The organism is Aquabacterium sp. (assembly GCF_021768455.1).
Lineage (GTDB): Bacteria > Pseudomonadota > Gammaproteobacteria > Burkholderiales > Burkholderiaceae_C > Aquabacterium.
In genome coordinates this window covers 1-46,677 of the sequence record NZ_JAIZVX010000012.1, presented here as the reverse complement: position 1 = coordinate 46,677, position 46,677 = coordinate 1, and the positions used below count along the sequence as shown (strand labels likewise).

General features: G+C 66.8%; 44 protein-coding genes, 1 tRNA gene and 1 pseudogene. 33 read left to right on the top strand and 13 right to left on the bottom strand.

Annotated elements, in window-relative coordinates:
- Together QZ994_RS03165 and arfB are read left to right on the top strand one after the other, a co-directional pair.
- Nucleotides 1–619, top strand: a 619-nt coding sequence (locus QZ994_RS03165; RefSeq protein ID WP_290868092.1) for a protein kinase, incomplete at its 5' end; no start/stop codon positions are given.
- A gap of 5 nt (nt 620–624) precedes the next feature.
- Nucleotides 625–1,020, top strand: coding sequence for an alternative ribosome rescue aminoacyl-tRNA hydrolase ArfB (gene arfB / locus QZ994_RS03160; protein ID WP_290868088.1), 396 nt, complete (start codon nt 625–627; stop codon nt 1,018–1,020).
- On the opposite strand, the gene QZ994_RS03155 is transcribed toward arfB, so the two are convergent.
- Nucleotides 1,010–2,035 carry an AraC family transcriptional regulator gene (locus QZ994_RS03155; protein WP_290868086.1) on the bottom strand — a complete coding sequence of 342 codons (1,026 nt, stop codon included), beginning with the start codon at nt 2,033–2,035 and terminating at the stop codon, nt 1,010–1,012. The genes arfB and QZ994_RS03155 overlap by 11 nt on opposite strands.
- A 175-nt stretch (nt 2,036–2,210) precedes the next feature.
- On the opposite strand from QZ994_RS03155, the gene QZ994_RS03150 reads away from it, so the two are divergent.
- Together QZ994_RS03150 and QZ994_RS03145 are read left to right on the top strand one after the other, a co-directional pair.
- The gene (locus tag QZ994_RS03150; RefSeq protein WP_290868083.1) at nt 2,211–3,161 is read left to right on the top strand and encodes a sterol desaturase family protein; all 951 of its coding nucleotides are present in this window, start codon (nt 2,211–2,213) and stop codon (nt 3,159–3,161) included.
- A complete protein-coding gene (locus QZ994_RS03145) occupies nt 3,139–4,404 on the top strand; it encodes an RsmB/NOP family class I SAM-dependent RNA methyltransferase (RefSeq protein WP_290868081.1) in 1,266 nt (421 codons plus the stop codon). Before QZ994_RS03150 ends, QZ994_RS03145 begins: the two co-directional genes overlap by 23 nt.
- Before the next feature lie 111 nt (nt 4,405–4,515).
- On the opposite strand, the gene epsE is transcribed toward QZ994_RS03145, so the two are convergent.
- Both epsE and QZ994_RS03135 read right to left on the bottom strand, forming a co-directional pair.
- Nucleotides 4,516–5,328: a polysaccharide export protein EpsE gene (gene epsE / locus QZ994_RS03140; RefSeq protein ID WP_290868079.1), complete on the bottom strand. Its 813-nt coding sequence runs from the start codon at nt 5,326–5,328 to the stop codon at nt 4,516–4,518.
- A gap of 237 nt (nt 5,329–5,565) precedes the next feature.
- On the bottom strand, nt 5,566–7,950 hold the full coding sequence (locus QZ994_RS03135) for an EAL domain-containing protein (protein ID WP_290868077.1): 2,385 nt from the start codon (nt 7,948–7,950) through the stop codon (nt 5,566–5,568).
- A gap of 176 nt (nt 7,951–8,126) precedes the next feature.
- Between QZ994_RS03135 and QZ994_RS03130 the strand changes: the two genes are divergently transcribed.
- From QZ994_RS03130 to QZ994_RS03115, 4 genes are read left to right on the top strand one after another with little or no spacing between them, the layout of a single operon-like run.
- Complete coding sequence (locus tag QZ994_RS03130) at nt 8,127–10,451, top strand: NADP-dependent malic enzyme (protein ID WP_290868074.1); 2,325 nt, start codon at nt 8,127–8,129, stop codon at nt 10,449–10,451.
- A gap of 52 nt (nt 10,452–10,503) precedes the next feature.
- Entirely contained in the window at nt 10,504–11,388 is an 885-nt protein-coding gene (locus QZ994_RS03125; protein WP_290868070.1) for a DMT family transporter, read from the top strand.
- A 55-nt stretch (nt 11,389–11,443) separates the two neighbouring features.
- Entirely contained in the window at nt 11,444–12,205 is a 762-nt protein-coding gene (locus QZ994_RS03120; protein ID WP_290868067.1) for a hypothetical protein, read from the top strand.
- A 38-nt stretch (nt 12,206–12,243) separates the two neighbouring features.
- On the top strand, nt 12,244–12,924 hold the full coding sequence (locus tag QZ994_RS03115; protein WP_290868065.1) for a DUF1345 domain-containing protein: 681 nt from the start codon (nt 12,244–12,246) through the stop codon (nt 12,922–12,924).
- On the opposite strand, the gene QZ994_RS03110 is transcribed toward QZ994_RS03115, so the two are convergent.
- Nucleotides 12,899–15,235, bottom strand: coding sequence for an HAD-IC family P-type ATPase (locus QZ994_RS03110; RefSeq protein ID WP_290868062.1), 2,337 nt, complete (start codon nt 15,233–15,235; stop codon nt 12,899–12,901). The genes QZ994_RS03115 and QZ994_RS03110 overlap by 26 nt on opposite strands.
- 145 nt (nt 15,236–15,380) lie before the next feature.
- Here QZ994_RS03110 and QZ994_RS03105 point away from each other — a divergent pair, with 145 nt between their 5' ends.
- The gene (locus tag QZ994_RS03105) at nt 15,381–15,764 is read left to right on the top strand and encodes an HPF/RaiA family ribosome-associated protein (protein WP_290868059.1); all 384 of its coding nucleotides are present in this window, start codon (nt 15,381–15,383) and stop codon (nt 15,762–15,764) included.
- An 11-nt stretch (nt 15,765–15,775) separates the two neighbouring features.
- Here the strand turns inward: QZ994_RS03105 and QZ994_RS03100 are convergent, their stop codons facing one another.
- Nucleotides 15,776–16,390 (bottom strand): LysE family transporter, encoded by a 615-nt coding sequence (locus tag QZ994_RS03100; protein ID WP_290868056.1) that lies wholly within the window; start codon nt 16,388–16,390, stop codon nt 15,776–15,778.
- Nucleotides 16,391–16,444: 54 nt separating this feature from the next.
- On the opposite strand from QZ994_RS03100, the gene QZ994_RS03095 reads away from it, so the two are divergent.
- From QZ994_RS03095 to QZ994_RS03085, 3 genes are all read left to right on the top strand, one after another.
- Nucleotides 16,445–17,062, top strand: a complete 618-nt coding sequence (locus QZ994_RS03095) for an NAD(P)H-dependent oxidoreductase (protein WP_290868053.1) — start codon at nt 16,445–16,447, stop codon at nt 17,060–17,062.
- Nucleotides 17,063–17,064: 2 nt separating this feature from the next.
- A complete protein-coding gene (gene kefC, locus QZ994_RS03090; protein ID WP_290868050.1) occupies nt 17,065–18,876 on the top strand; it encodes a glutathione-regulated potassium-efflux system protein KefC in 1,812 nt (603 codons plus the stop codon).
- Between the two features lie 152 nt (nt 18,877–19,028).
- Nucleotides 19,029–19,484: a hypothetical protein gene (locus QZ994_RS03085; protein ID WP_290868047.1), complete on the top strand. Its 456-nt coding sequence runs from the start codon at nt 19,029–19,031 to the stop codon at nt 19,482–19,484.
- A gap of 28 nt (nt 19,485–19,512) precedes the next feature.
- Here QZ994_RS03085 and QZ994_RS03080 read toward each other — a convergent pair whose 3' ends face one another.
- Both QZ994_RS03080 and QZ994_RS03075 read right to left on the bottom strand, forming a co-directional pair.
- Nucleotides 19,513–19,791, bottom strand: coding sequence for a hypothetical protein (locus QZ994_RS03080; RefSeq protein WP_290868044.1), 279 nt, complete (start codon nt 19,789–19,791; stop codon nt 19,513–19,515).
- A gap of 14 nt (nt 19,792–19,805) precedes the next feature.
- The gene (locus tag QZ994_RS03075; protein ID WP_290868041.1) at nt 19,806–20,054 is read right to left on the bottom strand and encodes a DUF3297 family protein; all 249 of its coding nucleotides are present in this window, start codon (nt 20,052–20,054) and stop codon (nt 19,806–19,808) included.
- A gap of 55 nt (nt 20,055–20,109) precedes the next feature.
- On the opposite strand from QZ994_RS03075, the gene QZ994_RS03070 reads away from it, so the two are divergent.
- Nucleotides 20,110–20,712, top strand: a complete 603-nt coding sequence (locus QZ994_RS03070; protein WP_290868038.1) for a YigZ family protein — start codon at nt 20,110–20,112, stop codon at nt 20,710–20,712.
- 150 nt (nt 20,713–20,862) lie between these two features.
- On the opposite strand, the gene QZ994_RS03065 is transcribed toward QZ994_RS03070, so the two are convergent.
- The 3 genes from QZ994_RS03065 to QZ994_RS03055 all read right to left on the bottom strand — a co-directional run bounded on the left by QZ994_RS03065 (nt 20,863) and on the right by QZ994_RS03055 (nt 24,675).
- Entirely contained in the window at nt 20,863–21,987 is a 1,125-nt protein-coding gene (locus QZ994_RS03065; RefSeq protein ID WP_290868036.1) for a porin, read from the bottom strand.
- Nucleotides 21,988–22,075: 88 nt separating this feature from the next.
- Nucleotides 22,076–23,365, bottom strand: a complete 1,290-nt coding sequence (locus QZ994_RS03060) for a gallate dioxygenase (RefSeq protein WP_290868034.1) — start codon at nt 23,363–23,365, stop codon at nt 22,076–22,078.
- A gap of 38 nt (nt 23,366–23,403) precedes the next feature.
- A complete protein-coding gene (locus tag QZ994_RS03055) occupies nt 23,404–24,675 on the bottom strand; it encodes an MFS transporter (RefSeq protein ID WP_290868096.1) in 1,272 nt (423 codons plus the stop codon).
- A 217-nt stretch (nt 24,676–24,892) separates the two neighbouring features.
- Between QZ994_RS03055 and QZ994_RS03050 the strand changes: the two genes are divergently transcribed.
- From QZ994_RS03050 to QZ994_RS03035, 4 genes are all read left to right on the top strand, one after another.
- Entirely contained in the window at nt 24,893–25,828 is a 936-nt protein-coding gene (locus QZ994_RS03050; protein WP_290868032.1) for a LysR family transcriptional regulator, read from the top strand.
- 216 nt (nt 25,829–26,044) lie between these two features.
- Nucleotides 26,045–27,076, top strand: coding sequence for a TRAP transporter substrate-binding protein (locus QZ994_RS03045; protein ID WP_290868030.1), 1,032 nt, complete (start codon nt 26,045–26,047; stop codon nt 27,074–27,076).
- A 75-nt stretch (nt 27,077–27,151) separates the two neighbouring features.
- Entirely contained in the window at nt 27,152–27,688 is a 537-nt protein-coding gene (locus QZ994_RS03040; protein ID WP_290868027.1) for a TRAP transporter small permease, read from the top strand.
- The gene (locus tag QZ994_RS03035) at nt 27,685–29,016 is read left to right on the top strand and encodes a TRAP transporter large permease (protein ID WP_290868025.1); all 1,332 of its coding nucleotides are present in this window, start codon (nt 27,685–27,687) and stop codon (nt 29,014–29,016) included. Before QZ994_RS03040 ends, QZ994_RS03035 begins: the two co-directional genes overlap by 4 nt.
- Before the next feature lie 121 nt (nt 29,017–29,137).
- Here QZ994_RS03035 and QZ994_RS03030 read toward each other — a convergent pair whose 3' ends face one another.
- Nucleotides 29,138–30,064: a LysR family transcriptional regulator gene (locus QZ994_RS03030; RefSeq protein WP_290868022.1), complete on the bottom strand. Its 927-nt coding sequence runs from the start codon at nt 30,062–30,064 to the stop codon at nt 29,138–29,140.
- Between the two features lie 141 nt (nt 30,065–30,205).
- On the opposite strand from QZ994_RS03030, the gene QZ994_RS03025 reads away from it, so the two are divergent.
- The 15 genes and pseudogenes from QZ994_RS03025 to QZ994_RS02955 all read left to right on the top strand — a co-directional run bounded on the left by QZ994_RS03025 (nt 30,206) and on the right by QZ994_RS02955 (nt 43,933).
- The gene (locus QZ994_RS03025) at nt 30,206–31,474 is read left to right on the top strand and encodes an ABC transporter substrate-binding protein (protein ID WP_290868019.1); all 1,269 of its coding nucleotides are present in this window, start codon (nt 30,206–30,208) and stop codon (nt 31,472–31,474) included.
- A gap of 5 nt (nt 31,475–31,479) precedes the next feature.
- Nucleotides 31,480–32,220 (top strand): ABC transporter ATP-binding protein, encoded by a 741-nt coding sequence (locus tag QZ994_RS03020; RefSeq protein WP_290868016.1) that lies wholly within the window; start codon nt 31,480–31,482, stop codon nt 32,218–32,220.
- Between the two features lies 1 nt (nt 32,221).
- A complete protein-coding gene (locus QZ994_RS03015; protein WP_290868013.1) occupies nt 32,222–32,926 on the top strand; it encodes an ABC transporter ATP-binding protein in 705 nt (234 codons plus the stop codon).
- Nucleotides 32,927–32,928: 2 nt separating this feature from the next.
- Nucleotides 32,929–33,786, top strand: a complete 858-nt coding sequence (locus QZ994_RS03010) for a branched-chain amino acid ABC transporter permease (protein ID WP_290868009.1) — start codon at nt 32,929–32,931, stop codon at nt 33,784–33,786.
- Nucleotides 33,787–33,792: 6 nt separating this feature from the next.
- Nucleotides 33,793–34,839 carry a branched-chain amino acid ABC transporter permease gene (locus tag QZ994_RS03005; protein ID WP_290868006.1) on the top strand — a complete coding sequence of 349 codons (1,047 nt, stop codon included), beginning with the start codon at nt 33,793–33,795 and terminating at the stop codon, nt 34,837–34,839.
- 132 nt (nt 34,840–34,971) lie between these two features.
- A complete protein-coding gene (locus QZ994_RS03000; RefSeq protein ID WP_290868003.1) occupies nt 34,972–35,898 on the top strand; it encodes a catechol 2,3-dioxygenase in 927 nt (308 codons plus the stop codon).
- 13 nt (nt 35,899–35,911) lie between these two features.
- Nucleotides 35,912–36,703 carry a 2-oxopent-4-enoate hydratase gene (gene dmpE, locus QZ994_RS02995; protein WP_290868000.1) on the top strand — a complete coding sequence of 264 codons (792 nt, stop codon included), beginning with the start codon at nt 35,912–35,914 and terminating at the stop codon, nt 36,701–36,703.
- A 38-nt stretch (nt 36,704–36,741) separates the two neighbouring features.
- A complete protein-coding gene (gene dmpH / locus QZ994_RS02990; protein ID WP_290867997.1) occupies nt 36,742–37,530 on the top strand; it encodes a 2-oxo-3-hexenedioate decarboxylase in 789 nt (262 codons plus the stop codon).
- Nucleotides 37,531–37,551: 21 nt separating this feature from the next.
- Nucleotides 37,552–37,746, top strand: a pseudogene (locus tag QZ994_RS02985) (2-hydroxymuconate tautomerase); the annotation flags it as partial.
- 51 nt (nt 37,747–37,797) lie between these two features.
- Nucleotides 37,798–38,724 (top strand): acetaldehyde dehydrogenase (acetylating), encoded by a 927-nt coding sequence (locus QZ994_RS02980; RefSeq protein ID WP_290868094.1) that lies wholly within the window; start codon nt 37,798–37,800, stop codon nt 38,722–38,724.
- 18 nt (nt 38,725–38,742) lie between these two features.
- Complete coding sequence (gene dmpG / locus QZ994_RS02975) at nt 38,743–39,765, top strand: 4-hydroxy-2-oxovalerate aldolase (RefSeq protein WP_290867994.1); 1,023 nt, start codon at nt 38,743–38,745, stop codon at nt 39,763–39,765.
- Between the two features lie 176 nt (nt 39,766–39,941).
- A complete protein-coding gene (locus tag QZ994_RS02970; RefSeq protein ID WP_290867991.1) occupies nt 39,942–41,564 on the top strand; it encodes a DUF3500 domain-containing protein in 1,623 nt (540 codons plus the stop codon).
- On the top strand, nt 41,564–42,835 hold the full coding sequence (locus tag QZ994_RS02965) for a HupE/UreJ family protein (RefSeq protein ID WP_290867988.1): 1,272 nt from the start codon (nt 41,564–41,566) through the stop codon (nt 42,833–42,835). The genes QZ994_RS02970 and QZ994_RS02965 overlap by 1 nt, the downstream gene beginning before the upstream one ends.
- A 155-nt stretch (nt 42,836–42,990) precedes the next feature.
- Nucleotides 42,991–43,593, top strand: coding sequence for a PadR family transcriptional regulator (locus QZ994_RS02960; protein ID WP_290867986.1), 603 nt, complete (start codon nt 42,991–42,993; stop codon nt 43,591–43,593).
- Nucleotides 43,594–43,633: 40 nt separating this feature from the next.
- The gene (locus QZ994_RS02955) at nt 43,634–43,933 is read left to right on the top strand and encodes a DUF3861 domain-containing protein (protein WP_290867983.1); all 300 of its coding nucleotides are present in this window, start codon (nt 43,634–43,636) and stop codon (nt 43,931–43,933) included.
- A gap of 103 nt (nt 43,934–44,036) precedes the next feature.
- Here QZ994_RS02955 and QZ994_RS02950 read toward each other — a convergent pair.
- Both QZ994_RS02950 and ispB read right to left on the bottom strand, forming a co-directional pair.
- A tRNA-Pro gene (locus QZ994_RS02950) sits at nt 44,037–44,113 on the bottom strand.
- 25 nt (nt 44,114–44,138) lie between these two features.
- Nucleotides 44,139–45,122: an octaprenyl diphosphate synthase gene (gene ispB / locus QZ994_RS02945; RefSeq protein ID WP_290867980.1), complete on the bottom strand. Its 984-nt coding sequence runs from the start codon at nt 45,120–45,122 to the stop codon at nt 44,139–44,141.
- 84 nt (nt 45,123–45,206) lie between these two features.
- Here ispB and QZ994_RS02940 point away from each other — a divergent pair, with 84 nt between their 5' ends.
- Entirely contained in the window at nt 45,207–46,574 is a 1,368-nt protein-coding gene (locus QZ994_RS02940; RefSeq protein WP_290867977.1) for an FAD-dependent monooxygenase, read from the top strand.
- Nucleotides 46,575–46,677 lie beyond the last annotated feature (103 nt).

Here is a 46,677-nt window from a genome sequence, read left to right as displayed (position 1 = left end):
GGGCAGCATGACCAGCGACGGCCTGCCGCACAGCGAGCTGGCCGCCAGCCTGGCCGCCGGCACCCACCCGCACCTGATCGGCGCCCTGGGCCTGGTCAGCGGCCACCCGCAAGGCGGCGAAGGCCTGCTGATGCCGCGCATCGCCGCGCACTGCCAGACGCTGGCCGGCCCGCCCAGCTTCGCCAGCTGCAGCCGCGATGTCTACGCCGAAGGCCAGAGCTTCCGGCTGGCGCAGGCCCTGGGCATCGCCAGCGGCATCGCGGCGGCCACGGCCCACCTGCACGCCCATGGTCTGCTGCACGGCGACCTCTACGCCCACAACACCCTGTGGGATGCGCAGGGCGCACCCGGCCCGCGCGAGGTGCGGCTGGGCGATTTCGGCGCGGCCTCCTTCCTGCCGGCCGATGCCCGCCAGGCCCAGGGCCTGATGCGCCTGGAGGTGCGTGCCATGGGCTGCCTGCTGTCCGAACTGGCCGAGCGCCTGACGCCAAGCGATGCCACCTGCGCCGAAGGCCTGGCCTTCTCCGCCCTGGCCCAGCGCTGCCTGGACGAGCGCGTGGCCGAACGGCCCCTCATGCCCGAGGTGCTGGCCACGCTGGCCCGCATCGGCCCGGCTTGAGCGCCATGCCCACGGTCCGGGAAGACGAGGTCGAGCTCAGCGCCGTGCGCGCCCAGGGGGCGGGCGGGCAGAACGTGAACAAGGTGTCCAGCGCCATCCACCTGCGCTTCGACATCCTGGCCTCGTCCTTGCCCGAGCCCGTCAAGGCAAGGCTGATGGCCCTGAACGACCGGCGCATCACGGCCGAAGGCGTGCTGGTCATCAAGGCCCAGGTGCACCGCACCCAGGAGATGAACCGCGCCGACGCCCTGGCCCGCCTGCAGGCCCTGGTCGACAGCGTGGCCGTGGCGCCCACGGTGCGGCGCGCCACCCGGCCCACGCGCGCCTCGCAGCGCCGCAGGCTGGAGGGCAAGCGCCAGCGTTCGGACGTGAAGGCGAGCCGCGGCCGGGTCAGTGACTGAAGGCAGGCTCGCGGGCGGCCTCGGCCAGGCTGGCCCGCTGGCGGCGGCGCCATTGCGCAGGGGCCAGGCCGGTCCAGGCCCGGAAAGCCCGGGTGAAGGCGCTCTGCTCTGAGTAGCCCAGCAGCAGCGCGATCTCGGCCAGGTCCAGCTGGCCGTCCATCAGGTGGCGCTCGGCCAGGTGGCGACGGGTCTGGTCCAGCAGGCCCTGAAAGCTGGTGCCCTGCTCGGCCAGGCGGCGCTGCAGGCTGCGGGTGCTCAGGTGATGGGCCTCGGCCAGGGCGGCCAGGGAAATGTGCCCCTCTCGGATCAGGGGCACCAGGGTGCGGCGCCAGGCGTCGACCACAGCAGGCACGGCCGCCACCTCGCGAAGCAGCTGCTCGGCCTGGTGGTCCAGCAGGGTCAACAGGGCCGGATCCGACTTGCGCAGCGGCAGCATCAGGTGGCCGGCATCGATCACCAGGCGGGTGCAGGGCGCGCCAAAGGCCACCTCGCAGCCGAAGAAATCGTTGTAGGGCTGGGTCAGGGCCGGCGCCGGGTTGACAAAGGCCACGGCACGCACCGGCCAGTAGCGCCCGGTCAGGTCGCGCGCCAGCTGCACCAGGGAGGCGATCGCGGTCTCGTCCACCAGGGCGCCCGGCTTGCCACGGGCCACACCCCATTCGATGGCCACGCCATCGGGCAGTGTCGTGACGGTGGCGGGGTTGGCATCGTAGACCGAGGCGTGGAAACGCTCCAGGCGCTGCAGGGCTTCCATCAGGTGGCCGCAGGCCAGGGCGGCGTAGCCCACCACCCCGAAGTGCCGCGCGCCAATGCCTTCCGCGATGCGCAAAGCCAGGGCGGGACGCTGCTCCAGGGCGTCAACCCGGCGCAGCATGGCCTGCCAGTCCGACATGGGCACGAAGTGCGCCGATTCGTCGAGCCGCTCCCCCAGCACCTGGGCAGGGTCCAGGCCCTGGCGCTCAAGGTACTCGTACAGCAGGCGCACATAACTGGACGCAACACGGGATTCGGGCATGGCGTTCGTCGGGCAGGCAGCCGATGTGACTCTGGAGCCCGGAATCATGCCGACAGAAGCGCCCGCCGACCATGAGGGCAAGTCGCAGGGTGACGGGCGCAGATTGGCGTGCCTTGTCAATCTTCCGGCAGGCCGGGTCAAGCCAGAAACGGCAGGCCTGGCCACCATGGGGGGCATGTTCGACGCCTTGCTCTCCCCCCTCCTCACCGCCCTCACCTCGCTGGTCACCCTGGTCAACCAGGCCCTGGGCCGGCACACCGACCTGCGCGACTGGCTGCTCGTCGCCCTGGCCCCCCTCTTCCTGCTGGCCGTGGCCATCGAGTGGTGGCGCTGGCGCGGCCAGGGTCGCCACCATGTGAAAGACACCCTGGCCAGCCTGAACCTGGGCGGCGTCTACACCCTGGTCGACGTCGCCCTGGTGCTCACCCTGGTGCTGCCCGCCATGGACTGGGTCTGGGCGCACAGCCTGACCCGCATCGCGCTCACGCCCCTGAGCTTTGCCGCCCTCTACCTGGGCGTGGAGCTTTGTTATTACGGCTTCCACCGCGCCAGCCACCGCATCCGCTGGTTCTGGTGCGCCCACGTGGTGCACCACGGCAGCACGTTCATGAACTTCGGCACCGCCATGCGCCAGAGCTGGCTCTACGGCATCGCCGGCAACTGGCTGTTCTACCTGCCCATGGTGTGGATTGGCTTCGAGCCGCGCTGGGTGCTGTTCGCGCTCTCCTGCAACCTGGCCTACCAGTTCTTCGTGCACACCCGGTGGGTGGGCCGCCTGCACCCGGCCATCGAGTTCGTCTTCAACACCCCCTCGCACCACCGCGCCCACCACGGCCGCAACCCGCGCTACATCGACCGCAACTACGGCGGCACGCTCATCGTGTTCGACCGCCTCTTTGGCACCTTCGTGGAAGAGACCGAGCCGGTGGACTACGGCCTGGTGCGCCCCGTGTACGGCCACAACCCGCTGTGGCTGACCCTGCACGAATGGGTGGCCATGGGGCGTGACATGCTGGCCCCGGGACCGCTTTCTCTGCGCCTGCGCCACCTGTGGGCGCCACCGGAATGGGCACGACCCGGGCGCAGCCCCGATAATGCGCCCCATGCATCCGAACGCCCTCATTGACCTCACGGCCCAACTCGTCCATGAAGTCCTCAAGCTCGACGCCCCGGCCGACAGCATCGTCTCCTACTTTTTCCGCAAGCACAAAGAACTGGGCATGCGCGAACGCGGAGCCCTGGCCGAGACGGCCTACGCCGTGCTGCGCCAGCGCCTGCTCTGGGCCCACCTGGCCCAATCCGGCCATGGCCCCATGGAGCGCCGCCTGGTGCTGCTGGCCTGGGCCGGCCAGGAACACATCCTGAAAAACGGCATCACGGTCGACGAGGCCGGATGGCTCAAGCGCGTCGCCACCATCGACCGCACCACCCTGCAGGACAAGCTGCGGCACAACATGCCCGACTGGCTGTCGAACAAGCTGCGCGAGCAACTCGGCACCGAGGGCTTCTGGGCCCTGGTGGAGACGCTCTCGGGCGGTGCCCCGCTCGACCTGCGCGTCAACGCCATCAAGTCCAAGCGTGAAACCGTCATCGAGCAGCTGAAGGAAGCCGGCATCGAAGCCTTGCCCACGCCCTTCAGCCCCACCGGCATCCGCATCGAGGGCAAGCCCGCCCTGCAGAAACTGCCGCTCTACACCGGCGGCCACGTGGAAGTGCAGGACGAAGGCAGCCAGCTGCTGTCCCTGCTGACGGGCGCCAAGCGCGGCGAAATGGTGGTGGACTTCTGCGCCGGTGCCGGCGGCAAGACCCTCGCTCTGGGCGCCATGATGCGCAACACCGGCCGACTCTACGCCTTCGACGTCTCGGGCCACCGCCTGGAGAACCTCAAGCCCCGCCTGGCCCGCAGCGGCCTGTCGAACGTTTATTCGGCACAGATCGCGCACGAGAACGACGACCGCATCAAGCGCCTGCGCGGCAAGATCGACCGCGTGCTGGTCGACGCCCCCTGCTCCGGCCTGGGCACCCTGCGCCGCAACCCCGATCTGAAGTGGCGCCAGAGCCCGAAGGCCATCGAAGAGCTGCAGGCCAAGCAGACCGCCATCCTCGAGAGCGCCTCGCGCCTGCTGAAGCCGGGCGGCCGCCTGGTCTACGCCACCTGCTCGCTGATGCCGGCCGAAAACGAGGTGATCGCCGATGCCTTCACCGCCGCCCACCCGGATTTCGTGCAGCTCGACGCCCGCGAGAAGCTGGAACAGGCCGGCGTGACGAACGCCGAAGCCCTGGTGACCCCCGCCGGCCACCTGCGCCTGTGGCCGCACCTGCATGCCACCGACGGCTTCTACGCCGTGGCCTGGGAAAAGAAGGACTGAGGAAGAACCGAGCGTTCTCTGCCCCCCAAGACAAAGGGCCCGAGGTGTGAACCCCGGGCCCTTTTTGCTTGGGGCAAGCGCCTTCTTGCGTCGGCGCTCAGTCCAGCCTGATCAGAACAGGCTTTCCTTGACGTAGATGATGTCGTTGGCCTTGAGCTTGTCGTTCATGTCGAGCTGGATGACCTTGGTCTGGCCCGATTCATCACGACGGTGGATGCGGATGCCGCGCTCGGTGCCGCGCAGCGTCAGGCCACCGGCCGAGGCCAGGGCCTGCAGCAGCGTGGTGTCGCGCAGCAGGATCTGGGCGCCAGGACGCTGCACTTCGCCGTACATGTAGATCTGCGGAGCACGGTCGACCCAGATGGAGTCGCCGTTTTCCAGGCCGAAGTCGTCTTCAGAGCCGGTGGAGGCGAAGACCTTGGGGAAGTCGATTTCCTTGCGGAAGGGCTTGCCGCCGCGCAGGCCGGAGACCACGACCACGTCGGAGCCCGAACCCGCCACGATGCCGCCGGCCACGGCCAGCACTTCGCTCAGCTTCGAGCTGCCGGCTTCCAGAGGGTAGCGACCGGGGCGGTTCACCAGGCCCAGCACCGACACCTGGTTGGACTTGCCCGACATCAGCAGCATGGTGACCTGGGGCTGCTTGAGGTAGTTGCCGTCCTTCAGGCCGGTGGCGATCTTCTTTTCGGCATCGGTGATGGACAGGCCGCCCAGTTTGACAGTGCCCAGCAGCGGATACGACACGGTGCCGCCTTCGTTGATGCGGGTCTCCAGGCTCAGATCGGGGTTCTGGTAGACCGTGATCCGGACCACGTCCCCCACACCCAGCACGTAATCGGCCGAACTCGCGGCCTGGGCCATCAGGCCGTAACCCAAGAGCATGGTCGCCAGGCACCACCGTGCCACAACACGCATCCACTTCATAAAGAAAACCCTCTTTTCAGGAACGATGGAGGCCGCAAGGGCCGAAATGAACTTTGACGGTCAATGTATCACCCGAGGATGACGCCGTGGCAGCCCCCGGTCGTGGATACAACGCCCGATGAAGACCGGATGGACCCGCTTCTTTCCAGCAGGTTCCGCGCCGCCACGGGCCCGGCCGGCCCAAGCCCCCCTTCATTCAAGGGATGCCAGGGGATACAGCGGCCGGCGGAAGCGGCCTCAGGCGGCCAGGCCGTGGCTGCCCGCCAGGTAGGCCGCCACCTCGTGGCCGGGCATGGGCCGCGACACGAGGTAGCCCTGCACGTCGTCGCAGCCCAGGGCCTTGAGCATGACCAGCTGCTCGGGCGTCTCGATGCCCTCGGCCGTGGTCTCCAGGCGCAGGGCCTTGGCCAGGCTGATGATGGCCGTGACCACCGCCTGGGCGCCGGCATCGCTGCCCAGGGAGCGCACGAACATGCCGTCGATCTTGAGCTTGTCCATGGTGAAGCGACGCAGGTAGGCCAGGGACGAGTAACCGGTTCCGAAATCGTCGAGCGCCACGCGCACGCCACGGGTGCGCAAGGCGGTGAGCGTGGCCTGGGCACCGACGTGGTCCTCGATCAGGGCGGACTCGGTGATCTCCAGCTCCAGGCGCTCGGGCGGCAGGCCGCTGCGGGCCAGGGCCTCGTCGACCAGTTCGATCACGGCGGAGCTGCGGAACTGCACCGCCGAGAGGTTGACGGCCACGCGCAAGGGCACCGGCCACGCCGCCGCCTGGCGGCAGGCCTCGCGCAGCACCCAGTTGCCCAGGGGCACGATCTGGCCGGTCTCTTCGGCCACGGGGATGAACTCGCCCGGGCCGATCAACCCGCGCTCGGAGTGCTGCCAGCGCACCAGGGCCTCGAAGCCGATCACGGCACCACCGCGCAGGTCGAACTGGGGCTGGAAGTGCAGCATGAACTGCTCGCTCAGCAGCGCCTGCCCGAGCTCGTGCTGCAGGCGCACGCGGGCGCGGGCCTGGTCGGCCATGCCCGCATCGAAGAAGCGCCAGGTGTTGCGCCCGGCGGATTTGGCCACGTAGAGGGCCAGGTCGGCGCACTGCAGCAGGGCCTTGGGGTCCTGCCCGTCGTCGGGCGAGAGGGCGATGCCGATGCTGGCGCGCACCTCGACCATGGCGTCCTCCAGCTGACAGGGTTCGCTGACCAGGGTGAGCAGGCGATCGGCCAGGGCACCGGCCGCAGCCCGGTCGGCATGCCGCCAGCTCAGCAGCGCGAACTCGTCGCCGCCCAGACGGGCCAGCAGGTCGCCATCGGCCACGCAGGCCCGCAGGCGCGCCCCCAGGCGGCGCAGCAGCTGGTCGCCCACGGCATGGCCCAGGGAGTCGTTGATGTGCTTGAAGTTGTCGAGGTCGATGAAGACCAGGGCGCAGGGCCGCAGGCCTTCGGCCGACGCGGCACCCCCCAGCCGCTCCAGCTCGGTGCTGAAGCGATGGCGGTTGGCCAGGCCGGTCAGTGCGTCGAAGTTGGCCAGGCGGGCCAGCTCATCGCGCGCCTGGCGAGACTGGGTGATGTCCGAGCCCACACCCCGCCACCCGGCAGAGCGGCCACGCTCGTCGAACAGGGGCTTGGCGGTGAGCGACCACCAGCGGATCTCGTGCCCCACCTCGACCGGCAGTTCCAGATCGCGGAACGGCTGCCCCAGACGGATGCAGCTGGTGAGCTGGGCCAGGGCCGCCGCACCTTCGGCATCATCGGGCGGCAGCATGTGGCCCAGCAGTTCGACGAAGCTGCGCTGCTGCAAGACCTTGCCCGGCTGGCCAAAGGACTGCGCCAGGCGCGTCGAAACGTGCTTGAGGTGGCCGCTGTCGGTGATCTCCCAGAGCCAGTCGGAGGCGTGCTCTTCGAAGTCGCGCAGCAGCAGGTCGATCAGCTGTTTCTGCCGGTCGGTCTCGGCCTCGGCCCGCATGCGGCTCAGGAAGACACGGCCATTGGTGAAGATCACCCCGCCCATCATCACGGCATAGACGCCCAGCATGCCCATGAGCGCACCGCTGTCGGCGTAGCTGGACTGGCTCAGGGCCCCAAAGCAGGTCAGCACCAGCACCAACACAAAGCCCAGCGCCGCCGGCGCCAGCGGGCTGAGCATGAAGGCCCCGCCACAGATCATGCCCACCGTGAGGGTGGACAGCAGCAACGAGCCCGTGCGGTCGGCCCCTGGAAACAGCGAGATGGGGAGGCTGGCCCACATCACCGCGAAGACCATGACCTGCACCGTGACCAGGCGGATGGCCTGGCGCGAGGCCATGGGGCGGGGTTGACCGCTCACCAGCCGGCGCCACCACACGGCCACGCTGGCGGTGGCCATGACCACGCTCAGGCACCAGGCCGAGAGCCAGAGGTGGTCGGCCCGCGGCCAGAAGACCCAGCAAACGGTGATGGCGTTGAGCGCGTTGCTCAGGGCGGCCAGGGGAAGCAGGCTCAGCAGGGCCTGGATCTGGCGGGCGCGGAAATGACGCGCCATGGGGCCATCCAGGGCCTCGTCGGGCTGAATCTCACGCCACCAGTCCAGCAGGCAAACCTTGCCGCGCTGCAACCAGCCATCGCCTTGCTCCCTCTTCCACACCATGTACACCCACATCGCGAACGCCCGATGCTGCACATGATGGCGCGAAAAGTGACCCTGCGGGCACATGGCCCCGCGATGTGGTGCCGCCGCCGTGCCACGGCCCAGGGCAGACCCGACGCCCGAATGGGTGGTCATTTGGCGTACGATGCGTGCCCTCCTGTCAGAAACGCCCCGTCATGAGCTCCACCACTCCCTTGTCCGACGCCGAACAGGCCTTGCGCGACGCCGCCTTCGAATACCACCGCCTGCCCTCGCGCGGCAAGATCGCCGTCAGTCCGACCAAGCCCCTGGTGAACCAGCGCGACCTGTCGCTGGCTTACTCGCCGGGCGTGGCCTACCCCTGTCTGGCCATCGAAGAAGACCCGAGCCTGGCAGCCGAGTACACCTCGCGCGGCAACCTGGTGGCCGTGGTCACCAACGGTACCGCCGTGCTGGGCCTGGGCGACATCGGCCCGCTGGCCTCCAAGCCGGTGATGGAAGGCAAGGGCTGTCTGTTCAAGAAGTTCGCCGGCATCGACGTGTTCGACATCGAACTGGCCGAGCGCGATCCGGACAAGCTGGTCGAGATCATTGCCGCGCTGGAGCCCACGCTGGGCGGCATCAACCTGGAAGACATCAAGGCCCCCGAGTGCTTCTACATCGAGAAGCAGCTGTCGGCGCGCATGAACATCCCCGTCTTCCACGACGACCAGCACGGCACGGCCATCATCTCGAGCGCCGCCCTGCTCAACGGCCTGGAACTGGTGGGCAAGGACATCGGCTCGGTCAAGCTGGCCGTCTCGGGCGCCGGTGCGGCCGCCATCGCCTGCCTGGACGTGATGGTGGGCCTGGGCGTCAAGCGCGAACACATCTTCGTGTGCGACTCCAAGGGCGTGATCCAGAGCGAGCGTGCCGATGCACTGGCCGGCAAGCTCGATGAATCGAAGCAGCGTTTCTGCCAGACCACCTCGGCCCGCACCCTGGCCGACGCCGTGGACGGTGCAGACGTCTTCCTGGGCTGCTCGGCCGCCGGCGTGCTGACCGCCGAGATGGTCAAGACCATGGCCGACAAGCCCATCATCCTGGCCCTGGCCAACCCGGAACCCGAGATCCGCCCGGAGATCGCCAAGGCCGCGCGTCCGGACTGCATCATCGCCACCGGCCGCTCGGACTACCCCAACCAGGTCAACAACGTCCTGTGCTTCCCCTACATCTTCCGTGGCGCGCTCGATTGCGGCGCCACCAAGATCACCGAAGCCATGAAGCTGGCCTGCGTGCGCCAGATCGCCGACCTGGCCAAGGCCGAGATCTCGGATGAAGTGGCCGCCGCCTACCCGGGCCGCGAGCTGCGCTTTGGCCCCGACTACCTGATCCCGACGCCGTTCGACTCGCGCCTGATCCTGCGCATCGCACCGGCCGTGGCCGAAGCGGCTGCCGCCTCGGGCGTGGCCATGCGGCCCATTGCCGACCTCAAGGCCTACAGCGACTCGCTCTCGCAGTTCGTGACCAACACGGGCCTGTTCATGCGCCCGCTGTTCCTGGGCGCCAAGTCCGCGCCGCACGCCAAGCGCATCGCCTACGCCGAGGGTGAAGAAGACCGCGTGCTGCGCGCCGCGCAAATCGCCGTCGACGAAAAACTGGCTTTCCCCATCCTGGTGGGCCGCCCCGACGTGATCGCCACGCGCATCGAGCGCGCCGGCCTGCGCCTGCAGCCGGGTGTGAACTGCGAGGTGGTCAACCCCGCCAGCGACCCGCGCTTCAACCAGTATGTCGAGGCGTACCACAAGCTGCGTGCCCGCGACGGCTTCTCGCCCGACCTGGCCAAGGTCGCCGTGCGCCGCTCCAACACCCTGATCGCCACCATGCTGGTGAAGATGGGCGACGCCGACGGCATGATCTGCGGCGTGATCGGCCGTTACGACTACCACCTCGACCACGTGCGCGAGGTCATCGGCGTGCGCAAAGGCGCCCAGGGCCTGGCCGCGCTGAATGCGCTGATCCTCGACCAGCACAACCTGTTCATCGCCGACACCTTCGTCAACGAAGACCCGAGCGCCGAGCAGCTGGCCGACATCGCCATGATGGCCGTGGAAGAGGTGCAGCGCTTTGGCCTGCCGCCCCGCGTGGCCTTCCTGTCGCACTCGATGTTCGGCTCCAGCCGCCGCCCCTCGGCCCAGAAGATGCGCCGTGCCCGCGACATCTTCGTCGAGCGCATGCCCCACATCCCCGCCGATGGCGAGATGCAGGGCGACGCCGCGCTGAGCGAGTCGGTGCGCCACAAGCTGCTGCCCGACAGCACGCTGGACGGGACGGCCAACATCCTGGTCTGCCCCAACCTGGATGCGGCCAACATCCTCTTCAACGTGCTGAAGATGACGGGTGCCAATGGCGTGACCGTGGGCCCCATCCTGCTGGGTGCGGCCGCACCGGTGCACATCCTGAACCCCGCTGCCACGGTGCGCCGCATCGTGAACATGACGGCGGTGGCCGTGACCCACGCGACGGCAGCCGCTGCGCGCTGACGTCCGCCCTGAGGCCCCAGGGGGGAAGGCGGCTGTGCCAGACTCACGCCCCATGCACGCCCTCCCCCGCTCGCAGGCCCTCCAGGGCTATGCCGCGGCCCTGACCACGGTGGTGGTCTGGGCCGGCTTCATCCTGATCTCGCGCCTCGGTGGCAAGACCGGCCTCACCGGCTGGGACATCGTGGCCCTGCGCCTGGGCGTGGCCGCCCTGGTGCTGCTGCCCTTCTCGCTCAACTTGCCTGCTGGCTCATGGCGTGATCTTCGCCTGTGGGGGCTGGCATCGCTGGGCTGCCTGGGCTTCCTCATCTTCGTCTACGCCGGCTTCAAGCTGGCCCCGGCTGCACACGGCGGCATCCTCATCCCAGGCATGCAGCCCTTTCTGGTGACGGGCCTGGCCTGGCTGTTGCTGGGGACACGGCCCTCGCGGCAGCGCCTGTGGGCCCTGATGCCGATTGCGCTGGGCGTGGCCTGCATGGCCGTGCCCGTCATCGCCAACCTGGGCCAGGGGCCGTCGACCTTGCCGGGCGATGCGCTGCTGCTGGCGGGCTCGCTGTGCTGGGCCGCCTACAGCGTGCTGGTGCGCAAGTGGGTGTTCGACAGCTGGATGCTGACGCGCTTCGTGACCCTGGCTTCGGCCCTGGTGTTCCTGCCCGTGTACGCGCTGTGGCTGCCCAAGGGGCTGGACACGGTGCCCACCTCGATGTTGCTGCTGCAGGGCCTCTACCAGGGACTGGGCCCCGCCATCCTGGCCATGCTGCTCTTCCTCAAGGCCGTGAAGCTGCTGGGGGCCGAACGCACCGGGGCCATGGTGGCCCTGGTCCCCGTGCTGGCGGGCCTGCTGGCCGTGCCCCTGCTGGGCGAGACGCTCACGGCCACGCTGGTGGCGGGGCTGGCCCTGGTCTCATTGGGGGCCTATCTGTCGTCGCGGGCGAAGTGAAAGAGGGCACTCCTAGAATGGTCCACACCCTGCTGCGACCTGACCGGAGCCCTGCATGACACCCCGACTCGCCCAGGCGCTGTGCGCCGCCGTCCTGCTGTGCACCAGCCTCTCGGCCTCGGCCCTGCGCCTGCTGGGCCACGCACGCGATGCCGCCACCCAGCGCTACCTCTATACCGAGGTGCACGACATCGTGCCCACGGCCGATGGCGTGATCCAGACCGCGCTGGTGACCTACTACGACGCCCAGGGCAAGGAGATGGCGCGCAAGACGCTGGACTTCCGCGCGAACCGCACCGTGCCCGTCTACCGGCTCGACATCCCGGCCCAGGGCTATGCCGAGGGTCTGAGCACCGTGCGCCCACAGGTGGTCGCGTTCAAGGTGGACCAGGGCCAGGAAGAGCGCAAGACCGTGACGCCCGACGAGGGCCCCGTGGCCGCCGATGCCGGCTTCAACCAGCTGCTGCTGGACCTGCTGCCGCAGATCAAGGCCGGCGAGACGGTGCGCTTCAACCTGATCGTGGCCGGGCGCACGCAGAGCTACCGCTTCCGGGCGCGCAAGCTGGGCGACGAGACCGCTGCGGGCGTGCCCGCGTTGCGCGTGCGGGTGGAGCCCGACTCCATGCTGCGCATGGTGGTCGCGCCCATCGAACTGGTTTACGACGCCAAGGGGACGCGTCTGCTGAACTACCTCGGCGTCTCCAACATCCTTGATCCGGCCACGGGTCAGGTCTTCAAGAAGGTCCTGATCAGCTACGGCGGCCGCACACCGGCCGAGGCGCGCTTGCCCGATGGCATTGACGCCAGCCCACGTTGAGCACGCCTCCCGTCCAGCCCTGTTCCCCTCCTCACTGCATGAGCCCACGTCAACGCCAGCTCCACCGCCTCCTTCGTCCCCTGCGTGTTCGCCCACGCCTGCTCGCGGCCGCGCTCACCGGTGTGATCGTGGCCGTGGCACTGCCTTCGGCCTGGGCGGCGCGCGACGTGACGCGGCTCATCATCGGCTGGAACGCCGGGGCCTGGGTCTACCTGCTGCTGGCCGGCTGGATGATGGTGGGCGCGGGACCGAACCAGATCCAGCGCCGCGCCCGCGATCAGGACGAAGGCGCCCTCGCCATCCTGGGCCTGGTGGTGCTCTCGGCCCTGGCCAGCCTGGGAGCCATCGTGGCCGAGCTCTCGGTGGCCAAGGACTTCACCGGCCTGGCGCGCACGGCCCACATCGGCCTGGCGGTGCTGACCATCCTGGCCTCCTGGGCCTTCACGCACGTGATGTTCGCCCTGCACTATGCCCACGAGTACTACGCGGCCACCCTCAAAGGGCAGCCCGGCGGCCTCGTCTTCCCCGACACCACCGAGCCCGATTACCTCGATTTCCTCTACTTCTCGATCGTGATCGGCACCTCAGGCCAGACGGCCGATGTGGCGCTGGCCAGCCGGCCCATGCGGCGTGTCGGCATGCTGCACTGCGTGCTGGCCTTCCTGTTCAACACCAGCCTCATCGCCCTGACGATCAACGTGGCCTCGAGCCTGTTGTGAAGCGCCCGCCTGTGCGGTTGAGCTGGATCAGCACCAGGTCGCCGAGCAGCAGCACGGCAAAGGTCAGCCCCTGCGCGAAGGCCTCCGACAGGCCGCCCCAACCCGCGCCTGCGTAGACACCCAGGAGGATGGCCAGCAAGACCAGGCCCTGCAGCAGACCGCGTCGCAGCACGGTGGCGTCGAACAGCCGGGCATCGGCCCGTCGAGGGGGCTGGCGCATGGCACCGGGCGCCAGCGGTTCGGCCTCGAAGATCACGGTGCAGGCCGGGTCGATCAGCAGCTGCAGGCACAGGATGTGAACCGGCCTGAGCAGCATCGGCCAGCCCAGCAGCACCGGCAGCAGCGACAGGCCCACGATGGGCACGTGCACCGCCACCACGAAGGTGATGGCCTTGCGCAGGTTGGCAAAAATGCGCCGCCCGTGTCGCACGGCGGTGAGCAAGGAGGCGAAGTCGTCTTTCAGCAGCACGAGGGAGGCGGCCTCGCGGGCCACGTCGGTGCCCCGCGCGCCCATGGCCACGCCGATGTGGGCGGCCTTGAGCGCGGGGGCGTCGTTCACGCCGTCGCCGGTCATGGCAACGATGTCACCGCGGGCGCGAAAGGCCTGCACCAGGCGCAGCTTCTGCGCAGGGCTGACGCGGCAGAAGACCTGGGTGTCGGACAGCCTCAAGGCCAGGGCGGCATCGTCCAGGGTGTCGAGCTCGGTGCCCGTGAGGGGCACGCCCTCGGCCTGCAGACCCGCTTCTTTCGCAATGGCCAGGGCGGTGGCGGGGTGGTCGCCCGTGATCATGACCACGCGCATGCCGGCGGCCTGGCAGTCGGCCACGGCCTGGGGCACATCGGGGCGCACCGGGTCCTGCAGGGCAATGAGACCCAGGAAACGGAAGTCGAAATCGTGCTGGCCTTCAGGCAATTCCGGGGCGCTGAAGCGGGCCTGGGCCACGCCCAGCACGCGCAGGCCTTCGGCGGCCAGGGCCTGCACCTGGGCCGCGATGGCGGCGGCCTCCTCGGCACCGAGGTGGCAGAGGTCGACGATGGCCTCGGGCGCGCCCTTGGCGGCGATCAGGCGCTCGGCCTGGTCGGGCGACTGCCACACCCGCGACATGGCCAGCAGGCTGCGCGACAGCGGGTAGTCGTTGAGCAGGGTCCAGTCGGCATGCAGGTGCTCGGTGCCGGCCAGCAGGGTCTGGCCCGCCTGGGTGATGGCCTGCTCCATGGGGTCGACGGCACGCCGGTGGCTGGACAGCACGGCGTACTCGAGCAAGGCGTGCAGGGCCTCGGGCAGAGGCTGGCCCGCCTGGGCCACGGCGTCGTGGATGACGGGCCCATCCCGCGTCCACAGGCGGCGCACCGCCATGCGGTTGCGCGTGAGCGTGCCGGTCTTGTCGACACAGAGCACGGTGGTGGCCCCCAGCAGCGCCACGGCCGGGATGTGGCGCGCCAGCACCTGTTCGCGTGAGAGCCGCCAGGCGCCCAGGCCCATGAACAGCGTGAGCATGACGGGCAGCTCTTCGGGCAGGATGGCCATGGCCAGCGTGAGCCCGGCCAGGATGCCCTGCACCAGCTCGCCCTTGATCTGCCACCAGGCCAGCGCCAGCAACACGGCCACGAGCAGCCCCACGGTGGCCACCCGGCGCACGACCTGGGCGGTCTCGCGCTGGATGGGCGTGCTCTCGTCGCCCAGGCTGGCGAGCGAGGCCCCGATGCGACCCAATGCGCTGCGCGGGCCGGTGGCGGTGACGGTGCCACGCGCCGTGCCCTGGGTGACCAGGGTGCCGGCCAGCGCGAAGGCGGGCTCGGGGCCGTCGGCGTGCTTCATGACGCCTTCGGACTCGCCCGTGAGCGCCGATTCGTCGACCACGAGATGCGCCGTGTCCTGCAGGCGCAGGTCGCAGGGCACACGGTCGCCTTCGGCCAGCAACACGGTGTCACCACAGACCAGCTCGCGGCCAGGCACGCGCCGGGTCCGCCCCTCTCGCACGACCAGGGCCCGCGGGCTGGAGAGCTCGCGCAAGGCCGACAGGGCCCGGGCCGTGCGCTGCTGCTGCACCAGCGAAATGCCCATGACCACGACCACAAAGCCCAGCAGCATCAGGGCCCCCTGCTCGTCGCCCAGCACGAGGTAGACGGCGCCACAGGCGATCAGCAGGAGGAACATGGGCTCGGTCAGCACACCCCAGAGCAGGCGCCACAGCCCGTGGCCCGAGACCGCAGGGAGTTCGTTGGGACCGTCACGCCGCCAGCGCGCCTGGGCTTCGGCTTCGGTCAGACCGGGATCGGGCAGGTCTTTCATCACCAGGGTGGCGGCCAAGCCACAAGTGGACAGACCAGCCCAGCCTAACACCCAGGGGGCTGCTTGCTTTGTGTCAAAGCCCACCCAGGCCGCGGGTTGTCGCGCGGTGAAGCGGGCGGGCGCAGGCCTACACTGGGCTCGTCACACAGCCAAGGAGACACGGATGCAAGTCTTGCTCAACACCGACACCCACGTTGATGGCCGCCAAGGCATGGCCGCACACCTGGAGGACGTGGTGAAGGAAGCCCTCCACCGCTTTGGTGACCACGTCACGCGGGTCGAGGCCCATGTGAGCGACGCGGTGAGCCACGCCAAGCCCAACCCCGACGACATCGTCTGCACACTGGAGGCGCGCCTCACCGGCCTGCCACCCGTGGTGGTGAAGGACCACGCCGGCACGGCCCACCAGGCCATCCACGGTGCGGTGCTGAAGTTGAAACGGGCGGTGGCCACGGCGATCGAGAAGCAGGAAGACCGCCGCCATGGCCACGCCCCGGCCGACGCCACCGCCAGCAACGCGCCGGACGAGGCCCCCGAACTGCGCTGAGCTTCAGCGCCTCACCGAGACAGCGCCAGCTTCACGCCAAAGCCCAACAGGGCCGTGCCCGCGGCCCGGTTGAGCCACAGGCCCCAGCGCGGGTCGCGCCCGAAGTTCACGGCCAGGTGGCGCGTGAGCATCACCACCACCGTGCCATAGGCCAGCGTGAGCAGGGCGATGGTCACGGCCATGAAGGCAAAGGTCTGCCAGCCAGGCTGGGCCTTGGGATCGACGAAGAGCGGGAAGAAGGCCATGTAGAACACGATGGCCTTGGGGTTGAGCACGGTGATCACGAAGGCCTGCCGTGCGTACTGCCGCGGGTGGATGGTGATGACCGGCGCATCGCCTGCCTTGGCCCGCAGCAGCATGAACCCCAGCCAGGCGAGGTAGGCGGCGCCCAGCCACTGCACGGCAGAAAAGAGCAGGGGCGAGGCCTGCAACACCGCGGCCAGGCCGGCCACGGCCAACCACAGCAGGGTCTGGTCGCCGGCGATGACGCCCAGCGTGGCCGCCATGCCGGCGCGCACACCGCCCTTGCCGGTGGACGTGACCAGGGCAAGGTTGCCCGGACCGGGGATGGCCAGGAACACGATCACCGCGATCACGAAGGCCCCGTAGTCGGCCACACCGAACATCTCGCATCTCCTGTTTGTGGAGGGGAGATTGTCACCCGGCGGCAGAATGACGCCATGCCCTCCCCCACCATCCTCGTGCTGGCCGCCCACCCCGACCTGCGCCACTCGCGCGTCACCCGGGCCCTGATGCAGGCCGCGTCCACGCTGGGCCAGGTCGAGCTGGTCGACCTCTACGCCCACTACCCCGACTACCTGATCGACGTGCCCACCGAGCAGGCCCGTGCCGCCCGCGCCGACCTCATCGTCTGGCTGCACCCGCTGCACTGGTACGGCATGCCGCCGTTGATGAAACTCTGGCTGGACGAGGTCTTCACCATGGGCTGGGCCTATGGCTGCGAACGCCCGGCCCTGGCCGGAAAGGACCTCTGGCTGGTCACCTCGACCGGTGGCGCCGAAGCGGCCTACTCGCCCCAAGGCTACAACCGCTACTTCTTCGACGCCTTCCTGCCCCCCTACGAGCAGGCGGCCGCCCTGTGCGGCCTGCGCTTCCTGCCACCCCTGGTGCTGCACGGCGCCCACCAGGTCAGCGAGGCCGAACTGAGCGCGCACGTGGCCACCTGGCGCGCGCGCCTGGCCAGCCACCCCGACTGGCCCGAGATGGCCGATCTGGCCGACTGCCCGCTGTGCGCCATGCCCCCACACGACCGCCCCACCGACCCGAACCTGGCCTGAGCATGCAAGAAAGCCACTGGCTGCAAGCCACCCTCGTCTACCTGTGCGCGGCCATTGTGGCCGTGCCCCTGGCGCGCAAGTTCGGCCTGGGTTCCATCATCGGCTACCTGGCCGCGGGCATGGCCATCGGCCCCTTCGGGCTGGGCCTGGTCAAGGAACCCGAGTCCATCCTGCACATCGCCGAGTTCGGCGTGGTGCTCATGCTCTTCCTGATCGGGCTGGAGCTGGAGCCCGCGCGCCTGTGGGCCATGCGCCGCCCCATCTTCGGCTGGGGCTCGGCGCAGCTGCTGGGCTGTGCCGCCGTGCTGGGCGGTGTGGCCTGGGCCCTGGGCGTGCCGCCGGCCGTGGCGGTGATCGGGGCACTGGGCCTGGCGCTGTCGTCCACCGCCGTGTCGCTGCAGGTGATGCAGGAGCGCCACCTGCTGCCCACCCAGGGCGGTCAGGCCAGCTTCGCCATCCTGCTGCTGCAGGACGTGGCGGCCATCCCCATCCTGGCCCTGATCCCCTTGCTGGGCGTCAAGGGCCAGGCCAGCGGCAATCCCTGGCTGGAAGCGGCCAGGGCCGTGGGCGTGATCGTGGGCATCGTCCTGGTGGGGCGCCTGGCCCTGCGGCACGCCCTGCGCTGGGTGGCCCGCAGCCGTTCGCCCGAGATCTTCACCGCCGCCTCGCTGGCGCTGGTGGTGGGCATCGCCAGCCTGATGGAGGCCGTGGGCCTGTCGATGGCGCTGGGCGCCTTCCTGGGTGGTGTGCTGCTGGCCGAAAGCGAGTACCGCCATGAACTCGAAACCGACATCGCGCCCTTCAAGGGCCTGCTGCTGGGCCTCTTCTTCATGGCCGTGGGCATGGCCATGGACTTCCACGCCCTGCAGGCCAATGCCTGGCTGGTGCTGGGCCTGCTGGCCGGCTTCCTGCTGGCCAAGGGGGCGGTGCTCTGGGCCCTGGCCCGCGCCGTGAAAGTGCCGTTGGCCGAGCGTCCCCTGTTCACGCTGCTGCTGGCCCAGGGCGGCGAGTTCGCCTTCGTGGTCTTCCAGCAGGCCGAGGGCGCACGGATCATCGACGCCCGCCTGAGCTCGGTGCTGGTGGGCACGGTGGCCCTGTCCATGCTGGTCACGCCGCTGCTGCTGGTGCTGGTCGACAAACTGGTGCTGCCGCGCCTGGCCGGGCGCATCGCCACACCGCCCAACACGCTGGACGAGGCCGAAGAGGCGACGGTCATCATCGCGGGCTTTGGGCGCTACGGGCAGGTGATCGGCCGCCTGCTGTATGCCAACGGCCTGCGCGCCACCGTGCTCGACCACGATGCCGAGCAGATCGAGCTGCTGCGCAAGTTCGGGTTCCGCGTCCACTATGGCGATGCCACCCGGCTCGACCTGCTGCGGCAAGCGGGCGCGGCCACGGCGCGTGTGCTGGTGGTCGCCATCGACGACGTCGAGCAAAGCCTCCGGCTGGTCGACATCGCCCGCGAGGCCTTCCCCCAGCTGGAGATCGTGGCGCGGGCGCGCAATGTGCAGCACCATTACGCGCTGAGAGACCGGGGCGTGACACGGATCGAACGCGAGACCCTGGACTCGGCCCTGATGAGCGGGCGCAGCGTGCTGGAACAGCTGGGCTGGCACCCTCACCACGCGCGGCAGCTGGCGGCACGCTTTCGCCGCCATTCGGTGGCGCAACTCGAGCGCATGTGGCCTCATCACCAGGACGAGCAGGCCCTGGTCTCCATGGCGCGCCAGGGGCGCCAGCAGCTGGAAGAACTGTTTGCCCAGGAGCGCGAGACCGTGAAGGCACGCCAGCAAGACGGCTGGGGGCGCCACTAGCGCCTCATGGCCAAAGAGGCAGGGGTGCCACCCCCCAAAGATGGGCCGAAACATCCCACGTTTGATCGAGTCAATCGAATGACTGGCAACCCAAGGCCGTCCGATTCTGGTAATGTTGCGACGCAGCATTCAGCCATTTGACCGATACCGCCATGCCCATCACCTCGTCCCGCCGCATCCACGCCGCACAACAGTTCGTGCGTTTCGGCTATGGCGAACACATCGACGACAACTCGCCGTTCTCATCGGCCGAGTTCCTCACGCAGGAGCTGACCACCACCGAGGTGCAGGCGGTGCTCTCGGTCGTGCACCGCTTCAACGCCTTCTATGGCGGCCGTGTGGGCGGCGGCATCGAGCGCTTCCGCGGCCGGGTCAAGGGCTGGAAATTCGGGCGCAACGGCGGCCCGCTGCTGGTCGTCACCCTGCCCTACTGGACGCACCAGGTCGAAGAACTGCCGCAAGGCGGCAAGGTGGGCGCCCCGGTGCAGGACAGCGACCACCAGGCCCTGGTGCAGGAGTTGCGCGCGGTGCTGACCGAAGAGCTGGACGCACACCGCTTCGAAGCCCGCGACGACAGCGACCACGTCTTCGCCGCCTCCTGGGGTTGAAGACGCAGACCGGCCGGGGCCTTGGCGCTCAGGCCAGGGTCTTGGGGGTGCCTTCGGGGCCTGGCGGCCCGCCCCGGTGGGATTTGCTCCAGCTGTAGTCGGGTGGGAGCTGATCGCTCACACCGGGCAGACCCACGGCATCGCCCAGCTCGGTGCTGATCGAGACGTGGCCATTGAGGCGCTGGCCCTCGGGGGTCTTGTCCTTGCGGCGGGCCTCGGCGAAGGCGAGCGCATCCAGCAACTGCGCATCGGTGAACCCTTGCGCAAACGGCTGGCCCTGGCTCAACCAGTAGACGACGATGCCCATGGCCGCCTGCCCGCTCAGCGGTAGAACACTTCGACCGTGCCCTTGAGCTTGATCGTGAGCGAGCGGCCCTTGCGGTCGACCTTCTTGCCCACGGGCACCTTGATCCAGCCTTCGCTGATGCAGTATTCCTCGACGTCGAAGCGCTCCTTGTCGTTGAAGCGGATGCCGATGTCGTGCTCGAAAACGGCCTTGTCGTGGTGCGGGCTGGCCGGATCGATGGAGAGGTGATCGGGCAGAGCGGGTTTGGAGGTGGTGTCGTTCATGGGCGGCATTTTAGGCCAGGGCCCTTGCCCCACCGAGGCGCTATCCTTGCCGCCCATGTCCCAGACCATCGCCGCCCCGGTCCACAGCGAACTGCTGATCAAGAAGAGCCGTTTCATCGGCTGCGTGCAGCCCGTGCCCGACCGGGCCACCGCCCAGCAGATCGTCGCAGCCCTGTGGGCAGAGCACCCCACGGCCACCCATGTGTGCTGGGCGCTGATGGCGGGCGGGCAATCCGCGGCGGTCGACGACGGCGAACCCAGCGGCACGGCCGGTCGCCCCATGCTGGAGGTGCTGCGCCGCCAGGAACTCGAAGGCGTGCTGGCCACGGTCGTGCGTTACTACGGCGGGGTGCAACTGGGCGCAGGCGGCCTGGTGCGCGCCTACACCGACAGCGTGGCCCAGGCCCTGTTGGGCGCCACCAAGGTGACCCTGCAGCGCATGGCCACCCTGCACTGCCAGGTGCCCTATGCGATGGAAGGCTGGTTGCGACGCGAGCTGGAACAGGCGGGGGCCACCTTGCTGGAGGTGAACCACGCCGACATGGTCAGTGTGGGTTTCAGCGCGCCCGAACCCACCATGCCGACGCTGGTGGCCCGGCTGAACGAAGGCGGACACGGACGGGTGCGATGGCCAGACGATGGCACCGGGTCGGACTGACGCGCCCTCACGCCACGGGCCACAGCCCACACCATGAAAAACGCAGCGGCATCCTCGGCGACCCTTGTGGGGCCGTTGTGGAAGCTGCTGCGTTGAACCCGGATGGGAAGCCAGCACGAGGCTGGCGAAAGACCCCGGCTTGTGGCCAGGTCAGAACTTGTGGAGCACGCCCACTTGTGTGCCGCTGATGCGACGTCCGTAGACATCGGTGCCCGTGAAGTTGGGAGACAGGGCCGCAGACCCGAAGGCGCGGAAACCAGCGTTCGCCTCGTTCTGCATGCTCTCGAGCATGGCGTACACAGAGGTGCGCTTGCTCAGGTCGTAATACGCACCGATGGCGCCGCCCTTGGCCCCACGTTGCGAGTCGGAGGTGTCGACGATCTTGCCGTACAGCGCGCCCACACGCAGGCTGGGCGACACACGGTAATCACCCGAGATCTGCCAGATGTTGTAGTAGCGCGCGGCATCTGCTGCGGTGGTGGACGCGCCGCTCACCAGCGTGCCCGTGCCACCCAGCAGGTTGCCAAAGGCGGTGGCCGAGGTGGTGCTGACGTTGTTGCTGCGCACGAAAGCGGCATAGACCTTGCCCGAGCCGTAGTCGTAGTTGGCATTGAGGTTGTCGTAGCCAATGGTCTTGCTCACGGCCGCACCCTTGGGTGCCTTGGCGCGCACGCCGGCGTAGTTGGCCTTGAAGTCGCCGGCCGTGTAATCGACGGCGAACTGGTAGACGGCCTGGCTGCCCGTGCCCAGGGTGCTCTCGGCCGTGGCGTAATGGGCCTCGACCTGGAAGCCCGCAAACTTGGGCGAGATGTAGGCGATGTCGTTGTCCAGACGGGCCGGCACACCGAAGTTGTTCACGATCGAACCCAGGGTGCGCGCCGTGAAGTCCACATTGCCACCGCGTGTGAACACGGCCGTGTTCTGGCGCCCCAGGCGGAACTCGCCCAGGTCGTTCGACGACAGGCCCACCCAGGCCTGGCGGTCGAAGAAGCGGCTGGTCTCGGCCGAGGCGCCGGTGTCGGCCGACAGGCCGGTTTCCAGCGTGAACTTGGCCTGCAGGCCATCACCCAGGTCCTCCACGCCACGGAAGCCCAGCCGGCTGCGCATGATGGCGCCGTCCTGCAGCGACTTGATGCTCGCGCCCGAGCTGCTCTTCATGTAGTTGAGGTACTGGTCGATGCTGCCATACAGCGTCACCGAAGAGGTCTGGGCCGAGGCCGCCCCGACCCACACACCGCACAGGGCCACGGCCCCACACACTTGCTTCACGTTCATTGCTTTGTCTCCATCATCTTGGGCGCCATCCATGCGCCTTCACACACAGCGCCGCGCCGAGGGCTCGCGGCGCCACAAGCCGTCTTGCTTATTTGCTCGAGTCCCAGGACTTCGTGTCGCCCGTGCCACCGGCCACGGAGTACAGCGCCTTGGTGTTGCGGGTCTTCTGGAACGCTTCCAGCGTCTCACCACGCATGGCGGCATACACGTGCAGGTTCGAGACACCCACCACCGCGGCCAGCTTCTCCAGCACGAAGAAGATCGCACCGTGCTGGATCAGACCGCGCCAGTCGCGCGCCTTCACCATCGTGATCTCGGCATCGGTGAGGCCCCCTTCGCGCATGCAGCCTTCCTCGTCGGCCAGGAAGGCCTCACGCTTGGCCGGCACGATCAGATCGTGCAGGAAGCTGTTGAGCTTGTAGCAGCGCACGCTGCGATCAAGGTCGAAGGGGTAGGTGCCCGTGAGGCGTTCAGCCCCCGACAGCTGCGTGGCCATGTGGGCGCGGTGGCGTGCCACCTCGCCAGCCACCGGCTCACCCGCCAGGTTCTCGTAGACCGCGGTGGCGATGCCCGTCATGGAGGGCAGGTAGTAGCTCTGGTGCACCTTCTTCACCTGGGCCGACAGCGCGCCGCGCATGATCAGCCACATGATCACCTCGGCCCCTTCCAGGCCACCCAGCTCGGCAAACTCGGCCTGGGTCATCTGGGCCAGGCGCTCCGGATCTTGCTCAAAGAGTTCGAGGAAGCGGGCGTCCCATGCGGTGTTGTTGAAACCCGCGCGCTCGCCATGCACCTGGTGAGACAGCCCCCCCGTGGCCACGATCGCGACCGAGATGTCCTGCGGGAAGCTCTCGATGGCACGGCGCAAGGCGGCACCCAGCTTGTAGCAACGTCGGGCCGTGGGGATGGGGAACTGCAGCACGCCCACCTGCAGCGGGACGATGGGCAGCGACCAGGAGGCCTCGTCGTGATCGGCCAGCAGCGACAGGGGCGAGAAGCAACCGTGGTCCAGGCCCTTGTTCTGGAAGAAGGACATGTCGAACTCATCGGCCATCAGCGAGTGACCGATGTGACGCGCCAGTTCCGACTGGCCCTTGACGGCGGGCAGCACACGGGCACCGCCCCCCTCGTCGGCCACGGCGTAGGACTCACCCACACCCAGCGCGAAGGCAGAGTAGTGATCGAAGAAGAAGGACGTGATGTGATCGTTGTAGATCATCAGCAGCACGTCGGGCTTCTTGTCGTCCAGCCACTGGCGAACGGGTTTGAAGGACTCGAAGATGGGTGCCCACACCGGGTCGTTCTGCTTGCCCTTGTCGACCGCGAAGCCGATGGTGGGGGTGTGCGATGCGGCGATGCCGCCAATGATTCGGGCCATGTTGTGCTTTCAGTGAATCGGTTCGAATGGCTGGCGCATCAGGCCAGGGTTTTGACGCGTTGGGCACCGCCGATGGCCAATGCCGCCACCAGGGCTGGCACGGCCAGCAGCATCAGGATCGGGCCAAAGCCCCAGCCCAGGCCGAGCAGCAGGCCACCCACCAGAGAGCCCAGGATGCTGCCGAAGCGGCCCACGCCCAGCATCCAGCTCACACCGGTGGCGCGTGCGCTGGTGGGGTAGCAAGAGGGTGCATGGGCGTTCAGGCCGGTTTGCGCACCGCTCATGCAAAAGCCTGCCAAGGTCACCCACAGCGCCAGGGTGCCGGGCACGGCGCCGCTCAGGCCCAGCAGGGCCACGCAGGCGGCACCGCCGGCATAGGCCAGACCGATCACCTTGGTGGGCGAGCCCTTGCCCATCAGCCAGCCCACGACCACCGCACCCACGGTGCCGCCGATCTGGAACATGGCCGTGGTGTTGGCCGCATCGGCCATGCTCAGGCCGTTCTCCTTGAACAACGTGGGCAGCCAGCCGGTGAGCAGGTAGATCACCATCAGGCCCATGAAGTAGGTCACCCACAGCGAGCTGCTCAGGAAGCGGTAGCCCTTGGCAAACAGTTGCTTGACGGGGGCCTTTTCAACCGGGCCCGGCTCGGCACACATGAAAGTGGTTTCGCCGACGAAAGGCTGGCGCGACACCTTCTGCAGCACGTTGGCGATGCGCTGGGCGGGGTAGCCCTTGACCGCCATGAAACGGCAGGACTCGGGCAGCAGCAGCACCAGAATCGGGGTCAAGACGATGGGCACGATGCCACCAATCAGCAGCACGGTGCGCCAGCCGTATTCGGGGACCACGGCCGCCGCCAGAAAGCCCACCAGCGCCGAGCCCAGGTTGAAGCCGGTGAACATGATGGTGACCAACAGGGCGCGCGACCGCTCGGGCACGTACTCCGTCAGCAGGGTCGAGGCATTGGGCATGGCCGCCCCCAGACCCACACCGGTGAGCAGGCGCAAGATGGCCATCTCGGTCGTGCTGTGGGCATAGGCCGTGGCCACGGTGAACAGGCCAAAGGTGAACACGGAGGCCGTCAGCACCAGCTTGCGCCCGACCTTGTCGGACAGCGGCCCGGCGACCAGCGCACCGATCACCAGACCGAAGGGCGCGGCGCTCATGACCACGCCAAAAGCGGCCTTGGAGATATCCCATTCCTTGATCACGGCGGGGGCGATGAAGCCCATGATGGCCACGTCGACACCGTCCACGGCGACGATCAGGAAACACAGGCTCAGGATGAGCCACTGATAGGGCGACATGGGCCGTTCATTGATGAACTGCCGAACGTCGACGATCGAACTTTGCTTCACATTCTTCTCCACAAGGGCGGTGTTTCGGCTAACCTGCGCCCTGTCGTCGGACCAACGAGACAAGCATGCAGAGGGCACCGTGCGGAGCGAAGTCTAGGTAGCCGCCCCCTTGCGGAGAAGATCCGGCAACCTGGGCCGTGATAACTTTTCGGTATCGTAGAAAACCATGAAGCTGAATGCCTTGCGCGCCCTCGTGACCGCCATCGACACGGGCAGTCTCCGCAGTGCCTCCAAGAAAATGGGGGTCTCCCAACCGGCCCTGACCAAGATGGTCAGAGAGCTCGAAGCCGAGCTGGGCGCCACCCTGCTGGAGCGCTCGACCACGGGCGTGATCCCCACCGCGCAGGGCAAGATCCTGCACGCCCGCGCCACCGCGGCGACCAAGGAACTCGACGAGGCCGTGCAGACCATCGGGCAGATGGGGGGGCGCATGGTGGGCGAACTCAGCGTGGGCGCCGTGCCCCTGGCCCTGCTGCTGCTGATCCCGGAGACGGTGCGCACCTTCAGCGCCGATTACCCCGCGATCATGTTGCAGCTGCGCGAGGAGATGTACGTGGAGCAGCTCTCGCAGCTGCACCAGAAGTCGGTCGACGTGGTGGTCGGCCCCATCCCCAAGGACATGCGCGCCGGCGAATGCCACATCGAGCGCCTCATGCCCATCGAGATGGTGGTGGTGGTGCGTCGCGGCAACCATGCCGCCGCGCGCGCCAACCGGCTTGAGCAGCTCAGCAACGCCCGATGGGTCTACACCAGCCTGAGCGGACACACCGGCTACGTGCGCACCCTTTTCGAGCGACACGATCTGCCCGCCCCGCCTCCGGCCGCCATCGTGAACTCCACGCTGGGGCTGCTCTCGCTGATCAGCCATGGCGATTGCCTGGGCCTGATGCCCAAGGCCATCGCCCTGCACCCGGCTGCGGCGCCCTATCTGTCGATCGTGCCCTTGCAGGAAGGCCCGCTGATGCTGGAACTCGGCGCCATGGTGCGCAGCGAGTCCATGCTCAAGCCGATGGTGCGCAAGTTCCTCGCCCACCTGCACCGCGCGGCCACGCACATCGAGACCACCAGCAAGCAGGTCGGATTCGCCAGCGTGCTGGGCTGATGCCCGGCCTCAGGCACAGCCAACGCGATGCCCAAATCCGCAGAACATGGCACTTCGGTGATCGCCAAGGGCGGGCGCCTCCCTGGGAAGGGGTGATCACCTAAGGAGAACCATGAAAGCCAGGGGTTATCGCGGCCGCCTCGGCACCATCTTTGCCTCGATCGCCCGCATTCCTAGACTGATGTCTTCTGTCATTGGATCACCAGGAGACAAGCGATGTCGCGCTTCCCCCTCGCTGCCACCGCAGCAGCAGCCCTCTTTCTGACCGCCCTGCCCGCCGCCCGCGCTGCCGACGAGGTGGTGCTCAAGGTGCACCACTTCCTGCCAGCCGGCTCCTACGCGCAGCAGATGTTCATCCAGCCCTGGTGCGACAAGATCGCGGCAGAGTCGAACAAGCGCATGCGCTGCCAGATCTACCCCTCCATGCAGCTCGGCGGCACCCCGCCCCAGCTGGTGGACCAGGTGAAGGACGGCCTGGTGGACGTGATCTGGACACTCACCGGCTACACCCCCGGCCGCTTCCCCCGCGTGGAAGCGTTCGAGCTGCCCTTCATGATGCAGAGCCCCGAAGGTACCAGCCGCGCGCTGTGGCAGTTTGTGCAGCAGTACGCCACCGATGACTTCAAGGCCATCCACCCCATCGCCTTCCACGTGCACGGCGACGGCGTCTTCCACATGGTGCGCAAGCCCATCAAGACCCTGGCCGATCTGCAAGGCCTGAAGGTGCGCGCCCCCACCCGCCAGACCAACAAGCTGCTGGCTGCACTGGGCGCCACCCCGGTGGCCATGCCCGTGCCGGCCGTGGGCGAGGCCATGTCCAAAGGTGTGATCGACGGCGCCCTGGTGCCCTACGAGGTCGTGCCTTCGGTGAAGATCCAGGAGATCGCCAAGTTCCACTCCGAGACCGACCCGGCCGAGCCCGCCATCTACACCTCCACCTTCATGTTCGCGATGAACAAGGCGCGCTACGACGCCCTGCCCGCCGATCTGAAGAAGGTGCTCGACGCCAACAGCGGCGCAGACCTCTCGGCCCACATTGGCGCTGTCTTCCTGCAGGCCGACGCCGAGGGCAAGAAGCTGACCAAGGGCAACACGACCAACGTGATCCCCAAGGCCGAACTGGTCGCCTTCAAGGCCGCAGGCCAGAAGGTGACCGATGCCTGGGTGGCCGACATGAACGGCAAGGGCCTGAATGGTCAGCAGCTGCTGGACGGCGCCCGCACCCTGATCCAGAAGAACCAGCGCTGAGCCGCCCAGGCGCCTCGCCCTTTCCTCCCTCCCCTCTGTTGTGTGTCGTCGGCTTCGGCCGACGCAGGAGTGTTCATGTCTGATCCGATCGTCGTGGCCGAACAGGCCATGCCCGAAGGTGCTTGCGGCCGGGCCCTGGTGAGGGCCTGCCAGGTCTTCGCCATCGCAGGCTCCCTGGTGTTCGTGGCCATCGTGCTCATGAGCGTGGTGTCCATCACCGGGCGCAAGCTCTTCTCCCACCCCGTCAACGGCGACGTCGAGATGCTGCAAATGTGCGCCGCCTTTGCCGCGGCCTCCTTCTTCGCCTGGTGCCACCTCTCTGGCAGCGACGTGAAGGTGGACTTCTTCACCGCCAAGGCCTCGCCCCGCGTGGTGCACAGCCTGGACGCCTTCGGCTCGCTGCTGGTCGCCATCTTCGGCGCCCTGATCGCCTGGCGCACCGGCGTCGGCGCCCTGATGGTGAAGGACGCCGGCGAACACAGCATGCTGCTGGACTGGCCGCTGTGGATCCCGCAGATGGCCATGGTGCCCGGCTTCGTGCTGCTGGCCCTGGCCGGCGCCTACCGCGCCTGGCAACACCTGCATCTGGCTGCACAAGGAGACGCAGCATGAGCGGCATCGCCATTGGCAGCAGCATCTTCGGCATGCTCATGGTCCTGCTGGCCCTGCGGGTGCCCATCGGGATCGCCATGTTCACCATGGGGGCCGCCGGTTACTGGTCGCTCAGCGGCTTTGAATTCGACCGCCTGCTCGACGCCCTCAAGACCGTGGCCTACGCACGCCTGTCGAACTACGACATCGCCGTGATCCCACTCTTCCTGCTGATGGGCCAGTTCGCCACGCACGGCGGGCTGAGCGCGGCACTGTTCCGCTTCGTGGCGGCCTTCATGGGCCACCTGCGCGGCGGCATCGCCATGGCCGCCATCGGCGCGTGTGCAGGCTTCGGCGCCATCTGCGGCTCCTCGCTCGCGACCGCGGCCACCATGGGTCAGGTCGCCCTGCCGGAACTCAAGCGCTTTGGCTACTCGGGCAGCCTGGCCACGGGCGCCCTGGCTGCCGGTGGCACCCTGGGCATCATGATCCCGCCCTCCGTGCCCCTGGTGATCTACGCCATCCTGACGCAGGAGTCCATCGGAAAGCTCTTCATGGCCGCGGTGCTGCCGGGCATCATCGCCATGATCGGCTACATGCTGGTTGTGCGCGTGTTCGTCGCCCTCAAGCCTGCGTCTGCGCCCGCTGGCCCGGTCGTACCCTGGCCCGATCGCATCAAGGCCCTGGTGCAGGTGCTTCCCGTGCTGCTGGTCTTCGTGGTGGTGATCGTCGGCATCTATGGTGGCTGGGCCAATCCCACCGAGGCCGCGGCCATTGGCGCCGCCGCCTGTGGCGTGCTGGCCGTGACACAGGGCGGACTGCGCCTGCCCGGACTGAAAGCCAGCATGCTGGGCACCGCCCAGGCCACGGCCATGATCTACCTGGTGCTGCTGGGCGCCGACATGCTGAACACGGCGCTGGCCCTGTCTCAGATGCCGGTGGAACTGGCCGCCTGGGTGCAGGCCAGCCAGCTCAGCCCCATGCTGGTGATGGTCGCCATCCTGGTCATCTACATCCTGCTCGGGTGCGTGATGGACAGCCTGGCCATGATCCTGCTGACCATCCCCATCTTCTACCCCGTGGTGATGGGCCTGGACTTCTACGGCATGAACCCGACCGACAAGAGCGTGTGGTTCGGGATCCTGGCATTGATGGTGGTGGAAATCGGCCTGGTGCACCCACCGGTGGGCATGAACGTCTACATCATCAACCGCCTGGCCAAGGACGTGCCACTGACCGAGACCTTCAAGGGGGTGATGCCCTTTCTGCTGTCCGACCTGCTGCGCATCGTCCTCCTGCTGGCCTTCCCCTCGATCGCGCTGGTGCTGGTGCACACCTTCGGGGGCTGATGCTGCACACGGGGCTCGCCCGTCGAGCCCTTGCATGATGGGGACCTGAGCCCCTCCCAGGCCGAACCGGCACAAGCGGGTTCGGCCTTTTTTGTGTGCGCTTGGGATCGAAGCCCTGAACTCAGGGCGTTTGTTCAGGAGCCTGCTCGGGCGTTGCGAGCAGATCGCTCATCACGGAACGCACAACGGCGTCACACAAAGCCGCCACGTCGGGTGACGCATCGATCGCACGGGTGATCATGAACACAGCCGACGTGAGCCCCAGATCGCTCAAGGGCAGGTAGACGATGTCGTCACGCTGCAAACGCTTCACTGATTGAGGCACCAGGGTCACCCCAACGCCGGCCGCCACCATGCCGATGGCCGTTTGCAGGCCATTGGTTTCAAAGATCCTCGCAGCAGGGCACCCCCTGGCTCGAAACTGCGCCAGGATGTGATCCGCAAAACTCGGTCTCGGCTGCGATGGATAAATGATCACAGTCGACTCGGAAAGGGTTTTCAAATCCACTTCCTGATACCCCGACAAATCCCCACCGGCTGGCACCACGGCCACCAAGGACTCCTCTTCGATCAGCCTGTTGACCAAACCATCGGACTGGATGGCAACCCGACCAAAACCCACGTCAATCCGCCCGGCCTGCAAGGCCTCAACCTGCTGCACGGACGTCAATTCCGTCAGCATGACGTCAATATCCGGATTCGAGACCATGAAACCCCGAATGGTCTTTGGCAAAGCCCCGTAAAGCATGGATGGGACAAACCCCACCCCGACCCAACGCCGCTGTCCATGCCCCAACCTCTTGGTAGCTCGGCTTAATTCTTCGATTCTCGCGAGTATCTGCGTCGACTGCTCAAAGAAAAAGGCTCCGGCACGGGTCAAGGCAATCGGCCTGGCAGACCTGTCAATCAGGGTAACTCCCAGCTCTTCTTCGAGCTGTTGAATCTGCCGAGAAAGGGGCGGCTGAGCGATGTGCAAACGCTCCGCGGCGCGGGTGAAATTGAGCGTGCTGGCGAGCGCTTCGAAATAGCGAAGGTGCCTGAGTTCCACGATACCTCCAGGGTATTGAATACCAGAAAAGACAGAGCCAAACGATATTGGACACCTTTGAATCAGCGGTGAGAACATCCGTCTGCGCCGCAAAGAAGGGCGCACCTGACTGTACGTCAAGGCACAAGAGGAGACAAAGAAATGAACACGAATTTCACGCGCCGCAAGCTGCTGAAAGCCCTCCCCGCCGCAGGCGCGGGCGCTTTCAGCCCTTGGATCCTGGCTGAGACCAGCAAACCCATCAAAATAGGTTTTGTGAGCCCCCAAACCGGCCCTCTGGCCGTTTTCGCAGAACCTGACAAATTCATTCTCGAGCAGGTGATGAAATCTGTTTCCGGCGGCGTTGTGATCGGCGGAAAGAAATACCCCGTCGCCATCGTTTACAAAGACTCCCAGTCCAACCCAAACAAGGCCGGCTCGGCTGCGGCAGAGCTCATTTTGCGCGACAAGGTCGACCTGGTGGTGGCCTCTGGCACCCCTGCCACCACCAACCCTGTGGCAGATCAATGCGAACTCAACGGCGTTCCGTGCATCACCAATGACGCACCCTGGCAGCCCTACTTCTTTGGCCGCAAGGGCAACCCAAAAACAGGGTTCGAGTGGACGTACCACTTCTTCTGGGGCCTCGAAGACGTGGTTGGCGCCTTCTCCGCCATGTGGGCTCGCACGGCCACGAACAAGACCGTGGGCGCCCTGTGGCCGAATGACGAAGACGGCAATGCTTGGGGCGACAGCAAACTGGGCTTCCCCCCTGCCCTGGCCGCCAAAGGCTTCAAGGTGATCGACCGCGGTCGCATGCAGACCCCAGTCAGCGACTTCTCGGCCTTCATCGCCGAGTTCAAGAAAAACCAGGTCGAGATCGTCACTGGGGTGCTGCCCCCACCAGACTTCGCCAACTTCTGGAACCAGTCAGGTCAACAAGGCTTCAAACCCAAGATCGTGACCGTGGCCAAAGCCACCGAGTTCCCGTCCGCTGTCAGCGCCTTTGGCGACCGTGCTCAGGGCCTGACGGTGGAGCTCATGTGGAGCCCAGAGCACCCCTTCTCGTCCAGCCTCACCGGTCAGAGCTCGCGCCAGTTGGCCCAGGCCTACACCGCGGCCACAGGTCGTCCGTGGATCGTCACCCTGGGCTTCAAGCAGGCCTTGTTTGATGTCGCCATCGACGTGCTCAAGCGGGCTACCGACCGAAGCCCGGAAGCCATTCGCGATGCCATCGTGAGCACGCAGCTCGCCACCATCGTGGGCCCCATCCAGTTCAAGAAGGGTCCGGTCCCCAACGTCTGCAAAACACCGTTGGTGGTCGGGCAATGGAAGCGCTCGGGCAAGAGCCTCGAGTTGCGCATCGTCGACAACAGCCTGGCACCCAACGTGCCACAGCAAGAACAGCTCGATGTGCTGCGCTACGCCTGAGCACCATGACCAATACCGCAACCTCGACACCCATCCTGCTGCTGCATGGCGTGAGCAAACGCTACGGCGCGCTGCAGGTCACCCATGACATGAGCTTCAGCGTCCACAAGGGGGAAACGTTGGGCATCCTCGGCCCCAATGGGGCCGGCAAGACGACCTTGTTCAACCTGATCTCTGGCGATGTACGCCCCGATCAAGGCCGCATCGAATACATGGGCCAGAACATCACCCACCTCTCCCCTCACCAACGCTGTCGGACCGGCATCGGGCGCAGTTACCAAGTGCCCCAGCCGTTTGCCCACATGACGGTCTTCGAAAACCTGGTAACTGCCGCCTGTTTCGGTGGCCAGGAGTCGGAGAACGAGGCCTGGCACACGGCAACCGAAGTGCTGGAAAAAACCGGGCTCACCGCTCACGCCAACAAGCCGGCCGGCGGCCTGACCTTGCTCAACCGCAAGCGCATGGAGCTGGCTCGCGCCCTGGCCACCCGTCCGGACCTCTTGCTGCTCGACGAAATCGCCGGTGGGCTGACGGAACACGAAGCCATGGAACTGGTGGACGAACTGCGCCGCATCAAGGCAGAAGGCACATCGATGGTTTGGATCGAACACGTGGTGCACGCGCTGCTCTCCATCGCCGATCGGCTGCTGGTCGTGAACTTCGGCGCCAAGTTGGCCGAGGGCCATCCCCAAGCCGTGATGAACGACGACGAGGTGCGACGCGTCTACATGGGCATGGAGGCATGAGATGAGCGACACATTGATCCGCACACAGGGCCTGAAAGCGCACTATGGCGATGCCCAGACCTTGTTTGGCATCGACTTTCACCTCAATCCTGGTGAAGTGGTGGCCATCATCGGCGCCAATGGCGCAGGCAAAAGCACGTTTCTCAAATCGCTGACCGGCCTCGTTCCCGTGAATCGGGATGCCATCACGCTGCGCGAGGAAGCCATCGGGGGCCTGCACCCTGCCCAAATCGTCCGCCGCGGGCTGGCCATGGTGCCTGAAGGGCGCCGGCTGTTCGCCAGCCTGAGCGTCGAAGAAAACCTGCTGATGGGCGCCTTTGCCAGGCGCAAAGGCCCATGGAACCTGCAACGCCTTTACCGGCAGTTCCCCATCCTGCAGGAAAAGCGCAAAACCGCGTCTGGCGCCCTGTCAGGCGGCCAACAGCAATTGGTGGCCATCGGACGCGCCCTCATGGGCAACCCCGATGCGCTTCTGTGCGACGAGCTCTCTCTGGGTCTGGCGCCCGTCGTGATCCGCGACATCTACGCGGCCATGCCAGCCATCACCTCGGAAGGCATGAGCGTGGTCGTGGTCGAGCAAGACGTGGGATTGGCGCAGCAGGTCTCACACCGTGTTTACTGCTTTCAGGAAGGCCGCGTATCGCTCGAAGGGCGCAGCGACGCCCTGACCCGCGAAGAGATCAGCCAAGCCTATTTCGGGATGTGACCATGTTGGATACCCTCGTACAAGGCCTGCTGCTCGGCGGCCTCTATGCCCTGTTTGCACAGGGGCTCTCTGTGATGTTCGGCGTCATGCGCCTGACCAACATCGCACAGGGCGACTTCATTGTGATGGCAGCCTTTGGTGCGCTCACCCTGGCCCCCTGGTTGGGAGGCAACCCGATCTGGGTCGCGCTGGCACTGGTGCCCGGTGGATTCGTGATCGGCTATGGCCTACAGCGGTGGCTTCTCAACCGCACCCTGGGCAAGGACCCACTGCCTTCACTGGTGGTGACCTTTGGACTGTCGATCGTGGTTCAGAACGGCCTGCAGGAAGCCTTCTCGGCCGATCCACGCGCTTTCATCATCGAAGGACTGGGCACCCGCAGCATGTCCGTGGGCGGCGTGAGCATCGGCCTCCTTCCTGCCCTCATTTTCGGCACCGCCATCGCCTGCACGGCGGGGCTTCAGGGCCTGTTTGGCCGCACAGCGATTGGTCGAGCCTTCCGTGCCGTATCGGACGACCCAGAGATCGCCCAGACCATGGGGCTCGACGCCAGCAGGGTTTACGCCATCGCCACCGCGCTGGCCTTCTCCGTGATCGCCGTGGCCGGACTGTTTCAGTCCCTTCGCACAACGGTGTCGCCCAGCGATGGACCGATGCTGCTGCTCTTTGCCTTCGAAGCCGTGATCATCGGTGGCATGGGCTCCTTCTGGGGCACCTTGCTGGGCGCACTCGTACTGGGCCTGACGCAGCAGCTTGGCTTGTTCTTTGATCCAGGCTGGGGCATGTGGTTCGGCCACCTTGTTTTCCTGGCCGTGCTGATCGTGCGCCCACAGGGACTGTTTCCCAAGACCAAAGGCTGAGCCGTCATGAAACCCACCGTCATCCGCGACACCCGCAGCAGCCGCATTGCGCTGCGCCTCTTTGCAACCTGGCTGGTCTTTGCAGCCACGCTGCCCTTCTGGGCCGAGACCGCCTGGCTCCGTGAATTCACCGAGATGGCCTGCTTCTTCATCCTGGCGATGATGTGGAACCTGCTGGCGGGTTACGGCGGCATGGTGTCTGTTGGACAGCAGGCCTTTTTCGGCCTGGGTGGCTACGCCATGCTCACCCTGGCAGACCTGTTGGGCATCAACCCATTTCTGGCCATCCCCATGGCTGCTGCATGTGCTGCGGTCTTGGCCGTACCCGTTTCATGGGTGGCCTTCAGACTGCAGGGCGGCTACTTCGCCATCGGCACCTGGGTGATCGCTGAAGTCCTCCGACTCACCATCGCCAATATCCAGTCGGTGGGCGGAGGCTCCGGCACCAGCCTCACTTCTCTGCGTGGCATCGACCGGGCCACCCGTCAGAACCTGACCTTCTGGATCGCACTGCTGTGCGTGACTGCCTGCATCGTCGGGGTCTACGCCTTCCTGCGCAGCAAGCAGGGGCTGGCGCTCCAGGCGATCCGAGACAACCCCATGGCGGCAGAGAGCCAAGGCATTGCCGTACAAAAGATGAAGCTCAGCGTTTTCGTGATTTCCGCCATGGGCTGTGGTGCGGCCGGCGCCCTCTACTTTGTGGCCAACCTTCGCATCAGCCCCGATGCGGCCTTCAGTGTCAACTGGACGGCCTTTGCCATCTTCATCGTGGTGATCGGTGGCATTGGGCAATTGGAGGGTCCCATGCTCGGCGCGAGCATCTACTGGCTGCTCAACCGCTTCTTTTCCGACTACGGCACGTGGTACCAGATGGGCCTGGGCCTCATGGCCATCGTGATCACGATCTGGTTCAAGCGCGGCTTGTGGGGCGCCTTATCAGATCGCTTCGAGCTGTCCTTCTTCCCCACACGGCGCACCTTGACGTGGGCAAAACCGGATGAACCCGTTGTGACGGGCGCGCCGACCGATTCACACATGAAGCTCACTCACTGAGCCACCATACCCAAGCCGTATCGCGCCCCACCACAACGGTATTGGACAAAGCGAAGCGAACGGCGAATCATCCATATCAGGCCGCGACAAGACGGTCCCACCCGATCAACCCACCGTATCGAGGAGACAAACATGGCACTCACTGGCGTCATCCGCCCTGGCCACTGCCAACTGCGCGTACTGGACCTGGAGGCATCCATCCAGTTCTACACCAAGGTCATGGGCCTCAAGCTCATGGGCCGCGATGCTTCGGGCCGCGCTTACTTCAAATGCCTGGAGGAACGCGATCACCACAGCTTGATCTTGCGTCAGGCACACAAGCCAGGCATGGACTTCTACGGCTTCAAGGTGCGCGACACCCACGCCCTCAAACAGATCGAATCCGACCTGCGGGCCCACGGCGTGCGCACTGAGCGCATTCCAGCGGGTGATCTGCTGGAAACAGGCGAACGCGTGCGTTTCGAGTCGCCCACCGGGCACATCTTCGAGCTCTATGCCGAGAAGAAGGACGTGGGCAACGAGATGGGCTACCTCAACCCCGACGTGATCATCGATGGTCGCATCGGTATCTCTCCTATTCGCCTCGATCACTGGCAAATACACGGCGCTGACATCGACGGCAGTCGGGATCTGTTCACAAAGGTCCTGGGTTTCTCGGTGGCCGAGCGCATCCTGATGGACGATGGCCAGAGCGACGCGGCCGTGTGGCTCACGTGTTCCAACAAGGCGCACGACATCGCCTTCGTCAGGGACGAGCGTGACAACACGCTGCATCACCTCTCCTTCCTGCTGGGCACCTGGGAGCAGGTGCTGAAGGCGGCCGATGTGATGGGCATGCACCGCGTGTTCATCGATGAAGGCCCGATGCGCCACGGCATCACCAAGGGCACAACGATCTATGCGTTCGACCCTTCTGGCAACCGCTTCGAGACCTTCTGCGGCGGCTACGACTTCTACCCCGACATGCAGCCCACCGTGTGGACCGCCGATCAGATGGGTCGCGGCGTTTTCTACCACACCGGTGAACTCAATGAACGCTTCCTCACCGTGGTGACCTGATCACCTGAACACCATGCACACCACCTCTGACCTTCCCATCCAATCCCTTGGCGACGCCCTCTACACCGCCTTGCGCGAGGCCATCCCCATCGATCCGCTCACTGCACGCTACCCAGGTATGACGATCGACCAGGCCTACCGTGTACAGCAGCGCCTGATCGAACGGCGACTGCAGGATGGCGAGCGCATCGTTGGCAAGAAGATCGGCGTCACCTCGCGTGCCGTGATGAACATGCTGGGCGTCCACCAACCCGACTTCGGCTACCTGACCGACGCGATGATCGTCAACCAGGGCGACACGGTCGACCTGCAAGCCCTGATTCAGCCCAAGGCCGAGGGTGAAATCGCCTTCGTGCTCAAGCGTGACCTGATGGGCCCAGGCATCGGGGTGGCCGATGTACTGGCCGCCACCGAGTGCGTGATGCCCTGCTTCGAGATCGTGGATTCGCGCATCCGAGACTGGAAGATCCGCATCGCCGACACCGTGGCCGACAACGCGTCCTGTGGCGTCTTCGTCCTCGGAAGCCAGGCCATCAGCCCAACCCGGCTTGACCTCTACACCACCGGCATGGTGCTGGAGAAGAACGGCGAGATCGTGGCCACAGGCTCTGGCGCTGCCGCCCTGGGCTCACCACTCAACGCCGTGGCCTGGCTGGCCAACACCCTGGGCGCATTGGGGATCGGCCTCAAGGCCGGCGAGGTGGTGCTGTCTGGTGCGCTGGCCGCCATGTTCCCTGCTCAGTCTGGCGATCACTTTCGCGTCTCGATTGGCGGCATGGGCGAATGTGCCGTGCGCTTCGCCTGACCCCTCCACACCCCATACAACCCGAACCGGAGCCCAACATGCCGCTTTCCGCTCACACCATTGAAGGACTGGCCGAACGCCTTGAAGCCTGCCAACTCGACGCCCGCGAAACCCACAAGATCACCGACGATTACCCCGACTTGACCTGGCAGGAGGCATACGCCATCCAGGCCGCCATCCTGGCGCGCAAGCTGGCACGTGGGCGCAAGCTGGTCGGCCTCAAGGCCGGCCTCACCTCCACTGCCAAGATGAAGCAAATGGGCGTGACGTCGCCCGTGTTTGGCTTCATGACCGACGACTATGCCGTGCCTCACGGAGGGGAGTGCCCCGTTCAGGGTCTGATCCACCCCAGGGTCGAGCCCGAAATCGCTTTCGTCACCAAGAAGGCGTTGAAAGGTCCGGGCTGCCACATCGCAGCAGTGCTGGAAGCCACCGACTTCGTCATCCCCGGCATCGAGGTGATCGACAGCCGCTACCGCGACTTCAAGTTCGACCTCAAAAGCGTGGTGGCTGACAACACCTCGGCAGCCCGTTTCGTCATTGGTGGACAACCCACCCGCGTCGACCAGGTCGACCTGCGCACCGTGGGCATCGTGATGGAGAAGAACGGGGAGCCTGTGGCCTTTGGTGCCGGTGCCGCCGTGCTGGGGCACCCCGCTACCGCCATCGCCATGCTGGCCAACCACCTGGGAGAACTCGGCCAGGAAATCCCTGCCGGCACGTTGATCCTCTCCGGCGGCATCACCGAGGCGATTCCCGTGGCAGCAGGTGACCACATCAGCCTTCACGTTCACGGCATGGGCAGCACCGGCCTGCGCTTTGTCTGACCCCAACCAACCCGGAGTCCACCCATGCCATTTGCCCAAGTGTTCATGATCGAAGGCCGCAGTGAAGAACAAAAGCGCGCCGTGATCGAAAAAGTCAGCAGCGCCCTTGTCGAGGCCACCGGCGCACCGCGAGAGGCCATCCGCGTCTGGATCCAGGAAGTGCCCAAAACCAACTGGGGCATCGCGGGTCAGACCGCCAAGGACCTGGGGCGCTGAGCACAGCCTCCACGCCATCCACCCAGCTCTAGCGAGCACAAGCGAGAAGCCATCATGAAGAAAATCAAATGCGCCCTCATCGGGCCCGGCAACATCGGCACTGACCTGCTGGCCAAGCTGCAGCGCAGCACCGTGCTGGAACCCGTGTGGATGGTGGGCATCGACCCCGCCTCCGATGGCCTCAAGCGGGCCCGAGAAATGGGCCTGAAGACCACGGCTGACGGTGTCGATGGCCTGGTGCCTCACATGAAGGCCGACGGCGTGCAGATCGTCTTCGATGCCACCTCGGCTTATGTGCATGCAGAAAATTCTCGCAAGGTCAATGCACAGGGTGCGCTCATGATCGACCTGACGCCTGCAGCCATCGGCCCCTATTGCGTGCCGCCTGTGAACCTGAAGGCGCACGTGGGTCAGGGCGAAATGAACGTCAACATGGTCACCTGCGGTGGCCAGGCCACCATCCCCATGGTCTATGCCGTCAGCCGGGTACAGCCCGTGGCTTATGGCGAGATCGTGGCCACCGTGTCCAGCCGCTCGGTGGGCCCTGGCACCCGAAAGAACATCGACGAGTTCACCCGCACCACCTCGGGGGCGGTCGAGCGCGTGGGTGGCGCCAAACGGGGCAAGGCCATCATCATTGTCAACCCGGCCGAGCCGCCGCTGATCATGCGTGACACCGTGCACTGCCTCACCGAAACCGAGCCCGATCAGGCTGCCATCACGGCCAGCGTGCTGGCCATGATCAAGGAAGTCCAGAAATACGTGCCGGGCTACCGCCTGGTCAATGGCCCCGTTTTCGATGGCAAACGGGTGTCGGTTTTCCTGGAAGTGGAAGGTCTGGGTGACTACCTGCCCAAGTACGCGGGCAACCTCGACATCATGACCGCCGCCGCAGCGCGCACCGCTGAAATGTTTGCCGAAGAAATGCTGGCCGGGCGCCTGACGCTGGGCCTCGCGCCCGAAACCGCAGAAGTCTGAAACACCGGGAGACCCACGATGAGCACACCCCAAATCACCCTGCATGACATGACCTTGCGTGATGGCATGCACCCCAAGCGGCACCAGATGTCGCTCGATCAGATGACCCGCATCGCGCAAGGCCTGGACCGCGCTGGCGTACCGCTGATCGAGGTTACCCATGGCGACGGCCTGGGCGGCTCTTCGGTCAACTACGGCTTCCCGGCGCACAGCGACGAGGACTACCTCCAGGCTGTGATCCCGCTGATGACCCAGGCCAAGGTCTCGGCCCTGCTGTTGCCCGGCATCGGCACGGTCGACCACCTGAAGATGGCGCATGAACTGGGCGTGCACACCATCCGCGTGGCCACGCATTGCACCGAAGCCGACGTGTCGGAACAGCACATCACCTATGCCCGCAAGCTTGGCATGGACACCGTGGGTTTCCTCATGATGGCCCACATGAGCGATCCGGCCAGGTTGGTCACCCAAGCCAAGTTGATGGAGGGCTACGGCGCCAACTGTGTCTACGTGACCGACTCGGCCGGTTACATGCTGCCAGAAGACGTGAAGGCTCGCATCGCAGCCGTACGCGATGCACTGAAGCCCGAGACCGAGATCGGCTTTCACGGCCACCACAACATGGCCATGGGCGTGGCCAATTCGATTGCGGCCATCCAAGCTGGTGCCACCCGGATCGATGCGGCCGCGGCAGGCCTGGGTGCCGGCGCGGGCAACACGCCCATCGAGGTGCTGGTGGCGGTGTGCGCGCGCATGGGCATCCCCACAGGGGTCGACCTCTTCGCCATCCAGGATGTGGCCGAGGACCTGGTCGTGCCCATCATGGACCACCCCATCCGCGTCGATCGCGATGCGCTGACACTGGGTTATGCCGGTGTGTATTCCAGCTTCCTCCTCTTTGCCAAGCGCGCCGAGAAAAAATATGGGGTGTCGGCCCGCGAACTGCTTGTGGAATTGGGCCGACGCGGCATGGTTGGCGGACAGGAGGACATGATCGAGGACACGGCCATCACGTTATCGCGCACACGCGCAGCGGCTTGACTCCTTCTGACGCAGTCAGCCCTGACGGGCCGGACCTGTTCACGCAGGTCCGGCCCGATTCGTTTACGAGCGTGTCGCAGCACACACAAATCCACAGGCCGCCAGCAACAAGGCCGCAACCCCGGCCCCATAGCATCAAGCGCCCCTCCTTCCCCTCAGCCCCGACTGGAAACCCGATGCTCCAACGTGTTCTGTTCCTCATCTCCCTGCTTGCGGTCGGGTTCCTGCCTGGCTGTGGTGGCGGGGGCGGCGCCAGTGCCGGCAGCAGTGCGACCACCACAGCGGCATCGGGCAGCACGCCCACCATCACCAGCCAGCCAGCCTCGCTCACGGTCACGCTGGGCGCCAGCGCCACGTTCACGGTGACCGCCAGCAGCACCAGCACGCTCTCCTACCAATGGCGCAAAGGCGGGACGGCCATCGGCGGCGCCACCTCGGCGTCCTACACGGTGAGCGCCGTCACGGCCAGCAGCGCCGGTGACTACGACGTCATCGTGAGCAACGACAGCGGCAGCACGACCAGCTCGGTCGCCACCCTCACCGTGCAGAGCAGCGATGGCACCCCGCTCATCACGAGCCAGCCCAGCTCGGTGTCCGTCGCCTCCGGCGGCACCGCGACCTTCACCGTCACGGCCTCGGGCAGCGACCTCGCCTTCCAATGGCGCAAGGACGGATCGGCCATTTCTGGCGCCACCGGCAGCAGCTACACGCTCAGCTCGGTGAGCAGCAGCGATGCCGGCAGCTACACCGTGGTGGTGTCGAACACGGCCGGCTCGGTCACCAGTGACGCCGCCACGCTTTCGGTGACGACCACGACCAGCTCCACCACGGCCCAGACGGCCTCGGCCGTGAGCGCCGCCAACGCCTTCATCGCCACACTCAGCAGCACACAACAAAGCACCGTGGTGCAGAGCTATGCCCTGGCCACAGCCCGACACTGGTCCAACCTGCCGGCCTCCATGGTCTCTCGCAACGGGCTGGCCTGGAGCTCACTCAGCACCGCACAGAAGACGGCGGCCCGAACCCTGATCAGCACGGCCCTGGGCAGCACCGGCAACACGCTGCACCTGGGCATGCAGGCGGCCGACGACCAACTGGTCAGCGCCTACAGTGCCTCCAGTTCGACCTATGGCAGCGGGCACTACTACATCGCCTTCCTGGGCACCCCCTCCACCACCGGGTTCTGGCTGCTTCAGCTCACTGGCCACCACCTCACCTTCAACATCGCCTTCAATGGCAGCTACAGCGCGCCCACACCGCTCTTCCTGGGCGTGGAGCCCAAAGGCAGCTTCACGCTCAACGGCACCACCTACGATCCCATGGCCGCCCAGCGCACCGCCGTGGCCAACCTGGTCTCGGGCCTGAGCAGCTACTCGGGAGCCCTGCTCAGTGGCTCGTACGCCGACCTGCTCTTCGGCGCCAATGGCTCGGGCAACATCGATGGCACCTTGCCCAAGTCCTACCCCACGGGCACCACCGGGCGCGGCATCCTGTACGGCAACCTGTCGTCCACCGACCAGGCCAAGGTCATCGAGGTGATCAAGGCCTACGTCAACACCCAATCGACCGCCATGTCGGATGAGCTGCTGGCCAGCTACCTGAGCGACACGGCCCTGGCGTCCACCTACGTGGCCTATGCAGGCAGCGCCAACGTCACCACCAGCGGTGCCTACATCCGGGTGGACGGCCCCCGCGTGTGGATCGAGTTCTCGGTGCAGCGCGGCGTCATCGTCTCCAGCGACATCCACTACCACACCATCTGGCGCGACAAGGTGGGCGACTACGGCGGCAACTTCTGATGCGCGCCATCGCCCTGCTCCTGGTGACCCTGCTGGGCGTGATCGCACCGGGCTTCGCCACGGCCCATCCCATGGCCGAAAGCAGGGTGTGGGTCGACACCACCGCCCAGGGCCTGAACCTGACACTGAACCTGCCGCTGAACCAATTGGGCCTGGCCTACGGCCACACGCTCGACGGCGAACCCCATCAGGTTCTGGCGCGTGAGCGCGAGGGCCTGAGCCGCTACCTGCTGGCCCACATCGGTGCGCGCAGCGGCACCCAAGGCTGGTTGGCCCTTCGACCCGAACTCAGCGTGAGCGGCCAGACGCCTGCGGCAGAGCTGGTCGCCCAGATGCGCCTGGTGGCACCCATCGGGCAGGACCCGCGCCAGGGCGAACTCTTGCTCGACGTGGTCACGCACGAGGTTCGGAGCCACCGCGTGCAGGTTTTCCTCCGCCACGATTGGGCCTCTGGCCGGGTCGCCCTTGCCGAGGTGCTGCCGCAGCCGCTGGCCGAACTGCGGTACGGGCAGGGCAGCGTGGCCCTCACACTGCCTGCGTCGCGCACAGGCGCCAGCTGGCTCAGTCTCTGGCAGCACGGCATGGCCCACATCGCAGAGGGCAGCGACCACCTGGCCTTCCTGCTCCTGCTGGTGGTGGTCGCGCCACTGGGCATGAACAACGGACGCTGGGCCGCGCCCCGGCCCGCCCGACAAGCCTGGCAGCACATTGGCTGGGTGGTCAGCGCCTTCACACTGGGCCACGCCCTGACGCTCACGCTCGGCAGCACAGGGTGGCTGAGCCTGCCTTCGCAATGGGTGGAGGTGGGCGTGGCGCTCACGATCGCGCTGGCCGCCGTGCACGCACTGAGACCGATCTTCGGGCGCGGCGAAACCCTGGTCGCCCTCGGATTCGGGTTGGTGCACGGCATGGCCTTCTCGGCCAGCCTCAGTGGCGCAGGTCTCAGCGCATGGCAGCACGCCCAGGCACTGATGGCGTTCAACCTCGGCATCGAAACCATGCAAGGCCTGGTGCTGCTGGCCACCCTGCCGCCCTTGCTGAAGCTGGCCGGTCAGGGGCAACGCCTGGCATGGCTGCGCCGTGGATTGGCCATCGCCTGCTTCGACATCGCCCTGCTGTGGACCGCCGAACGCCTCGCCTGGCTCCCAACCGGCACATCGGCCTGGGTCGACAGCCTGCTCTCGCAGGGCATCTGGCTGCCGGGCATGCTTTGGCTGATCGCGCTGTGGCCGGCGCACACGGGCCCCACTCCGTGTCGCCAGACCGCCTGAGATCCCAAAGGTCCCACAGGTCTTCAATGTCCCAAAGGGGCCTTCGTAAAGTCAGGTGAAGTCACGCGCGGGCGTGCATCCAGACCTTGAAATGACACCGATAAAGATATATCTTTGATACATCGAAACGACGGACTTCTCAAGGAATCCAGACCATGCATCCCGCACACCATCCCCACCACGCCCACCACCGCCACGGTGGCCGCCACCACGCTCGGCATGAGGGTCGCCACGAAGGCCACCATGGCGGTCACAGCGGCCACGGCCCCTTCGCAGGCGAACGCAGCGGCCGACGCGAACGCATCTTCGAGTCCGGCGCACTCAAACTCGTCGTGCTCCAGTTGGTCGGCCAACAGCCCAGCCATGGCTACGACCTGATCCGCGCCATCGGCGACCTGGCCGGTGGCGGCTACGCACCCAGCCCGGGCGCGATCTACCCCACCCTCACCCTGCTCGAAGACATGGGCCTGGTCGAAGCCACCACACAAGAAGGCGGCCGCAAGCAGTACGCCATCACCGAGGCTGGCCGGTCTCATCTGGTCGAACAAGACGAGGCATTGCAGCGCACCCTGGCCAAACTGGCGCAAGGCAAGCACCGCGCAGACCGTGGCCGCGCCCCTGAACTGCAGCGTGCCATGGACAACCTGAAAACCGCCCTGCGCCTTCGCTTTGACAGCGCCACCCCGCCCGACCAGGCCGCGATCGAACGCATGGCGGCCGCGATCGACCAGGCCGCACTCGCCATCGAGCGCGCCTGAGCACCACCGCACACCGGCCCGACAGCCAGACAGGATCACCATGAAACAGCACCGCTATCGCATCACCGTAGAGCATCTCGCCGACAAGGACGGTCAGCCGCCCGCCACCCCAGCCAGCCTCACCTTCGAAGCACTCAACCACGACGACATCATCGCCATCGCCGAACGCATGAAGGGCCGTGGCGACTTCGATGCACAGACGGCCACCAACCTCGCCATCGGTCTCAAGCTCTTCAGCGAGGTGATGCTCATGAACCGCCAACACCCGCTGTTTGCCGAACTGGGGCCGCACTTCGGCGACTTCATGAAGCGACTGAAGTCGGGGCCAGCGCAGGGTTGAATGACTGCGTCACGACCTGAGTGCCAGGAGACCATCGCCCTAAGAGCGATCCAAAACAAAAAGCCCAAGCGCTTTGCTGCACTTGGGCTTTTTGAGGATTGTGTGGTCGGGGTGAGAGGATTCGAACCTCCGGCCTCTACGTCCCGAACGTAGCGCTCTACCAGGCTAAGCTACACCCCGATTCAACCGTTTTGTCAGCGCGCCCTCAGGAAGAACGGCCAATCGAATCGAACGACAATTGTAGCAGAGCTTCGCGGTACACCGACTCGGGCAGTGCGTCCAGGCAACGCTGGGCCTGCTCGGCCTGGGCCTGGGCGGCTTCGCGGGTGGCGTCCAGCGCGCCCGTGGCCTTCACGATCTCCACGATCTGCGCCATGCGCTCCACCTCGCCGTTGACGATGGCCTCGCGGATCAACGCCGTCTGCTCGGGCGTGCCGCGCTGCATGGCCACCAGCAGGGGCAGCGTGGGCTTGCCCTCGCGCAGGTCGTCGCCAATGTTCTTGCCCAGGGCCTCGGTGCTGCCTTCGTAGTCCAGCAGGTCGTCGATCAGCTGGAAGGCGGTGCCCAGGGCGCGGCCGTAAGCGGCGCAGGCCTCTTCCACCTCGGGCGGCGCATCGGCAATGACCGCACCCAGGCGGGCGCTGGCCTCGAACAGCTTGGCCGTCTTGTATTCGATGACACGCAGGTAATCCTCCACCGAGATGTCGGGGTCGTGCATGTTCATCAGCTGCAGCACCTCCCCCTCGGCGATCACGTTGGTGGCCTCGGCCAGCACCTCCATCACGCGCAGGCGGTTGGTCGACACCATCATCTGGAAGGCCCGCGAGTACAGAAAGTCGCCCACCAGCACGCTGGCGGCGTTGCCGAACATCGCGTTGGCCGTCTTGCGGCCGCGGCGCAGGTCGGATTCGTCGACCACGTCGTCGTGCAGCAGCGTGGCGGTGTGGATGAACTCCACCACCGCGGCCAGCTCATGGCGCTGGCTGCTCTCGTGGCCCAGGGCGCGCGCCACCAGCAGCAGCAGCATCGGGCGCACCCGCTTGCCACCGGCGCTCACGATGTAGTGCGAGATCTGGTTGACCAGCGCCACCTTGGAGGCCAGGCGACGGTGGATGACCTGATCGACCTCGGCCATGTCGGCGGCGGCAAGGGATCGGTAGCTGGCGGGGGAGGTGTTGGAGGCGGTCACGCGAGAGGCACAGCAAGAGGGTGAACTGGCGATTATAGAAAGCCCCGCCTAAATCGGGGATGACAGGGCCAGAAGACACCGACAATGCACACTGTCTACCGCCCCACCTCTGACGACCCCGAACGCCCCATGCGCGACGACACCACCGCCTCCCCTGCCCCCCTGAGCCTGGCCATCGTGGGCGCGGGCCCCGCTGGCCTGAGCCTGGCCCTGCAGGCCGCCCGCGCCCTGCCACAGGCCCGCATCACCGTGTTCGACGCCCGCGACGCCACCAAGGACGTCTCGGCCGATGCCCGCACCCTGGCGCTCTCGCTGGGCACGGTGCAGGAGTTGCAGCGCATGGGCGTGTGGGACGCGATCGAGGTCAGCGGCCAGAGCGCCGCCATCCGCCAGGTGCACGTCTCGCAACAGCAGCCCACCGTGTTGTGGCCCGGCCCGGCCCAGCCGGAGGTGCGCATCAGCGCGTCGGAGCAAGGCGTGGCCCGGTTGGGCGCGGTCTGCAGCTACGGCACGCTGGTCGCCCCCTTGCAGGCCGCCTGGCTGGCCGCGGTGGCCCAGGCCCCGCAGCGCCTGGCCATGCGCTTTGGCACACCGGTGCGCGGCTTCAAGCCCTTGTCCAACGGGGTGGAGATCGACGCCGACATTGCCGAGGGCTTCGACCTCGCCGTGGTGGCCGAAGGCGGTGTGTTCGCCGACCAGGCCAGGCTGCAATGGCCCGAAGGCGTGAGCCGCGACTACGAACAGACGGCCTGGGTGGGCCAGGTGCAGCTGGACGACCGTGCCGCCCCCGGCACCGCTTTCGAGCGCTTCACCCCCTCTGGCCCCGCCGCCCTGCTGCCCTTGCCCGATGGCCCGATCACGCCCGGGGGTGCCTCCGGCCGCCGCGCGGCGCTGGTGTGGTGCGTGCCCCAGGCCGACGACCCGGTGGCCGAGCTCGACGCCGCCCAGCGCCTGACGCTGCTCAACACCGTTTTCCACCCCAGCGCAGGGCGCATCACGGCCATGAGCCCGCTGAAGGCCTTCCCGCTGGGGCTCAACGCCCACCGCCGTCTGGTGAGCGAAGGCGCCGTGGTGCGCATCGGCAATGCCGCGCAGACCCTGCACCCGGTGGCTGGGCAAGGTTTCAACCTGGGGATGCGGGATGTGCACGAGCTGCTGGCGGCGCTGCAGGCCGAAGCCTGGGGCGCCCCAACGGGCCAGGCGGAGAATCAGGCCCTGACCGACGACGCCGATGCGCGTGCGGTGAAGGTCAAACGCGCCCTGCGCCGCTTCGAGCGCAAGCGCCAACCCGACCGCTGGGCGCTGCTGGCCACGACCGATTTCCTGGCGCGCAGCTTCACCTGGCCTGCGCCCATCCTCGCCACGGCGCGGGGGCTGGGACTGGGCGCGGTGCAGGCACTGGGGCCCGTCAAGCGCCTGGTGGCGCGTTCGATGATGTTTGGCTGGCGCTGAGGCGCGCCGGGCCGCGGGCGTCAGGCCTCAGCGGCGCACCCATTCGGCCGAGGCCAGGGTGTTCGACAGGTCCGGCGCCGTGAACTGGGCGTGGGCCAGGCGG

Excerpts from the sequence above, each read along its gene's own strand:
- QZ994_RS03080 (WP_290868044.1), bottom strand. The coding sequence starts at position 19,791 with ATGGGCATCGTCGTCTACTGGTTGAGCCAGGGCCAGCCGTTTGCGCAA.
- QZ994_RS03075 (WP_290868041.1), bottom strand. The coding sequence starts at position 20,054 with ATGAACGACACCACCTCCAAACCCGCTCTGCCCGATCACCTCTCCATC.
- QZ994_RS03085 (WP_290868047.1), top strand. The coding sequence starts at position 19,029 with ATGCCCATCACCTCGTCCCGCCGCATCCACGCCGCACAACAGTTCGTG.
- QZ994_RS03065 (WP_290868036.1), bottom strand. The coding sequence starts at position 21,987 with ATGAACGTGAAGCAAGTGTGTGGGGCCGTGGCCCTGTGCGGTGTGTGG.
- QZ994_RS02955 (WP_290867983.1), top strand. The coding sequence starts at position 43,634 with ATGAAACAGCACCGCTATCGCATCACCGTAGAGCATCTCGCCGACAAG.
- epsE (WP_290868079.1), bottom strand. The coding sequence starts at position 5,328 with ATGAAGTGGATGCGTGTTGTGGCACGGTGGTGCCTGGCGACCATGCTC.
- QZ994_RS03040 (WP_290868027.1), top strand. The coding sequence starts at position 27,152 with ATGTCTGATCCGATCGTCGTGGCCGAACAGGCCATGCCCGAAGGTGCT.
- QZ994_RS03050 (WP_290868032.1), top strand. The coding sequence starts at position 24,893 with ATGAAGCTGAATGCCTTGCGCGCCCTCGTGACCGCCATCGACACGGGC.
- QZ994_RS03000 (WP_290868003.1), top strand. The coding sequence starts at position 34,972 with ATGGCACTCACTGGCGTCATCCGCCCTGGCCACTGCCAACTGCGCGTA.
- arfB (WP_290868088.1), top strand. The coding sequence starts at position 625 with ATGCCCACGGTCCGGGAAGACGAGGTCGAGCTCAGCGCCGTGCGCGCC.
- dmpH (WP_290867997.1), top strand. The coding sequence starts at position 36,742 with ATGCCGCTTTCCGCTCACACCATTGAAGGACTGGCCGAACGCCTTGAA.
- QZ994_RS03135 (WP_290868077.1), bottom strand. The coding sequence starts at position 7,950 with ATGGTGTGGAAGAGGGAGCAAGGCGATGGCTGGTTGCAGCGCGGCAAG.
- QZ994_RS03125 (WP_290868070.1), top strand. The coding sequence starts at position 10,504 with ATGCACGCCCTCCCCCGCTCGCAGGCCCTCCAGGGCTATGCCGCGGCC.
- QZ994_RS03005 (WP_290868006.1), top strand. The coding sequence starts at position 33,793 with ATGAAACCCACCGTCATCCGCGACACCCGCAGCAGCCGCATTGCGCTG.
- dmpG (WP_290867994.1), top strand. The coding sequence starts at position 38,743 with ATGAGCACACCCCAAATCACCCTGCATGACATGACCTTGCGTGATGGC.
- QZ994_RS03145 (WP_290868081.1), top strand. The coding sequence starts at position 3,139 with ATGCATCCGAACGCCCTCATTGACCTCACGGCCCAACTCGTCCATGAA.
- QZ994_RS03015 (WP_290868013.1), top strand. The coding sequence starts at position 32,222 with ATGAGCGACACATTGATCCGCACACAGGGCCTGAAAGCGCACTATGGC.
- QZ994_RS02970 (WP_290867991.1), top strand. The coding sequence starts at position 39,942 with ATGCTCCAACGTGTTCTGTTCCTCATCTCCCTGCTTGCGGTCGGGTTC.
- QZ994_RS02965 (WP_290867988.1), top strand. The coding sequence starts at position 41,564 with ATGCGCGCCATCGCCCTGCTCCTGGTGACCCTGCTGGGCGTGATCGCA.
- QZ994_RS03070 (WP_290868038.1), top strand. The coding sequence starts at position 20,110 with ATGTCCCAGACCATCGCCGCCCCGGTCCACAGCGAACTGCTGATCAAG.
- QZ994_RS03150 (WP_290868083.1), top strand. The coding sequence starts at position 2,211 with ATGTTCGACGCCTTGCTCTCCCCCCTCCTCACCGCCCTCACCTCGCTG.
- kefC (WP_290868050.1), top strand. The coding sequence starts at position 17,065 with ATGCAAGAAAGCCACTGGCTGCAAGCCACCCTCGTCTACCTGTGCGCG.
- QZ994_RS03020 (WP_290868016.1), top strand. The coding sequence starts at position 31,480 with ATGACCAATACCGCAACCTCGACACCCATCCTGCTGCTGCATGGCGTG.
- QZ994_RS03035 (WP_290868025.1), top strand. The coding sequence starts at position 27,685 with ATGAGCGGCATCGCCATTGGCAGCAGCATCTTCGGCATGCTCATGGTC.
- QZ994_RS02960 (WP_290867986.1), top strand. The coding sequence starts at position 42,991 with ATGCATCCCGCACACCATCCCCACCACGCCCACCACCGCCACGGTGGC.
- QZ994_RS03045 (WP_290868030.1), top strand. The coding sequence starts at position 26,045 with ATGTCGCGCTTCCCCCTCGCTGCCACCGCAGCAGCAGCCCTCTTTCTG.
- QZ994_RS03095 (WP_290868053.1), top strand. The coding sequence starts at position 16,445 with ATGCCCTCCCCCACCATCCTCGTGCTGGCCGCCCACCCCGACCTGCGC.
- QZ994_RS03055 (WP_290868096.1), bottom strand. The coding sequence starts at position 24,675 with ATGTCGCCCTATCAGTGGCTCATCCTGAGCCTGTGTTTCCTGATCGTC.
- QZ994_RS02940 (WP_290867977.1), top strand. The coding sequence starts at position 45,207 with ATGCACACTGTCTACCGCCCCACCTCTGACGACCCCGAACGCCCCATG.
- QZ994_RS03115 (WP_290868065.1), top strand. The coding sequence starts at position 12,244 with ATGAGCCCACGTCAACGCCAGCTCCACCGCCTCCTTCGTCCCCTGCGT.
- QZ994_RS03100 (WP_290868056.1), bottom strand. The coding sequence starts at position 16,390 with ATGTTCGGTGTGGCCGACTACGGGGCCTTCGTGATCGCGGTGATCGTG.
- dmpE (WP_290868000.1), top strand. The coding sequence starts at position 35,912 with ATGCACACCACCTCTGACCTTCCCATCCAATCCCTTGGCGACGCCCTC.
- QZ994_RS03025 (WP_290868019.1), top strand. The coding sequence starts at position 30,206 with ATGAACACGAATTTCACGCGCCGCAAGCTGCTGAAAGCCCTCCCCGCC.
- QZ994_RS03105 (WP_290868059.1), top strand. The coding sequence starts at position 15,381 with ATGCAAGTCTTGCTCAACACCGACACCCACGTTGATGGCCGCCAAGGC.
- QZ994_RS03010 (WP_290868009.1), top strand. The coding sequence starts at position 32,929 with ATGTTGGATACCCTCGTACAAGGCCTGCTGCTCGGCGGCCTCTATGCC.
- QZ994_RS03060 (WP_290868034.1), bottom strand. The coding sequence starts at position 23,365 with ATGGCCCGAATCATTGGCGGCATCGCCGCATCGCACACCCCCACCATC.
- QZ994_RS03120 (WP_290868067.1), top strand. The coding sequence starts at position 11,444 with ATGACACCCCGACTCGCCCAGGCGCTGTGCGCCGCCGTCCTGCTGTGC.
- QZ994_RS03130 (WP_290868074.1), top strand. The coding sequence starts at position 8,127 with ATGAGCTCCACCACTCCCTTGTCCGACGCCGAACAGGCCTTGCGCGAC.
- QZ994_RS03155 (WP_290868086.1), bottom strand. The coding sequence starts at position 2,035 with ATGCCCGAATCCCGTGTTGCGTCCAGTTATGTGCGCCTGCTGTACGAG.